Genomic DNA, 56,969 nt, shown 5'->3' with positions numbered 1-56,969 from the left:
AGGGGCCGGGCAAGATCGTGCTGGTCACCGACGCCATGGCGACGATCGGCACCGACATGACGTCGTTCACGCTGAACGGCCGCACCATATACCGCAAGGACGGCAGCCTCAGGCTGGCCGACGGAACCTTGGCCGGGGCCGATCTCGACATGATCTCGGCCGTGCGCTTCATGCACCGCGTCGTCGGGCTGGAGCTTGGCGAGGCGCTGCGCATGGCTTCGCTCTATCCAGCCGAGGCGATCGGCCAGGCGCACCGGCTCGGCCGCTTCGCCAACGGCACCGCAGCCGACATCGTGGCATTGTCGGAGGATCTGGACGTGAAGAGCGTCTGGATCGGCGGCAAGAAGGTGTTCGGGGCGTAGGCCCTCGATCCTACCGTCAATTAGGAAACCAACGTTCGCAATTGGCCGGAGCCCTTCGCGCATCGTCATCGAAAACTATTGGCCGTAGAGATCCTTGTAGGTCTCGCGCAAAACGTTCTTCTGCACCTTGCCCATGGTGTTGCGCGGCAGCTCGTCGACGAAGATCACCTGCTTCGGATGCTTGTATCGGGCGAGCCGACCCGCGATGGCGTCGAGGACATCGGCCGCGCCGATGGCCGAGCCCGGCTTGCGCACCACGATCGCAGTGACACCCTCGCCGAAGTCCGGATGGGCGACGCCGATCACCGCGCTTTCGCTGACGCCGGCAAGCGCATCGATCTCGCCCTCGATCTCCTTGGGGTAGATGTTGTAGCCGCCGGAAATGATCAGGTCCTTGCCGCGCCCGACGATATGCACGTAGCCGTCCCGATCGACGAGGCCGAGATCGCCGGTGATGAAGAAGCCGTCGGGACGGAATTCGGCCTTGGTCTTTTCCGGCATCCGCCAGTAACCCGCAAAGACGTTCGGGCCCTTCACCTCGATCATGCCAACCTCGCCCTGTGCGAGCGACCCGCCGCCGTCGGGATCGGCGATGCGCAGCGAAACGCCCGGCAAGGGAAAGCCGACCGTGCCGGCGCGCCGCTCGCCATCGTAGGGGTTGGATGTGTTCATATTGGTTTCGGTCATGCCGTAGCGCTCGAGGATGGCGTGGCCGGTGCGCTCTCGCCAGGCGGCATGCGTCTCGGCCAGCAAGGGCCCCGAGCCGGAAATGAACAGGCGGATGGTTTTCGCCGCCTGGGCGTCCAGGCCCTGCTGCTGCAGCAGGCGCACGTAGAAGGTCGGCACGCCCATCAGCGCGGTGGCGCGCGGCAGCAGCGAGACGATGCGGACCGGATCGAATCTCGCCTCGAACAGCATCGAGGCGCCGGCCATCAGGATCACGTTGGTGGCGACGAACAGGCCATGCGTGTGGAAGATCGGCAGCGCGTGGATCAGGACGTCTTCGGCGCTGAAGCGCCAATGCTCGACCAGCACGCGCGCGTTCGAGGCGAGGTTCTCGTGGCTGAGCATGGCGCCCTTCGAGCGGCCGGTCGTTCCCGACGTGTAGAGGATCGCGGCAAGGTCGTCCGGTCCGCGCGCCACATCGTCGAAATCCGCCTGATTTCCGGAAGCGCTTTCGGGCAGCGAACCGTCGCCGTGCTGACCAAGCGTCGCCAGCGCCGCGCCGGACGCCTGAGCCAGCGGGCCGATATCGGCCGCTCTTGCCGGGTCGCAGACCACCAGCCGCGGTTCGGCATCGCCAAAGAAATAGCGGAGTTCCGGCAGAGTGTATGCGGTGTTGAGCGGCAGGAAGACGGCCCCGGCGCGCAGGCAAGCAAGGTAGAGCAGCACCGCTTCCGGGCTCTTCTCGACCTGCACGGCGACGCGGTCGCCCGGCGCCACGCCGGATTGCACCAGCGCATGCGCCAGCTGGGCCGAGCGCGCCAGCATGTCGCCATAGGTGAGGGAGCGCCCGTCATCCGTCTGCATCAACAGCCGCCGAGGTGCCGTGACGCGGGCGCGAAAAGCGTCGAACAGGTGATTGCTCATTGTTGCTCCCGCGTGGCGCGGCGAATCCTAAATTCGCATCGTTGCGGCGAGAGCGAATATCAGATTTGAGACTGGAAGAGCAGCTATTTGCGGCCGCGCAACGCCTTGGCCGCGGTTGCCTTGGGATCGCCGTCCTGGCTGAAACGCGCCATGCACATGGCCGCCGTCAGCCGGTAATGGTTGAGCAAGGCCTCGACCGCGCCGTCGGCGTCGCCATCGAGGGTGCGTTCGGCGATCTGGCGGTGTTCGGCAAGGTCGTCGCGCTCGTCACCCGGGCCGTGCTGCGAGATCAGCCGGTAGCGGGAAGCCTGGTCGGAAAGCTGGTCGCAGAAACCGACCAGCCAGTGCGACCGGCAGCCCCCGATCAGCGCGCGATGGAAGGCGCGATGCAGCTTCTCCCAGTCCGGATTGTTGGTCGAGGGCTCACCCGGCAGGCGGCGCTGGGCGCGCGCCAGGCGATGCAGCGCCAGCACCAGCTGCTCTTCCCATTCGCCGGTGCGGTGCTCGATCGATTCGCGCAGCGCCCTTTCCTCCAGCCAGCAGCGGGTGCGGGTCAGCTCATCCAGCTCCTCGGCGCTGACCGGCATCAGGAAGAAGCCGCGCTGGTCGTGGCGGCCGAGCAGGCCTTCCGAAGCCAGACGGTTAAGCGCCTCGCGCACGGGCGAGGCGCCGGCGCCATATCGCGAAACCACCCATTCGACCCGAAGCTTGCTTTCGGTCTCCAGCACACCGCGCAAGAGATCGTCCCGAAGTTGATGATAGACCGTGCTGGCAAGGGTGCTCTTGGGTCCGGCACCTTCATCGCCCGGATCGGCGGTTCCGTACGTCAATATCGCTCCTGTTGCCTGCCTTGGCCTGTTGTTGGTTCTTGTTGCGAAGCAGTCTCAATCCCGTAGGCGTACTATACCGTGCCACACTTCGCGGCCTCAAGCGGAAGATGATGGTATTGGACTTAAAGAGGATAGAGAGCGCAGTGGCTCGCCGAAGTAACGGGCGGCTCAAGAATATTGAATTTTCTGAGAAGCTTGAGGCGCTGGACAGCGAAGCTACTCATTTCGGCTATCAATCAGACTGGGTATCCAGCCGAGATACGGTCAACGGCCAGGATCAGGCGGCGGCGCTGTCCGCCGCGGTCCTGATCGCCTCGATGTTGGCCCGATAGGCCTCGACGCTGTCGCCCTTGAAGATGGCGGCGCCCGCGACCAGCACGTCGGCGCCCGCCGCGGTGACCAGCGGCGCCGTCTCCGGCGACACCCCGCCGTCGATCTCGATGCGGATCGGACGGTTGCCGATCAGCGCCTTCACCCGCTTCACCTTGTCGACCATTGCCGGAATGAACGCCTGACCGCCAAAGCCCGGATTGACGGTCATGATCAGGATGAGGTCGAGCCGGTCGAGCACGTATTCGACAGCGCTTTCGGGTGTCGCCGGGTTGAGCGACACGCCGGCCTTCTTGCCGAGGTTCTTGATGGTCTGCAGCGAGCGGTCGAGATGCGGCCCGGCCTCTGCATGCACGGTCAGGCCGTCGCAGCCGGCCTCGGCGAAGGCGGCCAGATAGGGATCGGCCGGCGCGATCATCAGATGGCAATCGAAGAAGGCCTTGGTACGGTTGCGGATCGCCTTCACCACCGGCGGGCCGAAGGTGATGTTGGGGACGAAATGGCCGTCCATGACGTCGAGATGGATCCAGTCGGCGCCGGCCGCTGCGACGGCTTCGACCTCGTCGCCGAGCTTCGAGAAATCCGACGCCAGCACCGATGGCGCGATCAGGGTTTTCTTGGCCATGTCCGCTTCCCGTTCTTCAAGTCCGCTCCGCCCTAGCGCATCGGCTGCAAAATCGGAACCGATTTTCGGAAAGGACATGCCCGATTATGTGTTGGAGGGCAGCTAGTGCCAAAAAGGACGCATGTCGCTCCAGACCAGGACGAGGTTCGTCATCCCCGCAAAGGAGAGAGGCGGCACCGCCTCTCTCCTGGTTTGCAGCGGGATTCAGTTCACCTGAAGCCGTGACCTGGCCTGCCCCGGCAGAAACGACTGGCCCCTGCCTTGCTTCAACTTCTGCAGCCCAAGCGTCTTCGAAGCCGGCCTGGGCACGCAATGTCCGCGCACCGTCATTTCGGTTGGCCGGCAGCCCGTGGTGATGATTGCGTCCCTCACACATGCCTTGCCGACCAGATGATAGCCGCGTTTGCAGTCGATGATGATGGAAGGCATGCGAACGCATTCGCCATTGATGCGCTGTTCGTCACGCCGGCATTTCCCGGCGATCACGGCATTCTTCACGCATTTCAGGCCGACCTGATGATAGCCGGGCAGGCAGTGGATGCTGACGCCGATGCACCGGCCGTCGACCAGCTTCTCGGTGTTCTTGCACGCGGCCACCAGCGGCCTGTCGACACATTTGCCGCGCAGCAGACTTTGGCTAGGCAGGCATTTGCGGCCGGGATCGACGACGACCGGCGGCAGCCTGGGCTTGCCGAAGTCGGGTCGCGGGCTTGAGACCAGATCGTCGACCTTGGGCTCGATAGTCCGTTTTATGCAGGTGAAATCCTCCGCATCCATGTCGATGGTGGCGATGGATCCATTTGGCTTGATCTCCTGCAAGGTGCACTGGATCGAGCGGGTCCTGCTAATGCTGAGATCGTGCGCGGCACTGGCCTTGAACACACCGCCTTCGTTGAAGGCGACCGCGGTGCCGGTGAAGAAGGCGCCATTCGAGCAACCGATTCGATAGTGCAACGCGCCGGGAGCATCGCGGCTCGCTTCGAACGCGACCTGGCCTTTGCGCGGGCAAAGTTTCCTGGATCCGGCGCTGTCGGAAACGGTCACTTCGCCTTGCCAGTCGGCCTTTGCCGGCGGGTTGTCGGGATCGGCCTGCGGTCCATCGGTGAAGCCGCCGCCGCCGGCGCCAGTGCAATGGACGGTGATGTCCTTCCAGCCGTCGAAGGGCTCGAACGGGCCGTTGCCGACTATTTCGGTCTTGTACTGGAAGTACGCGGTCGCTCCGACATTCTCCCATTTCTCATAGATGGCGAAATAGCCGTTCTTGCCCGCGTCGAAGGACGCCCAGACCTGCTTGAACTCCGATGTGATCGGCCCATCGTCCTTCTGCCGCCAGATGCGCATCGATACCGGCCCGGCCTTGTTGGCCTGCGCGCGGCTGGTCACCTTGAGCGCCGGGCACACTGTGCCGGGTGTCGAGCCGGGCTGGTTCGAGCGGTAGGTGGTCAGGAACAGCTTGACGTTCTTTGTCTCGAATTCGCCGAAGTCGACGGCGATGTCCTGAGCCGCCGGTTTGACGACGGGATCGCAGACGACCTGAACGTCGAACGAACCGTGTTCGGCATAATGCGATTCGTAGATCGGATAGGGCCAGCTGCCGCCCATCACCTCGGTGGCAGCATTGTGCATGTCGAGCGCCTTGTCGGTCAGCGCCGAAAAGGTCGCGTGGAAAGTGTGTGTGAACGAATAGGACTTCGTCGGCCCATCGGGCTGAAGGTGCTGGTTGCACTTGGCGATAATCTGATCGCCATAGGGCACCGACGCGATGTCCGCATTCGAAGACAGCGCCATGATCGAGGGATCGAAGGAGAAGTTCTCCTGGTGATCATAGTCGCGGCTGACCGGCGATGCGCTCCAGATCGGCGGAAACGCCCCGCACTGGCTGGGGCCGCATACGCCGAGCGATACACCGACCTGCTGCACGTAGCCTGGCCAGCGTGTGTCGATCTTCATGTGGCCCCAGAACTGGACCGTGCCGCTTTTCAGCCTGTCCCATTTCTGTTTGTCGCTCGAAACGACATGAAGCGTGGTGTTGACGCTCTGCGTGTCGAACGACATCGACTTGATGTTGGCCTGTGTGGCGAAAGCGGAGGTGCTGACTAGTCCGGCTGCGAACAGGGCAACAGTCGCAACCGTATTGCGAAAGGCATAGCTGACTGAAGACATCTCTCTCTCCTGATGTGTTCCTTCAGCGATTGGTCGCCGCTCGCGGCATCAAGGTTCACGCGGGCGATCCCGCCAACGAAAAACCCCGCCGGATTGCTCCGGCGGGGTTCTGGTTTTCCTATCGCTAGATCACGGCTTGGAGTTCTGGATGTTCGCTCCCGCCGGATCCTGCTGCACCTGCGGCGTGCGTCTCGGCACCAGTTGCTGCAGGATGTTCGGATTGAGCAGCAGGTTCGGGTTGACCTCCACGCCCGGCTTGCGAAGCGGGACGCAGTTTGGATATTTTCCGGTCGTCCCGGTCGGGCAGCGCCGCAGGATGATGATCGGCTGGCACTGGCCGTTGATCAGCTGCGAACCCGGCGCGCATTCCTGCCGGACCCTACGGCAGGCGCCGTCACGGACCTCGGTGCCACGCGGGCAGACGCACTCGCCACGCTTGTTGTGGACCTGGCCGCGAATGGTGCACTGCTCCAGTTCGGGCTTCTTCTGCCGGCAGGCGCCGTCGCGGATCTCCGTACCCCTCGGGCAGACACAATTGCCGTTGGCGTCGTGGATCTGGCCGCGGATCGTGCACTGCTCGGGCTGTGGCCGGATCGGCCGGCAGGCGCCGTTGCGCAGCTCTGTCCCCTTCGGGCAGACGCAATCGCCATCGGCATTGCGGACCTGGCCGGGGATGCGGCACTGCTCCGGTTTCGGCCGGATCGGCCGGCAGGCGCCATTGCGCACCTCGGTTCCCTTCGGGCAGACGCAATCGCCGTCCGCGTCGTGGACCTGGCCGCGAATGGTGCACTGCTCGGGCTTCTGCTTGTCCCGCACGCAGGCATTCGCGATCCTGTCGAGATGCGTGCCCTTGGGGCAGTAGCAGCTGTCGCCGTCCGCCGACGGCACCGAGCCGGGTATGGTGCAGCCTTGCGTGATCTTCACGCAGGCGCCGTTCTCGAGCTCGGTTCCGCGCGGACAGACACAGCGCCCGTCCTCGGTGCGGATCTGGCCCTTGAGCAGCACGCAGGGCTTGGGCTTCGGCTCGACGATGACGCCGCCGCCCGTGCACTGGCCGTTGCGGTAGGTGGTGCCTTCGGGGCAGACGCAGCGGCCGGCATCGTTCATGACGAAACCTGCCGAGCACTGTTTCTTCACCTCGTTCCTGATGGTGAAGGGATGGCACGCATAGGCCCTGCCGCGATTGCCCTGGATGTTGGCCTGATCGCCGGCAAGCACGTCGCCGCCGCCCTGCACCCGCGTATCCGGGGACAGGACGCCAACGCAGTTCTGACCGTTGACCGTGCCCTGCAGATTGGCCAGGCGGCCGTCATCGGGGATGACCATGGTGACATTGTGCACGTGGCTTTCCCCGGCGCCGAGCGTCAGGTTGGCAATGCAGGACAAAGGCAGCGTCGTCGGTTCCGGCGAGCAGCCGAAGGGCGGCTCAATCGACGTGATCTCGACGCCTTCCAGCCTGCCCAGTCCTTCCACGCCGATCGCATCGCCGATCCGGACCGGACCGGAGAAGGCGGCCGGCCCATCGTTCGTGATGGTGATCTCGAACGAGCAGGGCTGGCCGGGCTGGCATTCGCTGTCGCCGGTCTTCTCGACGCGGATGGTCGGAGCCCCGCCGCCCTTGGCGCAAGCCTGGCCGATCGGATAGACGATGTCGTCTCCCGGCGCCGGCCCGTAGGAGCCGCGCGCGCAGTTCTCGAACTCGCCATTGGCCGAGACCGTCACGTCGAAGTGCCTGGAGGTTCCGGGCGTCATCACGGCGCCGGGAATCTGGCAAGACAGCGTGTTGGCCGGAACCGGTCCGCAGGCCCATTCCGCGCCGTCGGGAGTGACGGTCTGGATCTGGACCGGCGCGCCACCGGCCACCAGCGTGGCGGCATCGTTGACCCGCACCGGACCGGTGGGGGCCGCCGTGCCGGCGTTGCTGACGGTGATGCGGCAGGAAACCACCGCGGCACCGGCCAGCGAGCCGTTGCACACCTTGGTGATGCGCAGGCCGGGCTTGCCGCCATTGGGATGGCGGAAGCGTTCCTTGGCGCAGGCCTTGTTGTTGGTGAGGTCGACCTCACCGGGGATCGCCCTGACCTCGGCGCAGTTCTCGACGCTGTCAGACTGGTAGTTTGCCGGCATCACCGCCTTGACGACGATCGACGTCGACGCGCCAGGCATCAGCACGATGCCGGGATTGTCGCAACGGAACTGGCCGGGGCCGTTCGGTCCACAGCTCCAGGGCGGAGACGGGCCGAAGGTCGAGGAGGCCGGCGCGCCGCCGGGATAGCTGTCGACGACCGTCAGCGGTCCGTTATAGGGGACGCTGCCGTTGTTGATGAGGTCGATGACGAAGTAGCAGATGCCGTCAGCCGTGCAGACCGGGATGCGGGCACGCTTCTTCAGGATCAGGTCGACCTTCTTCTCGACCGGCGGCCGGCACTCGGGGTCGCGATCGCCACGCCGGCAGATCGGGATCGAGGCGCAGCCGCGATCGTTCTGCTGGCTGCCGAACAGCGGCTTGCCGCTGGCCTGGTAGTCGTAGATGGCGCAGTTGCGCAGCACGCGTCCCTGCCAGCCCGGCGCCGGCTTGAAGCCGAGCTTGAGGTCGACAAAGGCGCCTGGGTTGAGCGTGGTCACCGGATGGGTGCAGGTCATCGGCGTGACGCCGGGCACGCAGACCCAGGGCGGGTTCGGGCCGGAATCCAGCACCGAGCCGGCCGGCAACGTCACCTCGTCGAGCACGATCTTGCCGTGATAGGGGGTGCCGCCGACATTGCTGACCCTGATGGTGAAGTCGCAGCCGCCGGCCATCGTGCAACGCGTGACATCGGCGCGCTTCTCGACCTTGAGGTCCGGCTCCTTGTCGGGCGGGCATCTGAGATCGCGTGGGATGACGATGTCGATGGTCTGCGTGCAGCACAGGCCCCAGCCCTCCTCCGGACCGGCATAGGTCTCGATGCCGGTGACAATAAGGTGGATGACATCACCGGGCGATGCGCCGACGATCTTCCAGTTGAGCACGCCGCCGCCCGCCGGCACCAATTGGGTGTCGGGGATGATGGTGATGCCGGGCGTGGTCGTCGAGACCTGCACCCACTTGCCGCCCATCTCCGGGCCGACAGGCATGTGGTAGATGAAGGCGCCGCCGCCGGGCACGCAATCGACCGTGCCGCGCTCCACCTTGAAGCATTCCTTGCCGGGAGGTGGTGGTGGCGGATTACATTTGGTCAAGTCGATGCGGATCGAGGTCTTCTCGCCGGTGAGGAAATCGCCGTCATCCGGCTTGCCCGGATCCTGCGACGGGATGATGGTCCCCGGGCCGCCTCCCATCGACACCTTGATCGTGCCCTGGTTGTCGATCATGGCCGGCGCGGGGAACGCCGCGTGGTCGATCTTGGCCACGATCTGGAAGGTGATGGTGCGTTCGTTCGCGGCGCCCATGCCGTCGAGATCGCTGGCGGAAATCCGGAAATCGGAAACCGTCGCGGTGTCGTTCGGGTCCGCCGAGGTGCTGATCGATGCACCGGGCAGAGCGCCTCCACCGGCATCGGTGCCGTCGCCGGACACATGCACGCTGACGATCTGCAGGCCATGCGGAAGCTGGTCCTTGAAGTCGAGCCTGGCGTTCTTCAGCGCATTGGCAAGCACGGGATTGGCAAAGGCTTGCGCATTGCCGTGCAGGCCGAACGTCAAGGTGTAGAAGACGTAGTCGCAGCTTCTCTGGCCGCCCTTCTTGGTGAAGAACGGCACGATGCGCCCCGGCTCGGGATTGACGACACGGGGATTGTCGAGCTCAAGCCTGGGTTCCGGGCCTGCGGCCTCGACGATCTTGGCCGGGATGGGGTCCTCGGCGAAGGCCGGCAATGCCGGCAGCATGGCGACCGCGATACCGGCCGCCATCAGCCAGCGCGCGCCGCGCCTGGCATATGACAGGGGTTTCATGATCGTCTCCATGACGGTGGGTTTGCTGCTGGGAGCAAACGGGGAAAGCGCGGAAATGGTCATCTTTCCCTCCCTCACGGTTCGCAGCTGACGGCTGGGGTTCTGAGCGGCAGGGTCATCTTGCAGCAAGGGTAGTAGCCGCCCTTGTCGCGGTCTGACTGCCTGTAGAAGCAGAGCCCGACATCGACCGTGTCGCCCGGATAATGGCCGGTGATGCCGATCGTGTATGGGGTGCCCGGCGCATGCGACATGGGTGAGGTCACCCCGACGCCTGGCGTCTTGGACAGAGCCTTGATCGAATCGCCGCCGAAGCCGGCATGGTCATGGAGATAGAGATCGGCCTCGAGGCCCGAGGGCGTGCAGAAGTACTGGACATCCTCGACATCGAGACAGGGAGGCAGATTGCCGGGCGGTGGGAAGTCCGGCGGATAGAATGGCGGCAGGTAACCGCCAGGAATTTCCTCATAGTAGCCGGCACGGCCCTCGCAGGGACGCCAGACCCTGACGTCGCCGACATGGCCTTCCACTTCCGGGTCCTCGAAATAGCTGTCGAAGTCGACGAACCAGGAGCCGAAGGGCGGCACGTTGGCCGGCTTGACCAGCGGGGTCGGCGTGAACTGGACGCCATGCACGGCAAAAGGCCCGCCAGCGGCGAGTTGCTCGGCAAGCGCCGGATTGTCACGCAACTTGTCGCCGGTGTTGACCAGCGTGTCGGTGCAGACACTGGTGTCGAGATTGCCCTCGGCGTCATAGCCATATTGCAGGTCGACGCCGCCGGCCGACTGGCGGTTGCCTTGCGGGAAGCCGATCGCATATTCCTGCGGCTCTTCCACCCAGACCGATTCCGTCGCCGGATCGTCGGGATTCTCGCGCCAGTAGCGGATGACCTCGCCCTTGCCGGAATCGGCGAAGCGGCTGTAATCGTAGCGGTTTTCCACCGGGCCGCGCTGGGCCAGGTACATGAAGCCCTTGTTGTCGAAAGCGATGCCGGTGACGGCGTAGTCCTTGTCGGCCTTGACAGTCAGCTCCCAGCGCGGATCGCCGGCGAAGCGGCCGTCGCGGGCAATGCCCACCGACCAGACCTCCGCCTTTTCGCCGACCGTATAGTAGACCCGGCCGCCGTGATAGGCGACTGCCCAGACACGGCGCTCGTCCTGGGTGTAGCCCCATGTGTCGGGGTCTTCGCTGTCGAAGGCGGCGCCCTGGATGTCCATGACGGCGCCGTCGTCGGCGACCGGGTCGAGCCCGTGCGCCGGGCGTCCGGCGACGCCATGGTCGAACGTGTCGATCAGCGTGCCGTTGGCGTCGATGCGATGGATCAGGCCAGTGTCGAGATCGGAGGCGAAGAACTGGCGATGGATGGGGTCGAAGGAAAGGTTGCCGATGCCGGGCCCGCTGTTGGTGTCGATATCGGCGAATTTCGAAACGGCGCCGGTAATGCCGTCGATCTTCCAGATCGTGCCCGGCCCGCCGCCATTCTCGGTGCCGAACTGGCCTTCCATGAAGGCAGCACCGGCAGCGCCGCGGCGCTCTCGCTCGGGCCGTCCGTCACTGTCGGCGTCGGGCGTGACGATCTCGATGCCGTGCAGCGAGGTCGCGGCGGCATAGAGGTTCGGGATGCCCGACGGCACGCCATCACGCACGCCGTCGTCATAGGTAAGGCCGAAGACCTCGCCGATCTGGCCGGCCGTCACCTCGAAGGGCGGCGGCGTGTAGACGAGCTGGCCCGAGGCCGGGCCGCCGAGATGCGAGACGTCGAAGACGCGCAAGGAGGCGCGGCTGGTGTCGATGAAGGTTTCGTCGACCGGATCGACGCCGGGCGGAAGGCCCCCCTCTTCGGACTCGGAAGAGTCGAAATTGGGGATGACGGTGCCGGGGAAGCCGGTCACCGCCATCGAGCCAGGATAGATGATCTGGGTTTCCTGCGCGCCGGCAGGGCTGCCGAGCCACAGGCCGGCGCTGAGCGCAAGAGCAAGAAATCCGCTGGTTGCCTTTGCCGCGCGGCGCAAACGGCCGGCACGAGCGTGCGCAAGAGCGCCTTGGTCGCAGGACATAGAACTCCCCCCGAAGTCTATGGAAGAACCATCCGGCATTGCCGCGCGAATCAGGGCAAGGCTCGGCGTTCCGGCACGTTCTTCCCTGATCGAATTGTCTGCTTTCCTCATGCTCACGATACGCCGGCTCTTACGCAGGGTCAACGGAATCAGCGGAAAGCCCAGCGCATCGACCCTGTCCCGAAGACGGTGGTCGCGCCGAGCTTCTGTTGTTCCCGGAGACCGTGGAGCCTCTGGGTTTCTGGTCATTGGGTTTTCCTTTCCCGGGCCGCACCATGCGGCGCCTGAGCGTCAGTCGCGGGCTGACGCGGAAAGGTTCATGCCGCCGCCGATGGAATCCTGCGGCCGGCTTTCCGCCACGGCGGCCTTCTGTTAGCGTTGGTGCGGATAAGGGTTGGATAGTCAGGGAGGGGGCATGACAGGCAAGCGCCTCATACTGCTGCTGGCGTCGCTCGTCCTTTCGTCGCCGGCATTGCCGTCGGCGGCCAAGACCCTGGTCTACTGCACCGAGGCCAGTCCCGACACATTCGATCCGGCACTTGCCTCCGGCACCCGCGATGCGTCGGCGACCGCGCTCTACAACCGCATTGTCGAGTTCGAACCCGGCACGACCAAAGTGCGTCCCGGCCTCGCCGAAAAATGGGAGGTCTCCGACGACGGGCTGACCTACACATTCCATCTGCGGCGCGGCGTGCGATTCCACAGCATCGAAGGCTTCACCCCGACGCGCGACTTCAATGCCGACGACGTGCTGTTCACTTTCGAGCGCCAGGGTAGCGCCGGGAACCCTTTCCACAACTATGCCGGCCGCCAGTACATCTATTTCGACGGCATCGGCATGCCGGACCTCGTCGTCGGCTGGCGCAAGCTCGACGACTACACCGTCGTCATGACGCTGAAGGCGCCGCACTCGCCGATGCTGGCCGATCTGGCGCTGGATTTCGCGTCGGTCGTCTCGAAGGAATATGCCGACAGGCTGCTGGCGGAGAAGCGTCCGCTGGACCTGGCGACAAGGCCGGTCGGAACCGGTCCGTTCCAGCTTGTCGACTATCAGCAGGATGCGGTCATCCGCTACAAGGCCAATCCGGACTACTGGCGCGGCCGGGCGAAGATCGACGATCTGGTCTTCGCCATCACCACCGATGCCAGCATCCGCATGGCAAAGCTGCGCGCCGGCGAGTGCGATGTCATGCCCTATCCCAATCCGGCCGACCTCGAGGCGATCAAGGCCGCGCCCGGCATCAGGCTGATGCAGCAGGAGGGCCTCAACACCGGCTATCTCGCCTTCAATACCTTGCAGAAGCCGTTCGACGATCCGCGCGTCAGGAAGGCGATCGACATGGCCATCGACAAGAAGGCGATCGTCGATGTCGTTTTCCGCGGCACCGGCGAACTGGCTCGCAATCCGCTGCCGCCGACCTCATGGGCCTATGACAAGTCCGCTCCCGGCGATGGCTACGATCCCGATGGCGCCAGGCGCGAGCTCGCCGCCGCCGGCGTCCATGATCTGCGCATGAAAGTCTGGGCGATGCCTGTGCAGCGGCCCTACAACCCCAACGCCCGGCTAATGGCCGAGATGATCCAGTCGGATCTCGCCAAGATCGGCGTCGGTGTCGATATCGTCACCTATGAATGGGCCGAGTATCTCGCCCGCTCGAAGGCGCGCGACCGCGATGGCGCCATGCTGTTCGGCTTCACCGGCGACAATGGCGATCCGGACAATTTCCTGTCAGTGCCGCTCGGCTGCGCCGGCGTCGGCACCACCAACCGCGCCAACTGGTGTTTTGCCGCTTTCGACGCGCTGCTCAAGCAGGCGGCGGCCATCGTCGATCCCGCCGCCCGTGCGAAGCTCTATGTCGAGGCGCAGCGACTGTTCCGGGAACAGACGCCATGGGTGGTCATCGCGCATTCGGTGGTGTCGATCCCGATGCGCGAACGGGTTCGAGGCTACGTCATGGATCCTTTCGACCACCATGACTTCTCCGGCGTCGACATCCAGGACTGACCGCCCGGTGGCGGCCGCGGACCTCGACGTCTATGTGGAGAGCCTCAGCAATTTCGGCTCGTCGCGGGAATACTCGATCCAGTCGCTGCTGCCTCATGTGGAAGAGGCCGGGCTGAAGGTGCGCGTGCTCGATCGTCCGGCGGGCGGCAGCCGTGCGCCGGCCGCCCTGCTGCATGTCGACCTGACGGAAGTGCCGCAAGAATATTCCCAGATCGGCATTCTCTACCAGCGCACCATCAACGGCCGCGCCCTCTCCATCCACCGGCACCTCTATTCGACGCTCAGGCTGAACTACGGCGACAGCCACCCGGGCCCGGTCGTCGTCAAGACGGTGCTCAACAGCCGGGGCCGGCCCGAGCTGCGCTGGCGGCAATACCGCAATGGCTGGACGCGGGCAGCGCATGCGTTGCGCAAGATCGCGACGCCGGACTACAAGGAGCGCCTGTGCCCGCGCTACCGCGTCTACGGCACGATCACCGAGGTTCCGGCGGAGGTCTGGCGCGACGAGAGGCTGATGGTGGAGAAATTCGCTTTCGACAGCCTCGACCTGCCGATCGTGAAACATCGCTACATGTTCCTGCTCGGCGCCGAACTCAACATGCGGCAGGTCTACGAAGACGTGCTGTGCGCGGGCGCCAAGATTGTCAGCAACGAAGTGGGCGGCGCGGTTCCCGACGAGGTCAGGGCGGTGCGGGAGAAGCTCCATCTCGATTACGGCGCGATCGACTATTTCATCGTCGACGGCAAGGGCATCGTTGTCGATGCCAACAAGACGGTCGGTTCCAATCCGAGCTGGCTGAAGCGCAATTTGTTCCGGCAGGAATTCGACCACCGCATGGCCGAGGCGCTGATCGGCTTCATCCGCGGCTGAGCGAAGGACGCCGGCTCACCAGATCCAGTCGCCCTTGCCGAGCGCCGTTGCGGCCTCGACGATGCGGGTGAAGCTGGCGCGCGCCCGGCCGACCGTGTGCCGGGCCCTCAGGTAGCCGTGCACAAGTCCCGGTTCCTCGAACCAGTACGCATGTCCGCCGGCCGCGACGACGCGGTCGCGATAGGCCTCGCCGTCGGAGGACAGCGGGTCGCATTCGGCGGTGATCAGCACGGTCGGCGGCAGGTAGGCGAAGTCTGCATCGGCGAGCGGCGCCAGCGTGATGTCGCCGGTGCGGTCCTCGCCACCGGTGCGGATGTGCTTGTAGAATTCGAGGTCGCGCACGGTCAGCATCGGTGCTTCGGCATGCGTCACATAGGAGCCACGAGACCGGTCGCCGCCGAGGCCGGGATAGATCAGCAGCTGGCCGACCGGTTTTTTGGCATGGCCGCGCGTCGCATGGCTGACGGCGGCGCAAAGATTGCCGCCGGCGCTGTCGCCGCAAAGCAGGACGGGGCGTTCGTAAGCAGCGGCGGCCCATTCGAAGGCTGCCATGACATCGTCGAAGGCGGCCGGGTGCAGGTGCTCCGGCGCCAGCCGATAGTCGACGGAAACCACCTCGAAGCCGGTGCGGGCGCAGAGCTCGGCGCAGACATCGTCATGGCTGTCCAGCCCGCCGAGGATGAAGCCGCCGCCATGGACGTAGAGCACCATCGCCGCCGTCTGCGGTTTTGCGTTGCGATAGAGGCGGATCGGGATGTCTTGCGCAGGCGCCGGGATGGCTGTGGTCTCGACCGTCACGCCTTGCGGATAGCCGGCAAAGAACTCGCGGCACATGCGGTCATAGATCGCGCGCTGCTCTGCGATCGTGTAGTCGATCGTATCCGGCGGATAGTAGGAGTTGGTCTTCTCGATGAAGGCCCAGGTCTCGGCGTCGATGAGGGTTTTGTAGTTGGTCATGCAGGATGACCAACTTTCGGTGATGGCGCCCAGGCCCCCCTCTCTGTCCTGCCGGACATCTCCCCCTCAAAGGGGGAGATCAGATGTCGCGAAGGCTTTCGCCTATCTTCTACGCTGGAAGAAAAGCGTAGAGGCTGAAACTGCCGATCTCGCCGCTTGAGGGAGAGATGCCCGGCAGGGCAGAGGGGGGTGCCTCGCGCCATCATCTCCGCAGAGTCACTTCCCCTTCCACACCGGGTCGCGCTTCTCGGCGAAGGCCCGGAACCCTTCCATATTGTCTTCCGACCCATAGAGGATATCGACGGTCGGCAGTTGGCGGCGTGTCACCTTGTTCATTGCGTCCTGGAAGGTGAGCGCCTCGGCCACGCGCGCGGTCTCCTTGATCGCGGCGAAGACCAGCGGCGGGCCGCTGGCCAGCATCCGCGCGATCTCCCAGACGCGGTCCTCGAGCTTGTCCTTGGGCAGCACCTCGTTGACCAGGCCCCAGCGATGCGCTTCCGCGACATCCATCCAGCGGCCGGTGAGCAAAAGGTCCATCGCGACATGGTAGGGAATGCGTTTCGGCAGCTTGATCGTCGCAGCGTCGGCCAGCGTGCCGGCGCGGATCTCGGGCAACGCGAAGGAGGAATGGTCCGAGGCGTAGATCAGGTCGCAGGACAGCGCCAGTTCGAAGCCGCCGCCGACCGCCATGCCGTTGACGCAGGCGATGACCGGCTTGTTGAGGTCGCGCAATTCCTGCAGCCCGGCGAAGCCGCCGACGCCATAATCGCCGTCGACCGCGTCGCCGCCGGCGGCCGCCTTGAGGTCCCAGCCGGCGCAGAAGAACTTGTCGCCGGCGGTCTTGACGATGGCGACGCGCAATTCGGGATCGTCGCGGAACGCCTTGAACGTCTCGCCCATCAGCCGCGACGTCTTCAGGTCGATGGCGTTGGCCTTCGGCCGGTCGAGCGTGACCTCGAGGATCGCGCCCTCGCGGCGGGTCGAAATGACGTCAGACATTCTTCTTTTCTCCAAGCACCAGCAGCGCGTCGGCGATCCAGGCGCCCTTGCCTTCGGCGCAGACGATGAGCGGATTGATGTCGAGCTCCTCGATCTCGCCGGCATTCTGCTGCACGAAGCCGGCGATGCCGGCGATGGCGTCGATGGCAGCCTGAACATCGGCCTTGGGCCGGCCGCGATAGCCTTCGAGCAGCGGATAGAGCTTCAGTCCACGCAGGGCCGCTTCGATGTCGTCGCGGGTCGCCGGCAGCATCAAAGTGACGCTGTCTCGCAACAATTCGACCAGCACGCCGCCGGTGCCGAGCGTCATCACCGCGCCGAACATCGGGTCGCGGGTGAAGCCGACGATCAGCTCGGCGACGCCGTCGCGCACCATGCGCTCGACATAAAGGCCGGTGCCGAGCGGCAAGAGATCATGCGCGGCGGTGCTGACGGATTCGGCGTCCCGAAGGTTCAGCTGCACGGCGCCAACCTCCGATTTGTGGGTGACGCCCAAAGTCTTCAGGGCAACCGGGAAGCCGAGCGCCATGGACGAAATCACCGCCTCGACGGCATTGGCGGCGCGCTCGCCCTTCGGCACCGGCAGGCCGGCCTTGATCAGCCGCGCCTTGGCCTCGGCCTCGTCGGGCGTGACATGGCCGCCGCTGGCGACGCCGGAAGCAGACGTGTCGACCGGCTGCGCCTCGGGCTCGCGCCAGGCCCAGCCGATGAAGGCGGCGGCTTGCGCGGCATCCATGGCTTCCGAGATGCCGAACAGCGGCACCATGCCGCGCGCCATCAGCCCGGCGGTGTATTCCTCCGGCAGGTTCTCCGGCAGCGAGGAAACGATCGCGCCTTGCGCGCTGTTGGTCTTCAGCGCCGCCTCGAAGGCGCGCAGCGTCGTCCACCAGTCGGTGTCCGAACAGCGGTCGGGACGGGGGAAGTCGAGCACCAGCATGTTGAGGTCGAAGCCGCCCGACACCATGGCGGTGAAGGTCGCCGTCATCGCCGGCTCGTTGTTCCATATGAAGGTGTGGTAGTCGAGCGGATTGGCGACCGCGACTAGCGGCCCGAGCGTCGATTTGACATGGGCGCGGTGCTTGTCGGTTAGTGCAGGGAAATGCACCCAGCGCCCTTCGGCGCTGTCGGCCATCACCGAGGCCTCGCCGCCCGAGCAGCTCATCGAAGACAGCTTGTAGCCGGGCAGTGGCCCGGTGATGTGCAGGAGCTTCAGCGCCTCGATGAAGGCCGGAATGGAATCGACGCGGGCGATGCCGAGCCGCTTCAGGAACGCGCCCGAGGCGGCATCCGAGCCGGCGAGCGAGGCGGTGTGCGACACCGTCGCCTGCCGCGCCTGTTCCGAGCGGCCGACCTTCATGGCGATGATCGGCTTCTTCAGCTCGCGGGCCCTGGCCGCCAGCCGCTCGAAGCCGGCTACTGCGTCAAAAGCCTCGATGTGCAGGCCGAGCGATGTGACGCGCTCATCCTCGATCAGGCCGAGCGCCATTTCCGAGAGGCCGGTCTGCGCCTGATTGCCGGCGGTCATCAGGAACGCGATCGGCAGGCCGCGCTTCTGCATCGTCATGTTGATGGCGATGTTGGACGACTGGGTGATGATGGCGACGCCCTTGCCGCCGTCGGGCAGCCGGATGCCGCCATGCTGGTCGGGCCACAGAAGCGCGCCATCGGCATAGTTGATGAGGCCATAGCAGTTCGGACCGATGATCGGCATCTGGCCGGCGGCTGCGACGAGCTCGGCCTGCAGCCGTTCGCCGTCCTCGTCATAGGCCTCGGTCTCGAGGAAGCCGGCGGCGAAGCAGACGGCGCCGCCGGCGCCGCGCTCGGCCAGTTCCCTGATCACCTCGATGGTGAGATGGCGGTTGACGCCGACAAAGGCGGCGTCCGGCGCGCCGGGCAGGTCGGCGACGGAGCGGTAGGCCTTGCGCCCGGCGACCTCGTCCTTTGTCGGATGCACCGGCCAGATTTCGCCGGCAAAGCCCATCTTGATCGATTGCGCGACGACGGCGGCGGCCTGCGCGCCGCCGAACACGGCTATGGACTTCGGGCGCAGGAGACGTTCGAGTTTATGCATGGTCATCTTTTCGTTTGAGCATGATCTTCCCCCAAACCGGACCCCGGTTTGGGGCACATCATGCCCTAAGCCCCGAACGGACGCAGCAGCGCCCGCGAAATGATATGTCGCTGAATCTCCGAAGTGCCTTCCCAGATGCGCTCGACGCGGGCGTCGCGCCAGATGCGCTCCAGCGGCAGGTCGTCCATCAGCCCCATGCCGCCATGGATCTGGATCGCCTCGTCGGCGACGAAGGCCAGCATCTCCGTAGCCTTCAGCTTGGCCATGGCCATGTCCTGGTCGGTGACGGTGCCCTGATCGTACTTCCAGCCGGCTTCGAACACCATCAGGTCGGCGGCTTTCAATTCGGTCGCCATGTCGGCGAGCTTGAACGACACGCCCTGGAATTTGCCGATCTGCTGGCCGAACTGCTGGCGCTGCGCTGCATATTCGATGGCATGGCCGAGCGCGCGCTCGGCGCGGCCGAGGCAAGTGGCGCCGACCTGCAGGCGGGTGGCGCCCAGCCAGGAATTGGCGACCTCGAAACCCTTGTGGACCTCGCCAAGGACCTGGCTCGCCGGCAGCCGGCAATCGTCGAATTCGAGAATGGCGTTGGTGTAGCCACGATGCGAGACGTTGCGATAGCCGTCGCGCACCGTAAAACCCTTGGTGCCCTTGTCGACGAAGAAGGCGGTGATCTTCTTGCGTTTGCCGCGCGGCGAATCTTCTTCGCCGGAAGCCATGAAACAAATCGCAAAGTCGGCGATGTCGGCATGGCTGATGAAATGCTTGGTGCCGTTCAACACCCAGTCGTCGCCGTCCTGGACGGCGGTGGCCTTCATGCCGCGCAGGTCGGAGCCGGCGCCGGGCTCGGTCATTGCGAGGCAGTCCCATTTCTCGCCGCGGATGCAGGGGAAGAGGTATTTCTCGCGCTGCTCCGGCGTGCCGGCGAGCAGGATGTTGGACGGGCGCGCGACGCAGGTCCAGTGCAGCGCGTAGTTGGCGCGGCCGAGTTCCTTCTCGTAGAGCAGCCAGCTCACCGTATCGAGGCCCGCGCCGCCGACATCGGCCGGCATGTTGGCGGCGTAGAGGCCGGCTTCGATCGCCTTGGCCTTGATCTCGTCGACAAGCTCGCGGCGCAGCACGCCGGTGCGCTCCACCTCTCTCTCATGCGGGTAAAGTTCGTTCTCGACGAAGGCGCGCGTCGTCTCGACGATCAGTTTTTGTTCCTCGGAAAGACCGAAATCCATCGCCTCAGCCCTTCTTCTTGCTCTTCTTCGACTTTTCGGCCTTTGCCGGCTTCACGGCCTTCTTCACCGGCTTGGCAGCCTTGGCCTTCTCGGCCGCCTTGGAGACCGGCTTCTTTGCCGCCAGCTTGGCGAGCTGCCTGGTATAGTCCTTGTGCAGCGCGCCGGCGCCCCAGCCCTTGCCCTTGTTCTGCTTCGACAGCGCTTCCATGATGGCGACCAGATTGTCGTCGCGGATCTTTTCCAGCTCGCGGATCGACAGGCCATGCGCCTGCTCGTCCGACTGGGTGGCGATGAGGTCGACCAGCTCGTCGTTGAACTCCGGCACGTCCATCAGCTTGGTCCACGGCCATTTCAGGCAAGGGCCGAACTGCGCCATGAAGTGGCGCATGCCGGCCTCGCCGCCAGCGACGCGGTAGACCTGGAACATGCCCATCTGCGCCCAGCGCAAGCCGAAGGAATAGCGCATAATGTCGTCGAGCTCCTCGACGGTGCAGATGCCGTCCTTGACCAGCCACAGCGCCTCGCGCCAGGCGGCTTCGAGCAGGCGGTCGCCGACGAAGGCCTCGATCTCCTTGCGCACCACGACCGGTTTCATGCCGATCGAGGCATAGAGCTCCTTGGCAACCTCGATCGCCTCCGGGAAGGTCTGCTCGCCGCCGACGATCTCGACCAGCGGCAGGAGATAGACCGGGTTGAACGGATGGCCGACGACCAGCCGCTCCGGGTGCTTCTTCATCGCCACCTGCATGTCGGTCGGCTTGATGCCGGAGGTCGACGAACCGACGATGGCGTTGGCCGGCGCATGGGCGTCGATCTCGGCCAGCACCTTGTGCTTGAGGTCGAGCCGTTCCGGCACGCTTTCCTGGATGAAATCGGCGTCGGCGACCGCCTCGGCGATGGTCTTGGCGAAGGTGAGCCTGCCTTCCTTGGGCAGGCCGCCGGGCAGCATCTGCTTATAGGCGCGGCGGGCGCCCTTCATCACCTCGCCCACTTTGCGCGAAGCATCGGGATCCGGATCGAAAATCGACACATCGATGCCATTGAGCAGAAGCCGCGCCACCCAGCCGGCGCCGATGACGCCGCCGCCGATGGCGGCTGCCTTGTTGATGATGCTCATGCGGAAGCTCCGGTTCTGGTCTTGGCTGTTTCGGGATCGGTAAGCGGCACACGCTCGCCGGCGCGGATCACGGCCGGGTCGTAAGCCTTGCGAGCGAAGACCTCGAGCACGAAGGGCCGGAAGAATTCGATCGGCAGCGTGTCGTAATCGGGGTCGAAGCTCGACTGGTCCCAGCGCTCGCAGAACCGGTCGCAGTCGTCGAAGTAGGGATGGCCGGCGAAGCGGTCACGGGCGTCGCGGTTGCCGCCGAGATGATGCGCGTAATAGAGGCGCTGGAAATCGCCGTGCTTCTCCACCACCCAGGTGCACTGTTCGCGCACGAACGGCTTCAGGATCGCGGCCGCGTATTCGTCGTGATTGTAGGGCGCGTAGATATCGCCGATGTCGTGCAGCAGCGCGCAGGCGATCCAGTCAGTGTCGGCGCCGTCGCGCCAGGCCCGCGTCGCAGCCTGCAGCGAATGGCCGAGCCGGGTGATCTTGTAGCCGGAGAGGCCCTCGTCGAGCTGCACCAGCGCGTCGAGCAGCCGCTCGCCGGTTTTCGCAGCGTAGTCGACCTCATGGACGGTCAGGAATTCGTAGTCTTCCCTGTCGCCATCCTTCATCGCAGTGAATTTGACGGTAGCCATGGTCAGCTCCCGATGTGTTGCTTGAGCATGATCTTGCCCGAAAACCGGCTCCCACTTTTCGGGATCATGCTTATGCCCCGGCTGCGATCGGCGCCCGCTTGGTGAGGTTGAGCTTCTTGCGCACTTCCTCCGGCCCGAGGATCCTGGCGCCGAGATTGGTGACGATGCTCGCAGCACGCTCGACGAGCTGCGCATTGGTCGCCAGCACGCCCTTGTCCAGCCAGAGATTGTCCTCAAGGCCGACGCGGACATTGCCGCCGGCCAGCACCGCGGCGGCGGCATAGGCCATCTGGTTGCGGCCGATCGAGAAGGCCGACCAGTTCCAGGTCGACGGCACGTTGTTGACCATGGCCATGAAGGTGTTGAGGTCGTCGGGCGCGCCCCACGGCACGCCCATGCAGAGCTGCACCAGCGCGTCCGGCTTCAGCACCTGCTCCTCGACCAGCTGCTTGGCGAACCACAGATGGCCGGTGTCGAAGGCCTCGATCTCCGGCTTGACGCCGAGCGCCGTCATCATGCCGCCCATGGCGCGGAGCATGCCGGGGGTGTTGGTCATCACATAGTCTGCCTCGGCGAAGTTCATCGTGCCGCAATCCAGCGTGCAGATCTCCGGCAGGCACTGGCGCACATGCTCCATGCGGTTGGTGGCGCTGCCCATGTCGGTGCCCTTCTCGTTGAGCGGCAGCGGCGCCTCCGGCGAGCCGAACACCATGTCGCCGCCCATGCCGGCGGTGAGGTTGAGCACCACGTCGACATTGGCCTCGCGGATGCGCTCGGTCACCTCGCGGTAGAGATGGATGTCGCGCCTGGGCTTGCCGGTCTCGGGATCGCGGACATGGCAGTGGACGATCGCCGCACCCGCCTTGGCGGCGTCGATCGCCGAATCGGCAATCTGCTTGGGCGAGCGCGGCACATGCGGGCTGCGGTCCTGCGAGCCGCCGGACCCGGTCACGGCACAGGTAATGAAGACCTCACGGTTCATTGCGAGCGGCATTGGACTTCCTCCCAATCAAGACAGACCCAACAATGACCGACTTGCCGGAAACTGTTTTGCGCTTTACGAAGCTGACATGACTAAAAGCGAAAAGCCGACGATCTTTCGCGCCGAGCACGAAACGCTCAAGGTGACGTTCCTGGTGTTCTCCGGTTCGTCGATCATGTGCGTGGCCTCGGCCGTCGACCCGCTGCGCGCCGCCAACCGCATCTCCGGCGAGACGCTGTTCGACTTCAAGCTGGTTTCGGTGACGGGTGAGGCGCCGGTCACGACTTGTGGCCTGCCGGTGGCGGTCAGCGGCCGCTTCGATGCCGCGGAGCCGACCGATGTGTTGGTCGTCGTCGCCGGCTTCGGCACGCAGAATTATGCCACGTCGGCGCTGCTTGCGGGGTTGCGGAGGGCAGCACGTGCGGCCCGCGCTTGCGGCGGCGTCGAGGCCGGCACCTGGCTGGTGGCGCGGGCCGGCCTGCTTGAAGGGCGAAGCGCCACCACGCATTGGGAAGACATGGAGGATTTTTCCGCCGCCTTCCCGGGCGTCGACGTGCGTCCGGACCGGTATGTCATCGACGGGCCTGTCTTCACCTCCGGCGGCGCCTCGCCGACCTTCGATCTGATGCTGCATCTCGTGCGGACCAGGCTCGGCATGGCCGTGGCGCTCGATGTGGCGAGCGTGTTCATCTACGACCAGGCGCGCGCCGCGACTGATGCGCAGCCGCTGGTCTCGCTCGGAAGGCTCGACGGCTACGACCCAAGGCTGGCGCAGGCGATCCGGCTGATGGAATCGCATGTCGACCAACCGCTGACCATCGACGCCGTGGCCAAGCGCGCCGGAGTGACAGCGCGGACGCTGGAAAGCATCTTCCGCAAGTCGATCGGCGAGACGCCCGGCGCCTATTATCTGCGGCTGCGCCTCAGCGCCGCCCGGCGCCTGGTGGTCGACACGCGGATCGCCATGGCCGACATTGCCGGGCGCACGGGATTCTCCTCCGCTGCGGCATTCTCCAGGGCATTTTCGAGGGCTTTCGGCGAAGCGCCGGTGAGGCTCCGCCGGGGATAGACTACGCGGCGTTCTGCCGGGTGCTGGCGCTGTCGATCTCGGAGCGCATCTGTCTTGCAATATGGGTCTCGAAGCGGCTGGCGACCGCGCGATCCCATTCGGTCGCGCCGCGCGAACCGGCCTTGCCGTGCGGCAACGCCATCAGCCGGTCGATGATCGAGCCGGCCTCGCCAGATGAGAGCAGGGCGTCGATTTCGCGTTCGTGCTGCATATCGTTTCGCCTCCTTCTTCCTGATTCCCGCCACGAGCCGACACTATACGAAATCCGTGACGGCTGTTTGAAGGCAAGAGAGAGGCGATTGAGGGGCGGCGCGGGGCAAAACCTTGTCGTCGGTTTCTGCCCCGCGCAAAGCCGTTTTATCTTAGCAATTGCTTGAGTTAGAGCAATTCCAGGTTTTCCGTCCTGAATGCGCCAGAACAAATAGATAGGGCCGGCGCCGGCCCTCACACATAGCGGTTGACGATGTTCTCCAGCAGTTCCTGGCGGCCGGAGCGCGGCTGCGGCTCGATCTTCTTCTTGACCACGCGCTCGGCGATCTCTTCCAGCGTGCGCTTGCCCGACAGCATCGCCTTGCCCTCGGCCGTGCTCCAGCCGGCATAGCGCTCGGCCAGCGGGCCCGACAGCGCCTTGTCCTCGATCATTTTCGCCGCCGCCTTGAGGCCGCGCGCGCAGGCATCCATTCCGCCGATATGGCCGATCAGCAGGTCCTGCGGATCGAGCGACTGGCGCCGCAGCTTGGCGTCGAAATTGGTGCCTCCGGTCTTGAAGCCGCCGCCCTGCAGGACCTGGTAATAGGCGAGCGCCATTTCCGGCACGTTGTTGGGGAACTGGTCGGTGTCCCAGCCCGACTGGTAGTCGTTGCGGTTCATGTCGATCGAGCCGAAGACGCCGAGCGCATTGGCGAGCGCCAATTCATGCTCGAAGGAATGGCCGGCGAGGATGGCGTGGCCCTGCTCGATGTTGAGCTTCACTTCCTTCTCCAGCCCAAAGCGCTTGAGGAAGCCGTAGACGGTGGCGACGTCGTAATCGTACTGGTGCTTCGTCGGTTCCTGGGGCTTCGGCTCGATCAGGATGGTGCCCTTGAACCCGATCTTGTGCTTGTAGTCGACGACCAGGCTGAGGAAGCGCCCGGCCTGCTCCTGCTCGCGGCCAAGGTCGGTGTTGAGCAGCGTCTCGTAGCCCTCGCGGCCGCCCCACAGCACGTAGTTCTCGCCCTTCAGGCGCTTGGTGACGTCGATGCAGCTTTTCACCGTCGCCGCCGCATAGGCGAAGACATCCGGATCGGGATTGGTGGCGGCGCCCGACATGAAGCGGCGGTGCGAGAACAGGTTCGCCGTGCCCCACAGCAGCTTGACGCCGGTCTTCTTCATCTTGGCGGCAAAATAGTCGGCGATCTCGTCGAGGCGCGCGGCGCTCTCGGAAAAGTCCTTGCCCTCGGGCCGGACGTCGGCGTCGTGGAAGCAGAAATAGGGCGCGCCGAGCAGCGAGAACATCTCGAAGGCGACATCGGCCTTGAGCTTCGCCAGCTCCATCGTGTCGATGCCGCCCGGCTTGGCGAACCAGGGACGATCGAAGGTCTGGCCGCCGAACGGGTCGCCGCCGGGCCAGGCGAAGGAATGCCAATAGGCGACGGCAAAGCGCAGATGGTCTTCCAGCCGCTTGCCGGCGACCACCTCGTCCGGATTGTAGAACCGGTAGGCCAGCGGATTGGTCGAATCCGGCCCCTCGTACTTGATCGTCTGGATGTCGCCGAAAAATCCGCTGCCCATGATTCTTTCCTCTCGCAAGTTTCTGTCCGCCATTACCTCAGGCGTAATTGGTTTCATGTTGGCGCTGGCCGAAAAGGGTCATGTCGAAACGATCCAACGAAGGATGAAGACCATGACCGACCTCAACACGATCGCCCGGAACTACATCACCGCCTGGAACGAGAGCGATGCGGGCCGCCGCAAGGCCCTGCTCGAAGCGGCCTTCACCAGCGACGTCAGCTACCGCGATCCGATCATGCAGGGCGACGGCCACGCAGGCATTGCCGCGCTGATCGACGGCGTGCAGCAGCGCTTCGCCGGGTTCCGCTTCTCGCTGAAGGGCCAGCCGGACGGATTTGCCGATCAGATCCGCTTCTCGTGGAATCTCGGTCCTGAAGGCACGGAGCCCGTTATCGAAGGCACCGACATCGGCGTCATCGAGAACGGCCGCCTGAAGAGCGTCACCGGCTTCCTCGACAAGGTGCCGGCGCAGTGAGACTAGTCGGGTAGGAGAGGCGCGAGGCCCCCCTCTCTGCCCTGCCGGGCATCTCCCCCTCAAGGGGGGAGATCGGCTGTCGCGCCGGCCTTCGCCAATTTCCAGCGTTGCAGAAATGTGCGAAGCGCCTGAACTGCCGATCTCCCCCCTTGAGGGGGAGATGCCCGGCAGGGCAGAGAGGGGGGCCTCGCGCATACTCACGCGGTTGCCGCCCTGATCGCCGGGTAAAGCGCCCTGTATCGCTGATAGGCGTCGGCGAAAGCCCCGCCAAGCCCGCCGTCCGGATCGATCGTGGCGTCGGTCGCCGGCGCGGTGCACACGGCGAGCGGATCGGCGCCGGTCGCGGCGACCAGGCCGAGCCGGGCGGCGCCGAAGGCGGCGCCGAAGTCGCCGTCGGCAGGGATGTCGACCGGCACCTGCAACGCGGTGGCGATCGCCTTCAGCCAGTAGCGCGAGCGCGAGCCGCCGCCGATCGCGGTCACCCGGGTCAGTATCGTGCCGGCCGTTTTCAACGCTTCGAGACTGTCGCGGAAGGCAAAGGCGACGCCTTCCAGAACGGCCTGCGTCAGCACGGCGCGGTCGGATTCGTGTGCCAGGCCGGTGAACGATCCGCGAATGGCGGAATCATTGTGCGGCGTGCGCTCGCCCGAGAGATAGGGCAGGAAGGAAACGCCGGTCGGCGCCTTGAGCGTATCGCCGAGCTCGGCGGTCAATTCGCCGGCGCTTCTGCCGGTGATCTCCGACAGCCAGTTGAGCGAATCGGTGGCCGACAGGATAACGCCCATCTGGTGCCAGGTGTCGGGCAGCGCATGGCAGAAGGTGTGCACCGCGCTTGCCGGATTGGGCAGGTAGGCGGCGTTGGCGGCGAACAGCACGCCAGAGGTGCCGAGCGACACAAAGGCGTGGCCGGCGCCGACCGTGCCCATGCCGCAGGCCGAGGCCGCATTGTCGCCGGCGCCGCCGGCGATCGGAATGCCTGCCGCAACGCCCCATTTGGCGGCAAGCTCAGCGCGCAGGGCGCCGGCCTTCGCCGTGCCCTCGACCAGCGACGGCATGTGCTTCTCGTCGAGTGAGGTGGCTGCCAGCAGATCAGCGGACCAGCGCCGCCTGCCGACGTCGAGCCAGGAGGTGCCGGCGGAGTCGGACATTTCCGAAATGTGCTCGCCCGTCAGCCAGAGCCGCAGGAAATCCTTGGGCAGCAGCACCTTCGCCACGTTGGCGAAGATCCTAGGCTCGTTGTTCTTCACCCAGGCAAGCTTCGGCGCGGTGAAGCCCGGAAAGACGATGTTGCCGGTGAGCTTGCGGAAGCGCGGATCGGCGTCGAGCGCGGCGGCCTCGACATGGCTGCGCGTGTCGTTCCAAAGGATGCAGGGGCGCAGCACCTTGTCGCCGGCATCGAGCAGAGTGGCGCCATGCATCTGGCCGGACAGGCCGATGCCCTTGACCGCCGCGAGTTCCTTCGGATGGGCGGCCTTGAGCTCGGCAATCGCTGTTTCGCAGGCCGCGATCCAGTGCGCGGGATCCTGCTCGGACCATCCGGGATGCGGCCGCGAGACATCGAGCGAGCCGTGGCCGGAGCCGATGACGGTCTGCCCGGCATCGATCAAAAGCGCCTTGACGCCCGACGTGCCCAGATCGAGGCCGAGATACATGATGTCCTCCCAATGCCATTAATTTTTTCGGATCTCGAAAAAATCTGGCTTGGCCAGTTCTTATGCCAAGATCCGCTTCCGGTCAATTCTCGGACAAATCGGCGGCGCGGCGCGAAAACAGCGCCGACAGCGGACTATCCGGCCGCGCAAAGGCGCGTTCGCCCGTCAGCGCCCGCGCCAGCGGTCCATCGCCGGCGCGCAAGGCGGCCTCGATCAGCGTCAGGTCGATGACGTCGCGCTGCGCATGGCTGCCGCCGAAGCGGTTCGCGATCGACCGTATGGGGCGGATCAGGCGCGCCGCCTCGGCGTAGTTTGCTTCGCCGAATGCCTTGATCGCCAGCGTCAGCGGATGGCCGACATCGCGGGTGAAAGCCGCATTGTCGTCGTTGCCGCGCATCGCCTCGCGCTGCGCGTCGAGCAGGCCCTCCGCCCGCGCCTCCTGGCCGGCGCCGACGAAGGCCATCATTGCGTGGGCGTCGTTGAAGGCATAGTTGCCGCCGCCGGCCTTGTGCCAGTTGTCGGCCAGAGCCGTCCAGCGCCCGCCGACATCGACGCCGCCGAGACGCAGCCGCCACAGGATTGCCGAGGCATCGACCATGTTGAGCGCCATCGTCGAGGACTCGCCATAGATCGGGCCGTCATAGAGCGCCAGCACCTCATCGACCTCACCGAGGTCGTAGTGGAACAGCGACAGGTGCCACCAATTGTGCACCTTGAGGAAGCTTTCCCTGGTCCAGGCGTCAGGATTGGCGCGCATCCAGGCGATGCCGTCCTTTTGCCGGCTCTGCATCTCCATGACATGGGCGACGGCATGCTGCGCCCAGCCGTCGCGCGGCTCGATCTCGACAGCCGCGCGCCCAAGCCGTTCGGCGCGCGCATAGTAGCCCATTTCCTCCAGCCCGAAGGCCTGCATGCCGAGGACCGCATGATAGCCGGGCATGTCGCTTCGCCAGGCCGGCAGCGCGCGGCCGATGCGGTCGCGCAGCATGCGGGCGTTGCCGGTGAAGAAATCGATCTGATGCCCGGTCAGCAGCGCCACGAGATCGAGCGGATGGTCGATGGCGACATCCTCGAGGATGCGGGAGGCCTCGTGCCAGCGCCCCCAGGCGAGATGGCCGAGGGCCGCGACATGCGCCTGCTCGCGCGCCGTGGCGGCGAGCGGCAAGGCCGCCTCGTGGCATGCCTTGGCCACGAGCGTCGCCTCGCGCTCGGTGGCAAGCGCGAAGAGGTAGCCCTTGAACACATGCGCCATGACGAAGCCGGGATCCTCGGCGATCGCGCGATCGGCGGAGCCGACCGGATCGCCGATGAAGCACTGAAGCTCACGCACAGCCCGACCATAGTCCGTCAATCCGGCTTCCGTCGCGCCGGACAAGGTCAGCCCGAAAGCGTCCCTGACTGCCATGGCTAGCCCTCCATCAGATGCCGGAACTGGCCCATCCTAGGTCAATAGCGGCTGGCACGCCAACCTCAGGTCGCGCATGTCGACGAGGCCAAGGCAGGCGAATTTCGCCCGCTTCAATTGCCCGAGCGCATCGCCATGGTGGCAATGCCGGCGCCGACCAGGAGCGTGCCGCCAGTGCGGTTGAAGATGCGAATCGCCTTCGGGTTGCGCACGACGTTGCGCGCCCGCGCCGCGATCAGCGCGTAGCCGAAGGCATTGGCGAAGGCGAGCGCCAGGAAGGTCGTCTCGAAGATCAGCATCTGCGGCCAGAACTCGGCATGCCGGTCGAGGAACTGCGGCAGGAAGGCGACGAAGAAGGTGATGCTCTTCGGGTTGAGCGCGGTGACCAGCCAGGCATGCGCCATCATCTTGGCCGCGGACACCGCGTCGGTGCGCGGCTCGGCTTTCAGCGCCCCGCCGGCGCGGAACAGTTTGACGCCCAGATAGATCAGATAGCAGGCGCCGATCACCTTGAGCCCAGTGAACACGGTGGCCGATGCCGCCAGCAGCGCGCCGATGCCGAGCATCGACAGCGTCATGGCGGTGAAGTCGCCGAGCGCGACGCCGACCGCCATCGGCAGCGCGGTGCGCCAGCCCTGGCCGAGCGCATAGGAGACGACCAGAAGGATCGTCGGACCCGGGATGACGAGAAGGATGGTGGAGGCGGCGGCGAAGGCGGCCCAGTTCTCGAAGGACATTTCCTCACTCCTTGAGCACAAAGAAAAGGATAAATCCTCGGGTCGGCCGGAATGTAAAGAGGCATCTTCGAAATGTTTGGGCGGCTGGTTCAGCCCTGCCGGCGCGGCGACAGCCCTTAGGACCAAAGTCGGGTCCTTCACGCTTTTTCAACCATGATTGATGAAAATGCCTGTTATCCCGGCCGGACCGTGCTTCCCGCCGACAGCGTAGGGTCTGGTGCATGCGCGAGTTGCCGCAAAATCTGACGCCGCCGAACGGCGACGCAATCGAAACCGAAATTCAGCTTTCCCGCCGCGCCATGCTTTCCGGCGCCGGCGCCATGGCACTCATCGGCATGGCCGGCTGCAGCACCCAGACGCTCGAACTGCCGCAATTGCAGCTCGACGACGTCACCACCGGCTCGGTGCGGCCCATCCGCCCCGCCATCAGCGTCGACAAGAACATCACCGGTCCCGACGTCATGTACGCGTCGCTGAGCGATGGCGGCTTCGAGGTGCCGGCGGTGCCCTATCTGAAGGTCAAGCCGGAGTTCCGCCGCCAGATCGTTGTAGACACGACCGGCGAGGCGCCCGGCACCATCGTCGTCCACCTCCAGGAGCGCATGCTCTACCTCGTGCAGCCCGGCGGCGAAGCCATCCGCTACGGCGTCGGTATCGGCAAGGACGGCTTCCGCTGGTCGGGCCGCGCCAACATCCAGTACGGCAAGGATTGGCCGGTCTGGACGCCGCCGCCGGAGATGATCCAGCGCAAGCCGGAACTGGTGAAATGGCAGGGCGGCCAGCCCGGCGGCCTCACCAACCCGCTAGGGGCGCGAGCGCTCTACATCTTCCAGAACGGCAAGGACACCGGCTACCGCATCCACGGCTCGCCGGAATGGTGGAGCATCGGCCAGGCGATGTCGTCGGGCTGCGTGCGCCTGATCAACCAGGACATCATCGACCTCTACAGCCGCGTGTCGAAGAAGAACCCGGTGGTCGTGGTCTGATCCCCGGCCGCTGCCGGCGGCCGTTTCGGCGACTTGTCCCAGTGCGGTCTTTTCTCCCGTTGCGTCATCCCGCAAGACAGGCGAAGGTGCCTCAAAACCATCGCCCGGGAGAGAAGCAAGCATGGCCGGAACTTTCGTCATCGCGCAGGGCGGCGGCCCGACCGCCGTCATCAACCAGACGGTCGTCGGCGCCGCGCTGGAGATCCGCAAGCGCCATCCCGGGGCCAGGGTGCTCGGCTCAATCCACGGCGTGCGCGGCATCCGCGACGGCAACTATGCCGACCTCTCCGCCATCCCGGAAGAGCAGCTCAGGCTGATCGCGGCAACGCCGAGTGCTGCGCTCGGCTCGACCCGCGACAAGCCCGACGCCGCCTATTGCGAGGTGATCCTCAACGGGCTGAAGAAGATCGGCGCCGACGCCTTCATCTATATCGGCGGCAATGACACGTCGGGCACGCAGCAGATCCTGACCGACGCCGCCGGCGGCTCGATCGCCTTCGTGCACGCGCCGAAGACCATCGACAACGACCTCGAGGAGAACGACCACACGCCGGGCTTCATCTCGGCGGCCGAGTTCGTCGCCGGCGCCTTCCTCTCGGTCGATCTCGACTTCCGCGCTTTGCCCGGCATCTATGTCGGCATCGTCATGGGCCGGCACGCCGGCTTCCTGACCGCGGCCGCCGCCGCCTGGCAGCTCGATCCGGACAGCGGCCCGCATCTGGTCTACGTGCCGGAGCGCGCCTTCTCGGCGAAGCGCTTCATCGACGACGTGCGGGCCACGCTCGACCGCCACAAGCGCTGCATCGTTGCCGTCTCCGAAGGCGTCAGCACCGCCGACGGCAAGGCGCTGGTCGAGAGCCTGGTGCCGCCAGAGAAGCTCGAACGGGACCAGCACGGCAACGTCAAGCTGTCGGGCAGCGACCTGACGGCCGCGTTGGAGCGCGCGCTGGCCGAAGGCCTGCCGGGCAAGCGGGCGCGGGTCGACGCGCTGGGCTACATGCCGCGCGGCTACATCGGCGCGATCAATGCCGTCGACGCCAAAGAGGCCTTCGATGCCGGCGCCTTCGCCGTCGAGGTCGCCGGGCAGGGCGGCGGCTCGGTGGCGCTGCAGTATGACGGTTCCAAAACCGTGCTGAAAAAGGTGCCGCTGAAGAATGTCGCAGGCAAGACGCGCCACATGCCCGACGACTTCATGCAGCCCGACGCCAACAAGCTCTCGGATGCCGGCATGGCCTACCTCAAGCGGCTGGTGCCGGAGAAATACAAGGTCGGGAAGCCCTTCGTCTGATGGGCGACCTGGTAATCGGCGACTGGTTCGGCAAGGCCATCGTCGACGCCAGGACAACGATGCTGACCGAGCCGTTCGTGCATGATTTCGTGCGCGCCAACATCTGGCATCTCAAGGGCCGCGATGCCGACCTTCTGGTCGACACCGGCATGGGCATCCAGCCGCTGGCGGCCGAGATCGACACGCCAGCCGGCAAGCCGCTGATCGTCGTCGCCACGCATATCCATCTCGACCATGTCGGCTCGCTGCATGAGTTCCCGCTGCGGGCCGGGCCGAAGATGAGCGCGGCGCAGTTCGAGAGCATGGATGAGGCCGTCACCTATGCCTACATGTTCCACAATCTCGACGGCGCCGTTTCCAAATTGCCGGCGCCCGACTGGAAGGCGGCCGATTATCGGATTCCACCGGCGCCGCTGACGCGCGCGCTCGACGAGGACGACATCGTCGATCTCGGCGACCGGCAGTTCCGCGTCCTGCATCTGCCGGGACATTCGCCCGATTCGATCGCGCTGTTCGACGAGGCCGACGGGTTGTTGTTTGCCGGCGATGCCATCTATGACGGCATGCTGATCGACGATTTGCCGGATTCCGATCGCGCCGCCTATTGCCGCACCATGCGGCGCCTGCTCGACCTGCCGATCCGCATCGGCCATGGCGGTCATGGACCGAGCTTCGACGGCGCGCGGATGCGCGAGATCGCCTCGGCCTATCTGCGCCGCAGAGGCGCTGCGTGAGGTCTCCCTGATATTAAATCTTCGTAAGGTCGCGCCAAAACCCTAATTCGGGCCGATCCACGCCCTAGATGGAGGCGGTCGATCCGGCCGGCTGCCATGCATGGCGAGACAGGCAGTGCCGGTCGCCGACACGCCGACGGGCGCCTCGCTCGAGCCGCTCGCGGCGAGGGATCAACTCTCGCCCGGACAGAAACGACCATGTCACCCCAGAGCATAATTCGTAGACATCGCGTCGCGGCCCTGCTGGGCGCTGCGCTGATCATCTCCCCCTTCGTCGTGTCCTTCGCCCAAAGCGCGAGCGGCATCGGCGCGAGCAACACCGTCGCCACGACCCAGACCCCGGTTGCCGGAATCACGGCGCCCAACGGCTCGTTCGCGCCGATCGTGGCCGCCGACAAGCCGGCGGTGGTGACCGTCACCACCGTCATGAAGGCGCAGCCGGAGACGATGAGCGAGGACCAGCCCTTCGAGGGCGGCTCGCCCTTCGACGACTATTTCCGCCAGTTCTTCGGCGACCAGGGCGTGCCGACGCCCAAGACGCCGCCGCAGCAGTCACAGCGCGCCGAGGCGCTGGGGTCGGGCTTCATCGTCGGCGCCGACGGCACCATCGTCACCAACAACCATGTCATCGACGGCGCCACGTCGATCAAGGTGATACTGGATGACGGCACCGAGCTTCCCGCCAAGCTGGTCGGCCGCGACGCCAAGAACGACCTCGCCGTGCTCAAGGTCAAGGCCGCCAAGCCGCTGCCGACGGTCAAATGGGGCGATTCCGACAAGCTCATGCCGGGTGACCAGATCCTCGCCTTCGGCAACCCGTTCGGCATCGGCACCACGGTCACCGCCGGCATCGTCTCGGCGCGCGGCCGCGACCTCAACAGCGGTCCGTTCGACGATTTCATCCAGATCGACGCGCCGATCAACCACGGCAATTCCGGCGGCCCGCTGGTCGATGTCGGCGGCAATGTCGTCGGCATCAACACCGCCATCTTTTCGCCCAATGGCGGCAGCGTCGGCGTCGGCTTCGCCATTCCGTCCGACCAGGCGCAGAAGGTGGTCGCCAAGCTGATGAAGGGCGGCGACATCGAGTACGGCTATCTCGGCGTGCAGATCCAGCCGGTGACGCAGGACGTGGCGAGCGCCATGGGCCTCGACCATCCGGGCGGCGCGCTGGTCGCCGCGGTCACCGAAGGGTCGCCCGCGGCCAAGGCCGGCATTGCGACCGGCGACGTCATCACCGGCTTTGCCGGCGAGGCGATCAAGGATCCGAAGGACCTGTCGCGTGCCGTCGCCGACGTCTCGCCCGGCGCCAAGGAAACGCTCGATGTCTGGCGCAACGGCAAGACCGTGCAGATTTCCGCCGATGTCGGCCGCAATGCGGAAGACACCCAGACCGCAGCCAATGACAAGGGTGGCAAGCCGTCGGCCGGCGAAGGCCTGCGCGTGCCGTCGCTCGGCCTTGGCCTCACCGATATCACGCCCGATGTACGCGAGGAGTTGAACCTGGCCGACAATCAGCGCGGCGCTTTGGTCGAGCGCGTCAATCCGGACAAGGCGGCTTCGGCCGCCGGCCTCGAGCCGGGCGATGTCATCGTCGCCGTCGACCGGACGCCGGTGAAGAGCGCCAGGCAGGCGAACCAGGCGATCGCCGAGGCAGGCAAGTCCGGCCGCAAGTCGGTGCTGCTGCTCGTCGACCGCGGCGACGCGCAGATCTTCGTCGCCGTGCCCTTCGCCGCAGGCTGAGGCCTGGGGCCGGCGACAGGCCAGACACAGGGCCTGCCGCCGGCATTTTTCTGTTGCCCGCCGCGACATCTTCGAGAACATTGCGCTCGGCCGGCAGGCGGCCGACGCAAAGGGATGTGCTGATGGTCACCCGTGGTTTCGGTTCCGGACGGCGTCCCCCCACGGACCATGACGCGCGCGTCCCGCCGGGCCAGTATCTCGAGCAGGGCTTCCCGGTGCTGTCGGCCGGGCCGACGCCGCATGTGCGCACCGAGGACTGGTCGTTCACCCTCAAGCACGGCCCTCGCCCGATCAAGAAATGGAACTGGACCGAGTTCAACGCGCTGCCGCTGACCAGGATGACGCGGGACATCCATTGCGTGACCGCCTGGACCAAGTTCGACACCGCCTGGCAAGGCGTGCTGGTCGACGACATCCTCGCCGATGCCGGCATCGCGCCGCCGACCGCCTACACGCTGGCGCTGTCGTTCGACGGCTACACCACCAATGTGCCGGCCAAGGATCTGCTCGACGGCAAGGCGATGGTGGCGCTGCTCTACGAGGGCAAGCCGATCACGCCGGACCATGGCGGACCGGCGCGGCTCCTGGTGCCGCATCTCTATTTCTGGAAGTCGGCGAAATGGCTGAACGGGCTGCAGTTCACCGAGCGCGACGAGCCGGGCTTCTGGGAATTGCGCGGCTACCATATCTATGGCGACCCGTGGCGCGAGCAGCGCTATTCGGGCGATCCATGAGCGAGGCATCGGCCGCGCAATCGCCCTGGCAGACGGCGAAGATCATTCGCATCGAGAAACGCACGCCGCGTGTCACGAGCTTCTTCTTCAGGCTGTCTCGGCCTTTCGTCCACCAGGCCGGACAGCATGTCGACGTCAGGCTGACGGCGCCGGACGGCTATCAGGCGCGCCGCTCCTACTCCATCGCCTCGGCGCCGGAGAGCGGCGGGACTGTCGAGCTGGCGATCGAGAGGCTCGAGGATGGCGAGGTGTCGCCCTTCTTCCACGAGGTGGCGGCGGTCGGCGACGAGATCGAATTGCGCGGGCCGCTCGGCGGCCATTTCATCTGGTCGGCCAGCGATGGCGGGCCGATCCTTTTGGTCGGCGGCGGCTCCGGCGTGGTGCCGCTGATGGCGATGGTGCGCCACCGCGCCCTGCAGAAATCGGCCGCGCCGGCGGCGCTGGTGTTTTCGGCGCGGGTCTGGGACGAGGTGATCTTCCGCGACGAGCTGATCCGCCTCGACGACCGGCGCGACGGTTTCGACCTTGTGCTGACGCTGACGCGCGAGCCGGCCCAGCGGCCGTCGGACTATTCCCGGCGCGTCGACGCGGCGATGATGGTGCAGGCCATGGAGCGGTTGCCCAAGGCGCCGACGCTCGCCTTCGTCTGCGGTTCGAATGCCTTCGTCTCGGCCGCCGCCCAGGCGCTGATCGATGCCGACATGCCGGCCGACCTCATCCGCACCGAGCGCTACGGGGTGTGAGAGCCCGGTGCCTCAGTCGGCGGGGGAGAATTTTGCCGAAATGAGCTGGAAGGGCAGCGCGCCATAGGTGGCGACGGCCTGCTCGTTGTCCCAGACGCGGAACTGTCGCGACGGTCGCGCCTCGAGGACCAGACCCTGCCCCGTCTGGTCGAGCTTCACCTTGCCGCGAAAGCGCAAGGTCCGTTCGCCACCGGCGCGGCTGATCGCCATCGAGCGCAACCGCGCGACATGACGGTCGGCCGCATTGATCTCCATTTCGATACGCCGCCGCACCGGCGGCACGGCAATCCGCACGACGACGTCCAGCATCATTTCCCGCGCGGCGCCCGGCGGACCGGCTATGCCCTGCGAAAGCACGAAGGGAGCGGCCTGGGTGGTTTTTCCTGCTGCCGCGGCTTTGCCGCGCCAGACGACGTCGGGCTCGGCCTGCCGCAGTCTTCCCTTCTTGCGCTGCAGCCGAAGCTGCTTGGCAAATCCGCGCGACAGCCAGGTCAGCCCGCCGAAGTCGGTGCGCGGCTTGGCCTGCAGGACGGACGACCAGCGCGACATACCGCGGCGGTCGGCCATCTCCATGACCCGTGCCAGCACTTCGTCCGGCACCGCAATGCCGATCTCCAGCGCGAGATAGGACAGCGCCACCGCGGCGGCGACCGCCAGGCCGCGCCTGGCGGCAATGTCGAGGAACACGTCCCAGTCGACGTCGGCGCCTTCGATGGCCACCGCGCAGTCGACCAGCCAGTCGCTGTGGGTGTGGGCGTCGAGGCCGCCATGCGCGATGGCGAGCGCGATGCGGTCGGCGGGCGACGGCACAAGTACGGCGACGCCGCTGAACTCGGCCGGGACTGCCCGCCGCCAGATCGCGAGGTCGTCCTCGGCGCTCTGCTGCGAGCCGTCATAGGCGAGCTGGTGCAGGTCGATGTCGCCGTAATTGCCCTTGTAGAAATTCATCGAGCGCAGCGATGCAAGCCTGGTCCTGAGATATTGCGGGCTGACGCCAGTGGCGATCTGCCAGTCGCGGCCGCGCAGCACGTCGAAGGCAGTTTCCATGTCCTGCGAACGCACCAGTATGTCGATGTCGTGCGCGACGCGGCCACGCTGCGCCGAGACGTTGACGGCGATGCGGCTGGCGCCCTTGATCAGCATGACCGCGCAACCGGTATCGGCCATCGCCTTCAGCACCGGCTCCGCCTCGCGCATCGCCATGCGCGACTTGGTCCACAGCATCTTCTGCAGGCCGACGAGCCGCGGATAGGCGGCGTGGCCGGCGAGCCTGCGGCCGAACCGGTCGGAGATCGCCGCGAGCAGCCGATGCTCCCTGAACGAGACATGGTCGATGTCGTTGTCGTCGAGCCAGGCTGCCGCGCGATCGCGGGCGGCGTTCTCGTCGTGAAGCAGAGCCGCCTTGAGCAGCTGGTCGAGCCCGCCTGTGGGCCAGGACCAGCCATAGTCGGGAAAGCGGCGGCCGATGGCGCGGATCCTGGCCATCAGCCGGAGCCCTGCCTGTTTTGCGCCCGGCGCAGCATCTCCGCCCGCACCACCTCCAGATAGCCGCGATCGCGCGCGGCATCGCGCCCATAGGACAGGCTGCCCGGCCTGATACGCCTGAGCGCCAGCACCTCATCCAGCATGTCGAGGGCGAAGCCCGCTTCGCGCACCCGGGCGATCCAGTCGATCATCTCGCCGCGGCCGCCCGGCGGGTCGACGATCGGTCCGACGGCGTCTGCGACCGAACGACGGATCACCATCGTCGTGCGCGACCAGCCAGGCGTCGCGGGCGGGTCGGGCAGATCGGGCTGGTCATGACGGAAATTGCGCTGATGGGTGAAGACGCCCGCAGTTTGCGGAGACCGTTCGAGATAGGCGAGCTGCGCCTCGATCTTGGTCGGCAGCCACAGATCGTCGGCGTCGAGCGTGGCGACAAACGGCGTCGACAGCGCCGCGATGCCTCGGGTGGTTGCGCTGCCTGGCCCGGCATTGTCCTGCCGCAACAGCTTGACCGGAAGATCGGCGCCGACGATCGCGGAAGCGAGGTCATCGGTCGACCCGTCGTCGACGATCACGACCAGTTCCGCCCGAACGGTCTGCGCCGCCACCGATCGCAGCGTCTCGGCTATTGTGGTGCTGGCATTGAAGGCCGGAATGACGACGCCATATCCGCTCATCACATGAACCGCCAGTCGGTCAGCTTGTCGAGTTCGAAGATGCCCTCGATCGGCCGCAGCGACGGGTTGGCCCTGCGCCGCTTCATCGATTTGTAGATGGCGCGCAGGAACTCGCGCGACTGGACATCTTCCTGCTTGGTCATGTTGCCGGGATGCCGGCGGTAATAGAGCGCCACCGTTTCGGGGAGCACATATCGGGGGCCGATCTCGAAGCCGCGAAGCAGATAGTCCGTGTCTTCGGCCTGGGCGAACTCCTCGTCGAACCAGCCAATGCGCTCGACCAGGCGGCGCGAGAAGATCGCCGAGGACAGGTGGATGCCGCGGACGGTGATGCGGTAGCTGTCCGCGGCCGGCTCCAACCGCTCGTCATCGATGTTGTCGACCAGCATCATTCTCGAATAGCTGAGCTCAAGGCCGGGATCTTTCCGGAACAGCTCGACATCGGCCTCGAAACGCCCGGCCGGCGAGATGTCGTCGGAATCGAGGAAAGAAACCAGCTCCGTGTCCGGCTTGAGCAGCCTGAGCCCGGCGTTGCGGGCCCGGGTCACGCCCGCGTTCTGTTGCTGGAACAAGCGGATGCAGGGGCTCTCGCCAATCATCGAGCGCACGGCGTCGGCTGAACCGTCGGTCGAGCCGTCGTCGATGACGATGATGTCGAGATCGGCGGCGTCGCGTTGCCTGAGCAGCGAACGCAATGCCGGGACGACATAGCGCTCGCGGTTGTAGACGGGCATGATCACGCTCAGTTTCACGAAGCGCCCCGCGCGAGGAAATCCGCAATGGTGCCGGCGATCTCGCCGGGATCAGTGCCCAGGGACAGACGGTAGCACGGCAGCAGTCGCGTAAGATCGCTGAAGAAGCGAAAGCCGCTTTCCCGCTCGCCCGGCATCTGCGCGATCCCCGACGGCGCCAGCGCAATCATGGCGTCCCTGCGCGACATCGGCATGATCGAGCTTGTCCCGCCAGCGCCGATATGTGGCACCATCAGCGCAACGATGTCCAGCGTGCCGGGGATCGGCCTGGAGGCGATATCCCCTATGCGGAAAACATGCTTGCCTTGCCAGTTGAGCGGCCTGTCGCTGCCCAGTCGGTCTTTCAGTCCGAGCCGGGCAAATCCCTTCGGGTCCTGCTTGAGCACCGAAAATAGCGGCCGGGCTGTCACCCTGCACGAAAGATCGACCAGCACATAGTCGTCGCCGACACTGTCGAGCCCGTTGAGCAGTCCGGCTACGACCGTACCTGATTTTCCGGCGCCGCCGGCGCCGGCGAGCAGCACGCCGCTGCCGTCGACACCGAGCGTGCCGGCATGGGCGAGCCGCATGCCGCGCGCGCCGTATTCCCAGTGCAGGAAGGCGCGCAGCGGCGAACCTGTCTCCCACGGCGGAAAGGCATCTGCCGCGCGCATCAACTGCACGCCGACGCGCCGCTGCGGATCGTAGACCTGCCAGAAATCGAGATCGTGAAAGTAATGGCCGCGCAAACCGGTGCCGGCGAGACGCTGCGCGAAACCGTGTTCGGTGAAATGCGCGTCCCCCCATCGTGCCGGCTCAGGCATGCCGCCAATGCCGGGATGGCCAACGAAAATGCGGCAAGCGGGCAATCCCGGCTGATCGTTCCCGGTCTCGACAAAGGCATGGCCAAGCGCGTCGGCCAGCGCGCCGGGCTCGAGATGCACGGTCAGTTCAAGGGCGGGCAGGCGGACTGTCCGCGTGACCGGAAAGAGCGCCGCGTCTTCGGCGGCCGCGATGAGATAGTGGGCGTAGTCCGGCAGTGTCTCAAGGGTCACACGCGGCATGGTCTATCCCGGCTCGGCCGACGTGCTGCCGATCTCTCAGGATGCCTGCTTGACCGCCGGCCAGCCGAGAGGCTCCTCGACCTCGTGGATCGGGTCGACGATGATGAGGTCGGCGAGATCGTCGTGGACGCTCACATTGAGCGGCTCCTTTGCCGCCGCAAGTTCGGCAGCCAGTTCGTCCGGCAGCGGCTGCGCCGTGCCATCGGAAGGCACCAGCAGCCCGAGCTCGACCAATTGAGCAATGAAGGCGTCAAGCCCGGTCGCGCCGGTCGCCGCTGCGCCGGCTATCGATCCGGCCAGCGCCTGCGCACCGACGCCCGAAGACAGCGCCTGCCAGACCCGGCTGCCCGAATCGGAGAAGCCGAAATATTTCCCGCTCGCCAGATCAAGCACGACAGCTTCGCCGTCGAAGGATTCGAAAACGATATCCTTGCTCGCGACTGCGTAGACATTGGCTTGTGGCATTGGTCCCTGCCCCACTTCATGGCTCGCGCAAGCAACCGCCTTTGCGCGGCCGCTCTCCCCGAGGAAGGCCTGTAAACACTCGGTTCTGGCTTGGCAAGACGACGGACACGGCAGGCCGCTTGCCATTTTTGGGGTCGACGTGGCGGAATCAGGCCTCGATTTCCAGCCGCGTCAGCGGCCTCGAGCAGCAGGCAAGGATGAAGCCGTCGTCGATCTCGTGATCGAGAATGCCGCCATTGTGGCTCATCGCGACCTCGCCAGAGACTTTCCTGACCTTGCAGGTGCCGCAGAGGCCGAACTCGCAGGCGGCGGGGATCCTGACGCCCGAGGCGCGCGCCGTCTGCAGCACGGTCTGTCCGGCAAGGCATTCGGCGTCGACGTCGGAAAGCGAGAAGCGCACCGGCGTCGCGGCCTCGATAGGGGTCTCGACGCCGCCGTCGCCCGGCAGCGCAAACGGCGCCGGCACTTCCTCCACCGCCGGCGCGGCAAAGCTTTCCTGGTGATACCTGGCCATGTCGAAGCCCGCCGCCTCCAACATCTGCCGCACCGCGCGCATGAACGGGTCGGGGCCGCAGCAGAATATCTCGCGCTCGCGGAAGTCGGGAGCGAGCAGCGGCAGGCGAATGGCGTCGATGCGGCCCATATGACCGAACCAGCCCTCGCGGCTGGAGCGTTCCTCGATCATGAAGCCGAGCGACAGGCCGGGCATGCGGCTGCCCAGCAATTCAAGCTCCTTGCGAAAAATGATCTCTTCCGCCCTGCGCGCGCAGTTGACGAAACCGACATCGGTCCAGGGCGCGCAGTCGTTCAGCCAGCGCAGCATCGACATCATCGGCGTTACGCCGGAGCCGGCCGAGATGAACAGGTACTTGGCCGCCGGATGGCTGTGCAGCGAGAAATCGCCGGCCGGGCCGTAGGCCTTCACATGGGCGCCGGGCTTGAGATTGTCGAACATCCAGCGCGTGCCGATGCTGCCGGCCTGCGCCTTCACCGTCACCGCGATCGAGAACGGCCGCGACGGCGATGAGGACAGCGTGTAGGTGCGCATCAGCGGACCGTCGGCGACCGGCAGTTCCAGCGTCACGAACTGGCCGGGCTTGTAGCGGAACCAGGTCTGGTTGTCGGAGCGGAAGGTGAAGGTCTTGACGTCCGGCGCCTCGTCGCTGACGCCGATCACCTCCAGCACCTGCAGCCGGTCGTTCCAAGGCGCCATCTCGTCGAGATGGCGATAGAGGGCGAGATCCGTCATCGCGTTCATCCCTTCACCTCAAGCAACGCTGCGCAGCGCCGGCCGGCCGCCTTCGGCAAGGCGCGGCCCGATGAAGGAGGCGTACCATTCGACGAACTGGATGACGCCGCCCTCATGCTGCTCCGAATAGGGGCCGGGCTCATAGGCCGGCGACAGGATGCCGAAAGCATTTTCCTCGACGATGCGGCGATCCTGGTCGTTGGTCTCGGTCCAGACATGGGTGAGTTCGGCAAGATCGTAATCGACGCCTTCCACCGCATCCTTGTGGACCAGCCATTTCGTCGTCACCGCGGTTTCGGTGGCGCTGATCGGCAGCACCCGGAAGGTGACGGCATGGTCGATCAGGATATGGTTCCAGGTGGTCGGATAGTGATAGTGCATCAGCGTGCCGATGCGGTCCGCCGAGACGCTCGTGGAAAGGTTCTTCGTCACCGCGCGCTTGCCGCTCATCGTGTAGCTGACGGCGTCGCGCAAGAGCGGCGCGCGGGTGGCGCGATACTGTCCGGCCGGGTCGATGCGGAACTTGCTCGGCAGGCCCGCCGCCTCGCATTTCGCCCAATGCGCCTGCATCTCGGGATCGCTTTCGGCACCATGCACGCCGGTCACCGTCGGCGCCTCGGGGAAGGTCTTGCAGAGTTCGGGATGGTTGCCGGCGCAGTGATAGCACTCGCGGTTGTTTTCCCAGACCAGCTTCCAGTTGCCCTTCTCGACGATGGTCGATTCGAAAGCGACCTTCGCCTCAGTCAATCGATGCGGCAGGAGATAGGGTTCGATCATGGCGCGCATCGGCGCGAAATCGGCTGGCTCTTTCGCCAGGCAGATGAAGATGTAGCCGCCGACGCTCTCGCAGGCGACCGGCTTCAGGCCGAACTGGCTCTTGTCGAAACCATCCGCCATCTGGCGGGCGAACAGCAGCCTGCCGTCGAGCTCGTAGGTCCATTGATGATAGGGGCAGACGAGCTTCGCCGCGGTGCCCTTCTCGGCGTTGCAGACGCGGCTGCCGCGATGGCGGCAGGAGTTATGGAAGGCATTGACCCTGCCTTGCTGGTCGCGAACCAGAACCACCGGATAGTCGCCGACCTGCGCGGTGATGTAGCTGCCCGGCTTCGGCAATTCGCAATCGTGGCCGATGAACAGCCAGTCGCGGTACCAGATCAGCTCCATGTCGAGCTTGAAATAGTCCGGGTCGGTATAGAAGGGCTGTTCCAGCGAAAAGCCCGGCCTGCGGCCGTGCAGCAGCCTCAGCATGTCGTTGCGCGCATCCATGTCCTGTCCTCGCGTTTGTCGCACCGCTTCAAGGACTGAACTGGTGGTGATTGAGAAGAACGACCGCCGCCGGCATGGCCGGGCACGCACCATCCGCCTCTTGACCGCCCACCGCGATCAGCCGAGTTCAAGTATCCCTGGCTGGTTTCCGGGCTCTGGAGTGCCCTGACGGGCGGTCGCGGCACCTTCCCAGGCCGATGGCCCAGTGGTCTCCCGTCGCGACTTTGAACTCCACCACCGTTGCGGGGGCAGCGCCGGGTTCTGACCGGCTTCCCAATTCTCCGTCCCGTCGTCACGGGGCAGCACCTGAGATAATCTGATCTTAATCACGACAGCCGCCGCGCCATCGGCATGAAAACGACATCGCATCCATGCGGCGCGACACGACCCATGATGCTTGATATTGGCCCTGCAAGGCGACCGATGTCACACGCTGCCGGCATGCGAATCGAGGCGGAGAAAACCGTGTTCCCTGGGCGGTTCTGAATTGGTTAACAGTATAGAAAAGTGACTATTAGGAGATCCTAAAATCGAACCGAACGGTTCGTTTCTGTTGACAATGCGTGCAGGACGGTGTGAACGCAGATCTTCGGAATCGTCACTTGGCCCGATGGGCGATTCAAACAACCACTTGATATTGCTTCGTAATTCATTGCGTGTAGATGGCCTTGGTACAATTTCAAGGTGCAGATTCATAGGCCAGACGGAAAAACTTCGTGATTGGAAAGCGGCCGATGGCTCTCCCACATCGGGGCTGTCCGAACGACGCGATTTCCTCCCAAGACACGCCGCTAGACGGACGGAAAAAATATACTGGAGTACCAAAAATGAAAAAGATTGCTCTTACTGCCGCCGCCCTTCTGGCCATTTCCGGCAGCGCCTTTGCTGGTGGCAGCGACAATTACGGTTCCAACGGTGCCAATCAGCCCGCCGCTGCCGTCGACAGCTCGTACACGGCTTCGATCGAGAAGTCGGAACCGGCCGCTCAGACACCGGCGCACGGCTCGGACCGCAACCTGTTCGGCAACAACTAACACACGATCCCTGACCGCGGTGGGCAAGAGCCCGCCGCTCGGGATCGTCAGAAATTCAGGAGCACTGAAATGAAGAAGATCATCCTTGCCACAGCGGCCCTTCTGGCCATCTCGGGCGGCGCTTTCGCATCCGGCAGCGACAATTACGGTTCCAACGGTGCCAATCAGCCCGCTGCTGCCGTCGACAGCTCGTACACGGCATCGATCAAGAAGTCGGAACCGGCCGCCGAGCAGCCCGCCAACCAGGGCAGCGACCGTAACCTCTTCGGCAACAACTAAACCGACCGGACCGCGATCCCGGACCTCCGGTTCGGGTCGTGGCCAAACGGAAGCCGGACGCGGCGGCTGGCCCGCCGCTCCGACGCAAATCCAGGAGTACCCAAAATGAAGAAGATTGCTCTTACTGCCGCCGCACTTTTGATCGCCGCCGGTAGCGCCTATGCCCGCAACGACAATGTCGGCGGGACCGACATCAACAGTCAGCGGCCGGCCGCCAACGTCGACACCACGCAGACGTCGTCGACGCGCGACACCAGCTCGCCGGTCTACAAGCTGCTGAACTCGTCGGGCGACGTAGAGAAGTCCGCGCCTCAGGGCAGCGACCGCAACCTGTTTGGCCGCTAACAGCCGGTCCATCCCGGATCGGGATATGGATCGGGCCATAATGCCAAGAGCGGCGGGCACAGCCCGCCGCTCTTTTTTGTCTCACGTGAAGGTCAGGCCGCCTTGGCTTCCGCCATATGCAGCGTGAAGGAGTGGCCGTCGGCATCGAAGATGTGCAGGTCGCCGGGATCGGCGTTGAGCCGCAGCACAGCGCCGCGCTTGACCTCGACATTGCCCGGCAGTTTCGTCACCAGCGGCAGGTCGGCGCGGCCGATGTCGACATAGACGAGCTGGACCTCGCCGAGCTGCTCGACATAATCCACCGTTCCCTCGAACAGATACTCGGTGCCGGTGGCGATCGCCAGGTCTTCCGGCCGCACGCCGAAACTCACCGCCGCACCATTCGCCGCGGCGGGTGTGGCGATCGGCACCGTCGCCTTGCGGCCGCCGACATGGCTGATGACGGTCGGGTCGCCGGCCTTTTCGATCTTGGCCGGCAGGATGTTCATGGCCGGCGAGCCGATGAACTGGGCAACGAACAGATTGCCGGGCCGCTTGTAGAGCTCCATCGGCGTGCCGACCTGCTCGATGCGGCCTTCCTTCAGCACCACGATGCGATCGGCCAGCGTCATCGCCTCGACCTGGTCGTGGGTGACATAGATCATCGTCGTGTTCGGCATCGATTCCTTGAGCTTGGCGATCTCGATGCGGGTGGCGACGCGAAGTGCCGCGTCGAGGTTGGACAGCGGCTCGTCGAACAGGAACACCTTCGGGTTGCGCACGATGGCGCGGCCGATGGCGACGCGCTGGCGCTGGCCGCCCGACATCGCCTTGGGCAGCCGGTCGAGATATTTGGTCAATTGCAGGATCTCGGCCGCCTGCCGCACCCGCTTGTCGATCTCGGCCTTGCTTTCCTTGCCGATCTTCATCGAGAAGGCCATGTTGTCGTAGACGGTCATGTGCGGATAGAGCGCGTAGGACTGGAACACCATGGCGATGCCGCGCTTCGACGGCGGCACGTCGTTCACGACGTCGCCGGCGATCTTGAGTTCGCCCGAGGTGATCTCCTCCAGCCCGGCGATGGACCTCAGCAAGGTCGACTTGCCGCAGCCGGACGGGCCGACGAAGACGATGAACTCGCCCGACTTAATGTCGAGGTCGATGCCGTGCAGGATGTTGAGATTGCCGTACGACTTCTTGACTTGCCTCAGCGTGACATCGGCCATGATTGTCCTCCCAGTGACGTCCGTTTCAAAAACTCAGTCGATGCGCCCGAACCAGGCGCCGTAGCCGCCAAGGCGGATGGAGCCGGCGCCAGCTTGGCCCGAAAAGCCGTGCCCGGGCAAGGGCTGCAGCGAGCCGCCGCCGAGATCGACCTCGGCCGGCTTGCTGCCCAGGTTGAAGACGCAGGCGACACGCTCATTGCCCTCGCGGCGGGTGAAGGCGACGGTGTCGCCCGCGCTTTCGATGAAGTCGATGTCGCCCTTGGCCAGCGCCGGATGCTGGCGGCGGAAGGCGAGGAAGCGCCGGTAGTGCTCGAGCAGCGAGCTTGCATCGCCCTGTTGCACGTTCACCGCCTGCAAAAGATGCTTGCCGGGCACCGGCAGCCACGGCTTGGCCGCCGAGAAGCCGCCATTCTTGGCGGCGGCATCCCACACCATCGGCGTGCGGCAGCCGTCGCGCCCCTTGAATTCGGGCCAGAAGCGGATGCCGTAGGGGTCCTGCAGGTCCTCGAAGCTGAGATCCGCCTCGCCGAGGCCGAGCTCCTCGCCCTGATAGAGGCAGACCGAGCCGCGCAGCGACATCAGCAGCGCCGAGATCACCTTGAGATAGGCGGTCGGATCGGCCTCGCTGGCGGCCCAGCGCGAGGCCGGCCGCATCACGTCGTGATTGGAGAAGGCCCAGCACGACCAGCCGTCGCTGGCGACCTTGCCGAAGGCTTCCAGCACCGTGCGCACCTTGGCGGCGCTGATCTTCTCGGGCGCCAGGAAGTCGAAGGAATAGCACATGTGGACGCGCTTGCCGCCGGCGGTGTAGGCGGCCACCACTTCCAGGCCGCGCTGCGAATCGCCGACTTCGCCGACCGCTGCCTGCGCCGGATATTCGTCGAGCAGGGCGCGGAAGCGTTCGAGGAAGCCGAGGTTCTCCGGCCGGCTCTTGTCGTAGATATGGTCCTGGTAGTTGTAGGGGTTGACGGCCGGAGCCGTCTGGTCGTTGCGCTCCTCGGGCGGCAGCGGCGGATTGTTCTCCAGCCCCTGGCTGTGGAAATAGAAATTGATCGTGTCGAGGCGGAAGCCGTCGACACCGCGCTCCAGCCAGAAACGGGTGACGTCGAGCAGCGCGTCCTGGACCTCCGCGTTGTGGAAGTTGAGGTCGGGCTGCTCGGCGAGGAAATTGTGCAGGTAGTATTGCTGGCGGCTGGTGTCCCATTGCCAGGCCGAGCCGCCGAAGATCGACAGCCAGTTGTTGGGAGGCGTGCCGTCCGGCCGGGCGTCGGCCCACACATACCAGTCGGCCTTCGGATTGCTGCGACTCGAACGGCTTTCCTTGAACCAGGGATGGATGTCGGCGGTATGCGACAGCACCTCGTCGATCATCACCTTGAGGCCAAGCCGATGCGCTTCCGCCACCAGCGCATCGAAATCGGCGAGCGTGCCGAACATCGGGTCGACGTCGCAATAGTCCGATACATCGTAGCCGAAGTCCTTCATCGGCGACTTGAAGAAGGGCGAGATCCAGATGGCGTCGACGCCGAGCGAGGCGATGTAGGGCAGCCTGCGGACAATGCCCTTGAGGTCGCCTATGCCGTCATCGTTGGAGTCCTGATAGGAGCGTGGATAGATCTGGTAGATCACCGCGCCCCGCCACCAGTCGCGATCGACGGCGGGGTCGGGCCTCGACGTCGCCTTCAAAGCCGATTGCATTATCTCAACCTCCTTTCACCGAGCCGGCAAGCAGCCCGCGTACGAAATAGCGCTGCAGCGAGAAGAACACGATCAGCGGCACGATGATGGTCACGAACGCCGATGTCGTGAGGATCTCCCAGTCGCCGCCGCGCGAGCCGAGCAGCGCGTTCAGCTTGGCGGTCAGCACGATCTGGTCGGCCTCTGTACCGAGGAAAACCATCGCCACCAACAGATCGTTCCATACCCACAGGAATTGGAAGATGGCGAAGGAGGCGAGCACCGGGAAGGACAGCGGCAGCACGATCTTGACAAAGATCTCGAAATCGCTGGCGCCGTCGATGCGCGCCGATTCCATGATCTCGCGCGGCAGCCCGGCAATGTAGCTCCTCAGCAGATAGATGGCGAAGGGCAGACCGAAGCCGGTATGCGCAAGCCAGATACCGAGATAGGTCTTCGACGGCACGCCGAAGAACGAACCGACGCCGTTGTAGAGCTTGAGCAACGGGATCAGCGACATCTGCAGCGGCACGACGAGCAGGCCGATGATCACCGCGATCAGCAGGGCCCGGCCGGGAAAGCGCATCCAGGCCAGCGCGTAGGCGGCAAAGGCGGCGATCAGGATCGGGATCACGGTCGCCGGGATGGTGACGGTCAGCGAGTTCATGAAGGAGCGGCCGATGCCCTCCGAAAACAGCACCGTCTTGTAGTTGTCGGTGGTGAATTTCGGCGGCGCCGACGAGGCAAAGTAGACGCGCTGGCCGCGGTCGCCCTCGAAAGCCTTGGGCGAGGCAAGCACGAAGCTGCCGTCGGCATTGACCTGCAGGGTCACGCCGTCGCCGAGATCGGCGGTCGAGCCGGCCGGGTATTGCGTGGGCGCCGCCGACTTGACGCCGAAGGCGCTGATATCACGCTTGGCGCCGTCGCCGAAAATGTTGCCCGCGATGACGAACTTGCCATCCTTCTCGACCTGCGCCGAAGCGGCTGGCAGCCGGCCGGCTCCGGTCTGGCTGGAGCTGGCGAACGAGTTCCACCAGCCGGAGGCGATGATCTGGTCCTTGTCGCGCAGCGAGGAGACCAGGATGCCGAGCGTCGGGACGGTCCAGATGGCGACGAAGATCAGCACCGCGATGTGGACGCCGAAACGGCTGGCGAAGGACTTTCCGGTCGAGGCGGCCATTTCAGTGTCCTCCCGTCTCTTTGTTGGCCTGGCGGATGTTCCAGACCATGATCGGGATGACCGCGATCATGATGATGATGGCGATCGTTGCGCCGCGACCGAAATCGCCGCCGCCGCGGAACATCCAGTCGAACATCAGATTGGCCAACACCTGGCTGTTCCACTGGCCGTTGGTCATGGTCAGCACGATGTCGAAGACCTTCAGCACCAGGATGGTGATGGTGGTCCAGACCACGGCGATGGTGCCCCAGATCTGCGGCACCATGATCTTCCAGAAGATCTGGAACGGGTTGGCGCCGTCGATCACCGCGGCCTCGATCGTCTCCTCGGGAATGCCGCGCAGCGCCGACGACAGGATCACCATGGCAAAGCCGGTCTGGATCCAGATCAGGATGACCATCAGGAAGAAATTGTTCCAGAACGGCAGCGATATCCAGACCTGCGGCTGGCCGCCGAAATACTGGATGATGGCGTTGAGCAGGCCGATCTGGACCTGGCCCTCGCCGCGATATTCGTAGATGAATTTCCAGATCACGCTGGCGCCGACGAAGGAAATCGCCAGCGGCAGGAAGATCAGGCTCTTGGCGATGGTGCCCCACCAGATCTTGTCGGTGAGCACGGCTATGATCAGGCCGAGGAACGTGCAGGCCGCCGGCACCACCGCCAGCCAGACGATGTTGTTGAGGATCGAGTTGCGGAACTCGCGGTCGCCGAACGCCCATTCGTAGTTGGCGAAGCCGACGAAGCTCGCCCCGCCGCGGTCGAGGAAGGACAGCCTCAGCGTCTCGACCACCGGATAGATCAGATAGATGGTGAGGATGATCATGGCCGGGCCGACGAACAGCCAGGGACGGATCAGGCCCTGCCGGCGCAGATTGTCGACGGCGGCTGAGCCGCTGACGCCGCGCGAGGGGAAGATGGTGTCGAGCGCCTTGTTGGCACCCCAGAAATAGGCGACGCAGCCGCCGACGCCGACGATGATGACGAATATGGCCGAGAAAATCTGAGCCGCCATGGGTCCCTCTCCCCTGCGCAGGATCGGCCAGGCCTGAAACGACCCTGGCGATCAGTTCGTGCGCTGTTCTCGTTGTTGGAGCGCGAACGGGACATGAAAGCGGACTGTCCGCTTCCGCCGGCCGCGCCGCATGCCGGAATGTCTACGCTTTCACGACTGGGCTTTCACGACTGGAACCTGGTCCATCCCGGCCCTACCGGGATGAGATGCTGTGATGGGCCAGCCGGATCCGGGCGCGAAAGGCCCGGATCCGCTTGGGAGGAGGAAGCAAGAGCTTCCGGCCGCGGGAACGATCGCCTACTTGATTGCGTCCCAGCTCTTCTGGATGTCGGTGGCGACATCCTGGGCGGACTTGCCGCCGACGAGGTCGATCATGCCGGTCCAGAAGGAGCCGGCGCCGATCTTGCCCGGCATCAGGTCGGAACCGTCGAAGCGGAAGGTCGAGGCGTTGGCGAGGATCTCGCCCTGCTTCTTCAGCGCGTCGCTGGCATAGGCGTCCTTGTTGACCGCCTTGAATGGCGTCACGAAACCGCCCTGGGCCATCCAGATCTCATGCGCCAGCGGCATCTTCAGGAATTCGATGAAGGCGCGGGCCGCTTTCGAATCCTTGGTGATCATGGCCAGCGTGCCGGCGCCGAGCACCGGGGTGCCAAGGTCGGGCTTCGAGGCATAGGGCGGGAAGTAGAAGAAGTCGGCATCCTGGCCGAGCTTCGTGCCCTCCGGGAAGAAGGTCGGGATGAACGAGGCCTGATGGTGCAGGTAGCACTTCGGCGGCACTGCGAAGAGGCCCTTCGGGCTGTCGCGGAAGTCGGTCGCGGCAACCGCCTTGGCGCCGCCGTCGACCATCTTGTCGTCGGTCGCGATCTTGCCGAAGATGTCGATGGCGTTGACCACGGCCGGATCGTTGAACGGGATCTCGTTCTTCACCCACTTGTCGTAGACATCGGGGGTCTGCGTGCGCAGCATGATGTCCTCGACCCAGTCGGTCGCCGGCCAGCCGGTGGCGCCGCCGGAGCCGAGACCGATGCACCACGGCTTGCCGCCGTCGGCGATGATCTTCTTTTCGAGCTCGGCCAATTCTTCCTGCGTCTTCGGGACCTTGTAGCCGGCTTCCTCGAAATTATCCGGCGAGTACCAGACCAGCGACTTCACATCCGCCTTGTACGGGAAGGCGAAGAAGCCCGGCTTGCCGTCCTTGTCCTTGAAGGTGCCGAGGTCGACCCAGGACTGGCCGGCGCCGTAATTGTCCTTGACCCATTTGGCGGTGTCGTCGCCAAGCGGCGTCAAAAGGCCCTTGGAAGCCAGGTCCTGAATCAGGCCCGGCTGCGGCAGCACGGCGATGTTGGGCGGGCTGCCGGCCTGGGTGTCGATGACGATTTGCTGTTCGTAATTCTCCGACGAGGAGTACTTGATCTCGACGCCGGTCGCTTCCTGGAAGTATTCGAGAACGGTGCGCACAAGGCCTTCGTCCTCGCCGCGCCATGGCCCGAAGATGGTCAGCGTCTCGCCCTTGAGGTCGACCTTCTTGAGATCCTCGTAGTTCTGCCAGTTGAAGCGCGGGTCCTCGCCCGGCTTGAACTTCAGTTCGGCTTGCGCCGGCAGGCTCAAGGCGAGCGTAGCGAACGCGGCGCCCAGCAGAAGCATCTTCTTCATCGGTATTCCTCCCAGTGGTCACAAACAATCGGACGGAACCTCCATTCCGTCCGCCGACGCCGCAGGACTGTGACTCAGTCAGAAAGGAACCGCAACCTTTCGAAGAGTCTTCCAAAGCGCTTTGGTCGTTTTGATCTCGCCATTGAATCGAGCGGGAGTCAAGAGGGGCAGAAGGCTTCGATTTAATTTCTGCAAATAGGTGCGTAGAAAGTGCGCTGCAGCACGTTTTTTTGGCGCTGCAGCAGCAAATTTTGCTTCAAACCCATCTGAACGATGCTTATGGTCGACCCGTTCGACGTCACCAGCGTTGGTTGTCGTTTTGACTCAAATTAAAAGCGCTTTGAGGCTTGGAGGCCTCCGGTGAACCTTAAACAGCTCGCTCACATGCTGGCGCTTTCGCAGACCACGGTGAGCCGGGCGCTGAACGGCTACCCCGAGGTCAACGAGGAAACGCGGCGGCGGGTGATGGACGCGGCCAAGCGCCATGGCTACCGCCCCAACCCGAGCGCGCGCCGGCTGGCGACCGGCAAGACCGGGATGATCGGCTATGTGCTGCCGACCGGCGCCGCCGTCGACATCGATCCGCACTTCGTCGAGTTCCTGTCCGGCCTCGGCGACTATGCCCGCTCGCACGAGCTCGACCTGGTGCTGTCGCCGGCGGACGCCGACGACCAGGAGACCACCTACCGGCGCATCGTCGCCAACCGGCAGGTCGACGCGGTCTACATCTCCTCGCCGCGGCCGGCTGACCGGCGGGTGGCGCTGCTCAACACACTCGGCATTCCCTTCATCGTCCATGGCCGCAGCGAGGGCTTCGACTTCGACTATGCCTTCCTCGACATCGATAACGAGGGCGCCTTCCACGAGGCGGCGCGGCTGCTGATCCAGCTCGGCCACAGGCGGCTGGCGCTGATCAACGGCGACGACCGCGAGACTTTCGCCATCCATCGCGAGCGCGGCATGCGCCGCGCACTCGCCACGACTGGCCTCGTGCTTGGCGAGCGCCATATCTGTTCGCTCACCATGACCGAGGAGAACGGCTACCGCGCCGCCAGGCGCCTGCTCGAGCAGAGCGAGCCGCCGACGGCGATCGCCTGCTCCAGCCTGATCATGTCGCTCGGCGTGGTGCGCGCGGTGCGCGACCTTGGCCTGACCATTCCGGGCGACCTCTCCCTGATCGCGCATGACGACGTCTTTCCCTGGCTGAAGCCGGAGAATTTCCCGGTGCCGCTGTCGACGACGCGCTCGTCGATCCGCCTCGCCGGCGCCCGCGTCGCCGAACGCCTGGCTGCGCGCATATCGGGACTGGAAGAGGGCGCCCGCGGCGAGGTCTGGCCGGTCGATCTGGTGGTGCGGGGGTCGGTGGCCGGGGCGCCTACGTAGGATCAAACTCAACCATGCGGATCAGCCTTCGGGTTCGCGTGACAAGAACCTGTTCAGCCGCCCCAGCACCAGATCCGGCGCTTCGAGCTGAGGAAGATGGCCGACGCCGGGCAGTGTTTCGAACGATGCCTGCTGGATGAGTGCGTGAAGCGCTTTGCCTCGCTCCAGCGGAATCCATGGATCGTCCTCGCCCCAGATGATCTCTACCGGACAGCGTATATCTTTGAACATCGGCTCGACCTCGGCGGTGTATCTTTCATCGGCTTGCGCGAATTGCCGATAGAAGCTCACCCTTCCCTCCTCGGACAGCCACGGCTCCACAAGCTTGTCGAAATCTCCAGGATCGATCTCATTGACGATCGCTCCCTTGACGTAAGCCGCCACGACGGCTTCATGGATGTGCGCCGGCAAGCCCAGGAAGGCATCCACGTGACGGCCGACATGGTCGAAGAACTCCGATCCCCAGGGGCGCATGGCGACGACATTCATCAAAACGTAGCGGTCGAAATCACAGCCGTGCAGCAGATGCGCCCGCAACGTCGTCGCGCCTCCCATGTCGTGGGCAACAACCATGGGCCGCTGGAGGCGCCAATGGGCAAGCATCTCTGCAAAGACCTTGCCTTGCACATCGAGCGAGGTGCGCTGGTCCGCGGCTTTGTCGGATCGCCCGTATCCGGGCATGTCGTACCAATGGACATGGTATCGCCGCGCCAGGGCCGGAATGATCCGGTGCCATGAGAACGAGGACCACGGCCAGCCATGGGCAAGCACGAGCGATGGCCCGTTGCCAGCCCGACCCGCCGCCACAGCGCCCGCAGACGTTTGCGCGGTTTCATCCAGTTTCCACGACATCGAGATTCTCCAAGCACTCCGGACACCGCGGCGAGGTCTGGCCGGTGGATCTGGTGGTGCGGGGTTCTGTGTCCGGGGCGCCGGGGTAGAAGGCCCAGAGCAATAGAGTTGAACCTACCGCGGACGGCCGCAACTAGTCGTCCGATCGCCGTTGCGCCAACTTAATCTGATAGACGCTTCTCGGATGCCTCCTCCGTCGCCATATGTTGAGAGTATAAATTAGAGTAATGTATCCAACTACTGCGATGAGGGTCCATGAAATACCAAGTGCGTCGGTCGAAATAATAATAGCTATAGATGCGACTCCGAACACGATGTAATATAAAACCGATGACCAGAAGTATATCTCCATTTGAGAGCTTCTCATTTATCGAACCTTCAGGAATTTCGATTCACATTCGCATACTGGCGACGGACTATTCCTTCGCCGTCTCGGCCGCCTTGGTATCCAGCAGCCCATAGCCGAAATCATTGTCTCGCCCTTTCGGGCCGAGATCCTTGGCGGTGGCGGCGAGCGCCTTCTCGATGTCGTCGGCCGAGCGGTCCGGCGCGGCGTGGATCAAATTGGCGATGGCGCCGCTGACGATCGCGGCGGCGAAGGAGGTGCCGGTCACCACGTCCGAGCCGGCGCCGCTCGGCGCCACCACCTCGACGCCGGGAGCGGAGATGAAGACATAGGCGCCGCGATTGGCCTGCGGCATCAGCCCGTCCTTGGCGTCGGTGGCGGTCACCGCGATGACGCCGTCGAAGGCGGCCGGGTAGCCATAGGGAGCCTTCGGGCCGTTGTTGCCGGCGGCGGCGACCAGGACGATGCCCAGCGCGCGGGCATTGCGGCAGGCAATGCCGAGCAGGTCGTTCTTCGGGCCGACGAAGCTCATATTGATGATGCGCACATCCTGCTCTGCCGCCCAGTCGAGCGCCGACAGGATGACGTCCATGGTCGACTTGCCGCCCTCGAAGGCGCGGGCATGGTAGATCTTCGCGCCAGGCGCCATGCCCTTGAGCGCGCCGACGCCGGCGATCAGGCCATCGATCGAGGTGCCGTGGTCGCGCTTTTCGACCGCCACGGCGGGCATGGCGTCGAACTGGTCGGCGATGACGCCCGACAGCGCCGGGTTGGTGTCGTCGATGCCGGTGTCGATGACGGCGACGCGGACATTCTCGCCGCTCGCCTGGTCAGCATCGAGCGCGATGCGGTCGAAGGCATAGTTGACGATGCCGGCCGCCTGCTGCAGCGAATAGACATGGTTGGGCTCGCGGCGCCTGGTGCGGCCGTCGGCGGCCAGTTGCGCCAGCACGACGCCGACCGGGCGGCCGTCGGGAATGCCGAAGCGCGCCAGCGTGGTGCCGAGCAGGCGCGACTGCCGCTCGGAGCGCACTTCGAGCCCGAAGGAAGCGGCGATCTGCTGCACGGTGGCGGCATCGCCGTCGACCGTCACCAGCACCTCGTCCGGCACGAAATCGCCGACGATGGCGCGCTGCGGCTCGGTGGCGATGAGGTCGGTCGGCGAAATGATCGGACCGCCAAGCGCCGGCGCTTGCACGGGCGGCGCGGGCTGGGCCGGCGGCGGCAGCGAGCTGGCCGGATCGCGACGCGGATCGGGCGTCGGCACCGGCGTCGCGCCGCCGGGAGGATTGGGGAACAGGTCGACGATCAGGGCAGGCAGAAAGACGGCGCCTGCAGGGCCGGCACCAGGCGTACCGCCGCCATCATCCTTGGCGCAGTCGGCGCCGGCGGCGTTTGTCCCGTCGGGACACCCGGTCTTGGCCGGCGGCTGGTCCTCGCTCTGGGCAAAAACGGGCATGGCGGCGATTGTCATCGCCGCCAGCAGGAACCCAAACGCGATGACCGGTTTAGCCGCCACTGGCCGGTTTCCTTCCCTCGATCACAGCATCGGCGAAAGGCTGGGCGGCAATAAGGCCGAGCAGCTTCTTGTAATCGTCTCCGGTCTCGGCCGGGATGGCGATGCGGAAGACGCCGTCGGCGGTCGGCCCGCCGGCGATTTTCAGCCTGTTCCGATCGAGGAAGGCGGCGATATCAGCCATCTTCGCCTCCGGCTTGAACTTGACCAGCGCGAACGGCAGCTTCGCCAGCTCGTCCTCGGCGCCGGCGATCTCGAAATCGTTGCCCTTGCCGCCGGGCTCAACGAAGGATTGCACCACCACCAGCGCCAGCAGGGCCGCCGCAGCCGCCCAGGCGACGGTGGCGGGCACCGCCATGAAGCGATTGAGGGCCTGCGTGAGCCATGACGGGCTGGCCGGCGCACGCGCCGGACCGGCCTCGGCTTCGAGGGCGCGGGCGAAGCGGCTCAGCGCATCGGCCGGCGGGCGGATCGCCTCGTTGGCGGCGGCGGTGCCGGAGAATTCGGCCTCGGCCTCGCCGAGCGCGGCAAGTGCGGCCGGATCGTTCGCCAGCCATTCCTCGACGGCTTCCAGCTCGGCGCCTTCCAGCGAGCCGTTCAGGTAGAACGGCAGCAGCGTTTCCATCTCGTCGCGGCGCGACACCTTTTTAGCGGCGCTCATGGCCACCCCCTGTCGTAACCGGCAGCCTTGAGGGCCTCGCCGAGTTTCTTGCGGGCGTAGAACATCCTGGTCTTGACGGTGGCGACGGGAATGCCGAGCACCTCGCCGATCTCGGTCACCGACTGTCCGTGGTAATAGGCGAGGTCGATCACCGTGCGATGCTCCTCCGGCAGGGCGTCGACGAAGCGCCGCAGGGCGGCGCCCTTGTCTTCCTTCATGGTGACGACTTCCGGCGTGTCGGCGCTGTCGGGGACCTGGGCCGCGTCATCGTCGTCGATCCAGTCCTCCTTCTTCTTGCGCAGCGAGGACAGCGCCTTGAAGCGGGCGATGCCGAGCAGCCATGTCGAGACTTCCGAGCGCCCTTCGAAGCTGGGCGCCTGGCGCCACAGTTCGAGGAACACCTCGTTCGCGATATCGTCGGCCATCATTTCCGATCCCGTCTGGCGCACCACGAAACGGTAGACCCGCGCATGGTGACGCATGAACAGGAGCCGCACGGCAGCCCGGTCGCCCTTCGCGACCCGGTCGACAAGCGCGCGATCGGTCTCCATCGCCGCCGTCATGGCCGGTCGAGCCGCCTGGCTCCTCGTAGCTCTGTCGCCGATCGGTCCAAAAAGGTTCATCCTTCCGCCAAGGAATTTTCGGGAGGCTAACCGAAGAGCGGGGACGTTGCCAGAGTATCTGTCCAGCCGATAGATGGGTAACAGAATGGACCGGATACATAGGTAACAGTTCTCCCCCTATGAGTCCGCTGCAGCGCCAAGCGGATTGGTTGGCGCGGCGCTGCAGCGGACAAGCGTCATACGCCT

49 protein-coding genes and 1 riboswitch (1 of these 50 running past the window's edge) are annotated in these 56,969 nt (G+C 65.3%); of the genes, 15 read left to right on the top strand and 34 right to left on the bottom strand.

The annotated features are described in order from the left end of the window. Positions 1–362: the final stretch of an N-acetylglucosamine-6-phosphate deacetylase gene (gene nagA, locus EN786_RS20640; RefSeq protein WP_135908787.1), read on the top strand. It extends 796 nt beyond the left edge of the window; only the last 362 of its 1,158 coding nucleotides appear in the window; the start codon falls outside the window, past its left edge; its stop codon occupies positions 360–362. 75 nt (positions 363–437) lie between these two features. Here the strand turns inward: nagA and EN786_RS20635 are convergent, their stop codons facing one another. From EN786_RS20635 to EN786_RS20610, 6 genes are all read right to left on the bottom strand, one after another. Further along, a complete protein-coding gene (locus tag EN786_RS20635) occupies positions 438–1,952 on the bottom strand; it encodes a malonyl-CoA synthase (RefSeq protein WP_135908784.1) in 1,515 nt (504 codons plus the stop codon). A gap of 83 nt (positions 1,953–2,035) precedes the next feature. Continuing rightward, positions 2,036–2,782, bottom strand: coding sequence for a GntR family transcriptional regulator (locus EN786_RS20630; RefSeq protein WP_127286293.1), 747 nt, complete (start codon positions 2,780–2,782; stop codon positions 2,036–2,038). A 277-nt stretch (positions 2,783–3,059) separates the two neighbouring features. Further along, a complete protein-coding gene (gene rpe, locus EN786_RS20625; RefSeq protein ID WP_127286292.1) occupies positions 3,060–3,737 on the bottom strand; it encodes a ribulose-phosphate 3-epimerase in 678 nt (225 codons plus the stop codon). Positions 3,738–3,941: 204 nt separating this feature from the next. Continuing rightward, positions 3,942–5,900 (bottom strand): EB domain-containing protein, encoded by a 1,959-nt coding sequence (locus EN786_RS20620; RefSeq protein ID WP_127286291.1) that lies wholly within the window; start codon positions 5,898–5,900, stop codon positions 3,942–3,944. A 129-nt stretch (positions 5,901–6,029) separates the two neighbouring features. Further along, on the bottom strand, positions 6,030–9,893 hold the full coding sequence (locus EN786_RS20615) for a hypothetical protein (protein ID WP_127309774.1): 3,864 nt from the start codon (positions 9,891–9,893) through the stop codon (positions 6,030–6,032). 11 nt (positions 9,894–9,904) lie between these two features. Continuing rightward, positions 9,905–11,884: a hypothetical protein gene (locus EN786_RS20610; RefSeq protein WP_127283444.1), complete on the bottom strand. Its 1,980-nt coding sequence runs from the start codon at positions 11,882–11,884 to the stop codon at positions 9,905–9,907. Between the two features lie 415 nt (positions 11,885–12,299). Between EN786_RS20610 and EN786_RS20605 the strand changes: the two genes are divergently transcribed. Continuing rightward, on the top strand, positions 12,300–13,889 hold the full coding sequence (locus EN786_RS20605) for an ABC transporter substrate-binding protein (RefSeq protein ID WP_127283445.1): 1,590 nt from the start codon (positions 12,300–12,302) through the stop codon (positions 13,887–13,889). A 7-nt stretch (positions 13,890–13,896) separates the two neighbouring features. Continuing rightward, positions 13,897–14,760 carry a hypothetical protein gene (locus EN786_RS20600; protein ID WP_127283446.1) on the top strand — a complete coding sequence of 288 codons (864 nt, stop codon included), beginning with the start codon at positions 13,897–13,899 and terminating at the stop codon, positions 14,758–14,760. A 15-nt stretch (positions 14,761–14,775) separates the two neighbouring features. Here EN786_RS20600 and EN786_RS20595 read toward each other — a convergent pair whose 3' ends face one another. From EN786_RS20595 to EN786_RS20560, 7 genes are all read right to left on the bottom strand, one after another. Beyond that, entirely contained in the window at positions 14,776–15,717 is a 942-nt protein-coding gene (locus EN786_RS20595) for an alpha/beta hydrolase (protein WP_127283447.1), read from the bottom strand. 216 nt (positions 15,718–15,933) lie between these two features. Continuing rightward, complete coding sequence (locus EN786_RS20585; protein ID WP_127283448.1) at positions 15,934–16,716, bottom strand: carnitinyl-CoA dehydratase; 783 nt, start codon at positions 16,714–16,716, stop codon at positions 15,934–15,936. Continuing rightward, on the bottom strand, positions 16,709–18,787 hold the full coding sequence (locus tag EN786_RS20580; RefSeq protein ID WP_127283449.1) for an acetate--CoA ligase family protein: 2,079 nt from the start codon (positions 18,785–18,787) through the stop codon (positions 16,709–16,711). The genes EN786_RS20585 and EN786_RS20580 overlap by 8 nt, the downstream gene beginning before the upstream one ends. 65 nt (positions 18,788–18,852) lie before the next feature. Then, on the bottom strand, positions 18,853–20,016 hold the full coding sequence (locus EN786_RS20575; RefSeq protein ID WP_127283450.1) for an acyl-CoA dehydrogenase: 1,164 nt from the start codon (positions 20,014–20,016) through the stop codon (positions 18,853–18,855). A 4-nt stretch (positions 20,017–20,020) separates the two neighbouring features. Continuing rightward, positions 20,021–21,133, bottom strand: a complete 1,113-nt coding sequence (locus tag EN786_RS20570) for a carnitine 3-dehydrogenase (protein WP_127283451.1) — start codon at positions 21,131–21,133, stop codon at positions 20,021–20,023. Further along, entirely contained in the window at positions 21,130–21,759 is a 630-nt protein-coding gene (locus EN786_RS20565) for an HD domain-containing protein (protein ID WP_127283452.1), read from the bottom strand. The genes EN786_RS20570 and EN786_RS20565 overlap by 4 nt, the downstream gene beginning before the upstream one ends. A 70-nt stretch (positions 21,760–21,829) precedes the next feature. After that, a complete protein-coding gene (locus EN786_RS20560; RefSeq protein ID WP_127283453.1) occupies positions 21,830–22,753 on the bottom strand; it encodes a 3-keto-5-aminohexanoate cleavage protein in 924 nt (307 codons plus the stop codon). A gap of 76 nt (positions 22,754–22,829) precedes the next feature. On the opposite strand from EN786_RS20560, the gene EN786_RS20555 reads away from it, so the two are divergent. Further along, a complete protein-coding gene (locus EN786_RS20555; protein ID WP_127283454.1) occupies positions 22,830–23,810 on the top strand; it encodes a GlxA family transcriptional regulator in 981 nt (326 codons plus the stop codon). 1 nt (position 23,811) lies between these two features. Here the strand turns inward: EN786_RS20555 and EN786_RS20550 are convergent, their stop codons facing one another. Together EN786_RS20550 and xylA are read right to left on the bottom strand one after the other, a co-directional pair. Continuing rightward, the gene (locus EN786_RS20550) at positions 23,812–24,021 is read right to left on the bottom strand and encodes a hypothetical protein (protein WP_127283455.1); all 210 of its coding nucleotides are present in this window, start codon (positions 24,019–24,021) and stop codon (positions 23,812–23,814) included. A gap of 233 nt (positions 24,022–24,254) precedes the next feature. Then, complete coding sequence (gene xylA / locus EN786_RS20545; RefSeq protein WP_127283456.1) at positions 24,255–25,580, bottom strand: xylose isomerase; 1,326 nt, start codon at positions 25,578–25,580, stop codon at positions 24,255–24,257. Positions 25,581–25,692: 112 nt separating this feature from the next. On the opposite strand from xylA, the gene EN786_RS20540 reads away from it, so the two are divergent. Next, positions 25,693–26,055 (top strand): nuclear transport factor 2 family protein, encoded by a 363-nt coding sequence (locus tag EN786_RS20540; protein ID WP_127283457.1) that lies wholly within the window; start codon positions 25,693–25,695, stop codon positions 26,053–26,055. 197 nt (positions 26,056–26,252) lie between these two features. Here EN786_RS20540 and xylB read toward each other — a convergent pair whose 3' ends face one another. From xylB to EN786_RS20520, 3 genes are all read right to left on the bottom strand, one after another. Continuing rightward, on the bottom strand, positions 26,253–27,707 hold the full coding sequence (gene xylB / locus EN786_RS20530) for a xylulokinase (protein ID WP_127311065.1): 1,455 nt from the start codon (positions 27,705–27,707) through the stop codon (positions 26,253–26,255). 82 nt (positions 27,708–27,789) lie between these two features. Further along, positions 27,790–29,112, bottom strand: a complete 1,323-nt coding sequence (locus EN786_RS20525) for a tetratricopeptide repeat protein (RefSeq protein WP_135908782.1) — start codon at positions 29,110–29,112, stop codon at positions 27,790–27,792. Between the two features lie 113 nt (positions 29,113–29,225). Beyond that, positions 29,226–29,849 carry a LysE family translocator gene (locus tag EN786_RS20520; protein WP_135908780.1) on the bottom strand — a complete coding sequence of 208 codons (624 nt, stop codon included), beginning with the start codon at positions 29,847–29,849 and terminating at the stop codon, positions 29,226–29,228. Positions 29,850–30,148: 299 nt separating this feature from the next. On the opposite strand from EN786_RS20520, the gene EN786_RS20515 reads away from it, so the two are divergent. The 6 genes from EN786_RS20515 to EN786_RS20490 all read left to right on the top strand — a co-directional run bounded on the left by EN786_RS20515 (position 30,149) and on the right by EN786_RS20490 (position 36,077). Next, entirely contained in the window at positions 30,149–30,835 is a 687-nt protein-coding gene (locus EN786_RS20515) for a L,D-transpeptidase (protein ID WP_189340686.1), read from the top strand. Between the two features lie 121 nt (positions 30,836–30,956). Beyond that, on the top strand, positions 30,957–32,123 hold the full coding sequence (locus EN786_RS20510) for a diphosphate--fructose-6-phosphate 1-phosphotransferase (protein WP_127311847.1): 1,167 nt from the start codon (positions 30,957–30,959) through the stop codon (positions 32,121–32,123). Then, positions 32,123–32,857, top strand: a complete 735-nt coding sequence (locus EN786_RS20505; RefSeq protein WP_189340684.1) for an MBL fold metallo-hydrolase — start codon at positions 32,123–32,125, stop codon at positions 32,855–32,857. The genes EN786_RS20510 and EN786_RS20505 overlap by 1 nt, the downstream gene beginning before the upstream one ends. A gap of 198 nt (positions 32,858–33,055) precedes the next feature. Continuing rightward, positions 33,056–34,600 carry a DegQ family serine endoprotease gene (locus EN786_RS20500; RefSeq protein WP_135908778.1) on the top strand — a complete coding sequence of 515 codons (1,545 nt, stop codon included), beginning with the start codon at positions 33,056–33,058 and terminating at the stop codon, positions 34,598–34,600. Positions 34,601–34,722: 122 nt separating this feature from the next. Then, positions 34,723–35,334, top strand: coding sequence for a sulfite oxidase-like oxidoreductase (locus EN786_RS20495; protein WP_127311812.1), 612 nt, complete (start codon positions 34,723–34,725; stop codon positions 35,332–35,334). After that, complete coding sequence (locus tag EN786_RS20490; protein WP_127311811.1) at positions 35,331–36,077, top strand: ferredoxin reductase; 747 nt, start codon at positions 35,331–35,333, stop codon at positions 36,075–36,077. The genes EN786_RS20495 and EN786_RS20490 overlap by 4 nt, the downstream gene beginning before the upstream one ends. Before the next feature lie 12 nt (positions 36,078–36,089). On the opposite strand, the gene EN786_RS20485 is transcribed toward EN786_RS20490, so the two are convergent. The 7 genes from EN786_RS20485 to EN786_RS20455 all read right to left on the bottom strand — a co-directional run bounded on the left by EN786_RS20485 (position 36,090) and on the right by EN786_RS20455 (position 43,014). Beyond that, the gene (locus EN786_RS20485; RefSeq protein WP_189340678.1) at positions 36,090–37,562 is read right to left on the bottom strand and encodes a nucleotidyltransferase family protein; all 1,473 of its coding nucleotides are present in this window, start codon (positions 37,560–37,562) and stop codon (positions 36,090–36,092) included. Next, positions 37,562–38,239, bottom strand: a complete 678-nt coding sequence (locus tag EN786_RS20480; protein ID WP_135908776.1) for a glycosyltransferase family A protein — start codon at positions 38,237–38,239, stop codon at positions 37,562–37,564. Before EN786_RS20480 ends, EN786_RS20485 begins: the two co-directional genes overlap by 1 nt. After that, positions 38,239–38,991 carry a glycosyltransferase family A protein gene (locus EN786_RS20475; RefSeq protein ID WP_127312007.1) on the bottom strand — a complete coding sequence of 251 codons (753 nt, stop codon included), beginning with the start codon at positions 38,989–38,991 and terminating at the stop codon, positions 38,239–38,241. The genes EN786_RS20480 and EN786_RS20475 overlap by 1 nt, the downstream gene beginning before the upstream one ends. After that, positions 38,988–40,034, bottom strand: a complete 1,047-nt coding sequence (locus tag EN786_RS20470) for a serine kinase (RefSeq protein ID WP_127312008.1) — start codon at positions 40,032–40,034, stop codon at positions 38,988–38,990. The genes EN786_RS20475 and EN786_RS20470 overlap by 4 nt, the downstream gene beginning before the upstream one ends. A 36-nt stretch (positions 40,035–40,070) precedes the next feature. Then, entirely contained in the window at positions 40,071–40,499 is a 429-nt protein-coding gene (locus tag EN786_RS20465) for a PqqD family peptide modification chaperone (protein ID WP_127312009.1), read from the bottom strand. A 148-nt stretch (positions 40,500–40,647) separates the two neighbouring features. Further along, positions 40,648–41,748 carry a hybrid-cluster NAD(P)-dependent oxidoreductase gene (locus EN786_RS20460; protein ID WP_135908774.1) on the bottom strand — a complete coding sequence of 367 codons (1,101 nt, stop codon included), beginning with the start codon at positions 41,746–41,748 and terminating at the stop codon, positions 40,648–40,650. An 18-nt stretch (positions 41,749–41,766) separates the two neighbouring features. Beyond that, entirely contained in the window at positions 41,767–43,014 is a 1,248-nt protein-coding gene (locus EN786_RS20455; RefSeq protein WP_127310076.1) for an aromatic ring-hydroxylating dioxygenase subunit alpha, read from the bottom strand. A 121-nt stretch (positions 43,015–43,135) separates the two neighbouring features. Beyond that, a riboswitch (cobalamin riboswitch) is annotated at positions 43,136–43,339 on the bottom strand. A 502-nt stretch (positions 43,340–43,841) separates the two neighbouring features. On the opposite strand from EN786_RS20455, the gene EN786_RS20450 reads away from it, so the two are divergent. The 3 genes from EN786_RS20450 to EN786_RS20440 all read left to right on the top strand — a co-directional run bounded on the left by EN786_RS20450 (position 43,842) and on the right by EN786_RS20440 (position 44,672). After that, positions 43,842–44,048: a DUF680 domain-containing protein gene (locus tag EN786_RS20450; protein ID WP_127310075.1), complete on the top strand. Its 207-nt coding sequence runs from the start codon at positions 43,842–43,844 to the stop codon at positions 44,046–44,048. Positions 44,049–44,117: 69 nt separating this feature from the next. Next, entirely contained in the window at positions 44,118–44,327 is a 210-nt protein-coding gene (locus tag EN786_RS20445) for a DUF680 domain-containing protein (protein ID WP_127310074.1), read from the top strand. A gap of 105 nt (positions 44,328–44,432) precedes the next feature. Beyond that, a complete protein-coding gene (locus EN786_RS20440) occupies positions 44,433–44,672 on the top strand; it encodes a DUF680 domain-containing protein (RefSeq protein ID WP_127283627.1) in 240 nt (79 codons plus the stop codon). A gap of 92 nt (positions 44,673–44,764) precedes the next feature. On the opposite strand, the gene ugpC is transcribed toward EN786_RS20440, so the two are convergent. From ugpC to EN786_RS20415, 5 genes are all read right to left on the bottom strand, one after another. Beyond that, positions 44,765–45,877, bottom strand: a complete 1,113-nt coding sequence (ugpC, locus tag EN786_RS20435; RefSeq protein WP_127283626.1) for a sn-glycerol-3-phosphate ABC transporter ATP-binding protein UgpC — start codon at positions 45,875–45,877, stop codon at positions 44,765–44,767. Positions 45,878–45,910: 33 nt separating this feature from the next. Then, positions 45,911–47,575, bottom strand: coding sequence for an alpha-glucosidase (locus tag EN786_RS20430; protein ID WP_127283625.1), 1,665 nt, complete (start codon positions 47,573–47,575; stop codon positions 45,911–45,913). Positions 47,576–47,579: 4 nt separating this feature from the next. Next, on the bottom strand, positions 47,580–48,734 hold the full coding sequence (locus tag EN786_RS20425) for a carbohydrate ABC transporter permease (protein WP_127283624.1): 1,155 nt from the start codon (positions 48,732–48,734) through the stop codon (positions 47,580–47,582). A 1-nt stretch (position 48,735) separates the two neighbouring features. Beyond that, a complete protein-coding gene (locus EN786_RS20420; protein WP_127283623.1) occupies positions 48,736–49,749 on the bottom strand; it encodes a sugar ABC transporter permease in 1,014 nt (337 codons plus the stop codon). A 297-nt stretch (positions 49,750–50,046) separates the two neighbouring features. Further along, positions 50,047–51,402, bottom strand: a complete 1,356-nt coding sequence (locus EN786_RS20415; protein ID WP_127283622.1) for an ABC transporter substrate-binding protein — start codon at positions 51,400–51,402, stop codon at positions 50,047–50,049. A gap of 360 nt (positions 51,403–51,762) precedes the next feature. Between EN786_RS20415 and EN786_RS20410 the strand changes: the two genes are divergently transcribed. Continuing rightward, positions 51,763–52,785 (top strand): substrate-binding domain-containing protein, encoded by a 1,023-nt coding sequence (locus EN786_RS20410; RefSeq protein WP_127283621.1) that lies wholly within the window; start codon positions 51,763–51,765, stop codon positions 52,783–52,785. A gap of 21 nt (positions 52,786–52,806) precedes the next feature. Here EN786_RS20410 and EN786_RS20405 read toward each other — a convergent pair whose 3' ends face one another. The 4 genes from EN786_RS20405 to EN786_RS20385 all read right to left on the bottom strand — a co-directional run bounded on the left by EN786_RS20405 (position 52,807) and on the right by EN786_RS20385 (position 56,723). Further along, a complete protein-coding gene (locus tag EN786_RS20405; RefSeq protein WP_127310073.1) occupies positions 52,807–53,637 on the bottom strand; it encodes an alpha/beta hydrolase in 831 nt (276 codons plus the stop codon). 416 nt (positions 53,638–54,053) lie between these two features. Beyond that, complete coding sequence (locus EN786_RS20395; protein ID WP_127283618.1) at positions 54,054–55,502, bottom strand: S8 family serine peptidase; 1,449 nt, start codon at positions 55,500–55,502, stop codon at positions 54,054–54,056. Further along, positions 55,492–56,160, bottom strand: coding sequence for an anti-sigma factor (locus EN786_RS20390; protein WP_127310072.1), 669 nt, complete (start codon positions 56,158–56,160; stop codon positions 55,492–55,494). Before EN786_RS20390 ends, EN786_RS20395 begins: the two co-directional genes overlap by 11 nt. After that, on the bottom strand, positions 56,157–56,723 hold the full coding sequence (locus EN786_RS20385; protein ID WP_127310071.1) for a sigma-70 family RNA polymerase sigma factor: 567 nt from the start codon (positions 56,721–56,723) through the stop codon (positions 56,157–56,159). Before EN786_RS20385 ends, EN786_RS20390 begins: the two co-directional genes overlap by 4 nt. Positions 56,724–56,969: the final 246 nt, after the last annotated feature.

Source organism: Mesorhizobium sp. M4B.F.Ca.ET.143.01.1.1, from assembly GCF_004792275.1.
Lineage (GTDB): Bacteria > Pseudomonadota > Alphaproteobacteria > Rhizobiales > Rhizobiaceae > Mesorhizobium > Mesorhizobium abyssinicae.
This window is presented reverse-complemented; position numbering and strand designations above follow the sequence as displayed.

What these genes read in the sequence shown, in the direction of transcription:
- EN786_RS20635 (WP_135908784.1), bottom strand. Translation starts at nt 1,952, where the DNA reads ATGAGCAATCACCTGTTCGACGCTTTTCGCGCCCGCGTCACGGCACCT.
- rpe (WP_127286292.1), bottom strand. Translation starts at nt 3,737, where the DNA reads ATGGCCAAGAAAACCCTGATCGCGCCATCGGTGCTGGCGTCGGATTTC.
- EN786_RS20620 (WP_127286291.1), bottom strand. Translation starts at nt 5,900, where the DNA reads ATGTCTTCAGTCAGCTATGCCTTTCGCAATACGGTTGCGACTGTTGCC.
- EN786_RS20615 (WP_127309774.1), bottom strand. Translation starts at nt 9,893, where the DNA reads ATGACCATTTCCGCGCTTTCCCCGTTTGCTCCCAGCAGCAAACCCACC.
- EN786_RS20610 (WP_127283444.1), bottom strand. Translation starts at nt 11,884, where the DNA reads ATGTCCTGCGACCAAGGCGCTCTTGCGCACGCTCGTGCCGGCCGTTTG.
- EN786_RS20605 (WP_127283445.1), top strand. Translation starts at nt 12,300, where the DNA reads ATGACAGGCAAGCGCCTCATACTGCTGCTGGCGTCGCTCGTCCTTTCG.
- EN786_RS20595 (WP_127283447.1), bottom strand. Translation starts at nt 15,717, where the DNA reads ATGACCAACTACAAAACCCTCATCGACGCCGAGACCTGGGCCTTCATC.
- EN786_RS20585 (WP_127283448.1), bottom strand. Translation starts at nt 16,716, where the DNA reads ATGTCTGACGTCATTTCGACCCGCCGCGAGGGCGCGATCCTCGAGGTC.
- EN786_RS20580 (WP_127283449.1), bottom strand. Translation starts at nt 18,787, where the DNA reads ATGCATAAACTCGAACGTCTCCTGCGCCCGAAGTCCATAGCCGTGTTC.
- EN786_RS20575 (WP_127283450.1), bottom strand. Translation starts at nt 20,016, where the DNA reads ATGGATTTCGGTCTTTCCGAGGAACAAAAACTGATCGTCGAGACGACG.
- EN786_RS20570 (WP_127283451.1), bottom strand. Translation starts at nt 21,133, where the DNA reads ATGAGCATCATCAACAAGGCAGCCGCCATCGGCGGCGGCGTCATCGGC.
- EN786_RS20565 (WP_127283452.1), bottom strand. Translation starts at nt 21,759, where the DNA reads ATGGCTACCGTCAAATTCACTGCGATGAAGGATGGCGACAGGGAAGAC.
- EN786_RS20560 (WP_127283453.1), bottom strand. Translation starts at nt 22,753, where the DNA reads ATGCCGCTCGCAATGAACCGTGAGGTCTTCATTACCTGTGCCGTGACC.
- EN786_RS20555 (WP_127283454.1), top strand. Translation starts at nt 22,830, where the DNA reads ATGACTAAAAGCGAAAAGCCGACGATCTTTCGCGCCGAGCACGAAACG.
- EN786_RS20550 (WP_127283455.1), bottom strand. Translation starts at nt 24,021, where the DNA reads ATGCAGCACGAACGCGAAATCGACGCCCTGCTCTCATCTGGCGAGGCC.
- xylA (WP_127283456.1), bottom strand. Translation starts at nt 25,580, where the DNA reads ATGGGCAGCGGATTTTTCGGCGACATCCAGACGATCAAGTACGAGGGG.
- EN786_RS20540 (WP_127283457.1), top strand. Translation starts at nt 25,693, where the DNA reads ATGACCGACCTCAACACGATCGCCCGGAACTACATCACCGCCTGGAAC.
- xylB (WP_127311065.1), bottom strand. Translation starts at nt 27,707, where the DNA reads ATGTATCTCGGCCTCGATCTGGGCACGTCGGGCGTCAAGGCGCTTTTG.
- EN786_RS20525 (WP_135908782.1), bottom strand. Translation starts at nt 29,112, where the DNA reads ATGGCAGTCAGGGACGCTTTCGGGCTGACCTTGTCCGGCGCGACGGAA.
- EN786_RS20520 (WP_135908780.1), bottom strand. Translation starts at nt 29,849, where the DNA reads ATGTCCTTCGAGAACTGGGCCGCCTTCGCCGCCGCCTCCACCATCCTT.
- EN786_RS20515 (WP_189340686.1), top strand. Translation starts at nt 30,149, where the DNA reads ATGCTTTCCGGCGCCGGCGCCATGGCACTCATCGGCATGGCCGGCTGC.
- EN786_RS20510 (WP_127311847.1), top strand. Translation starts at nt 30,957, where the DNA reads ATGGCCGGAACTTTCGTCATCGCGCAGGGCGGCGGCCCGACCGCCGTC.
- EN786_RS20505 (WP_189340684.1), top strand. Translation starts at nt 32,123, where the DNA reads ATGGGCGACCTGGTAATCGGCGACTGGTTCGGCAAGGCCATCGTCGAC.
- EN786_RS20500 (WP_135908778.1), top strand. Translation starts at nt 33,056, where the DNA reads ATGTCACCCCAGAGCATAATTCGTAGACATCGCGTCGCGGCCCTGCTG.
- EN786_RS20495 (WP_127311812.1), top strand. Translation starts at nt 34,723, where the DNA reads ATGGTCACCCGTGGTTTCGGTTCCGGACGGCGTCCCCCCACGGACCAT.
- EN786_RS20490 (WP_127311811.1), top strand. Translation starts at nt 35,331, where the DNA reads ATGAGCGAGGCATCGGCCGCGCAATCGCCCTGGCAGACGGCGAAGATC.
- EN786_RS20485 (WP_189340678.1), bottom strand. Translation starts at nt 37,562, where the DNA reads ATGGCCAGGATCCGCGCCATCGGCCGCCGCTTTCCCGACTATGGCTGG.
- EN786_RS20480 (WP_135908776.1), bottom strand. Translation starts at nt 38,239, where the DNA reads ATGAGCGGATATGGCGTCGTCATTCCGGCCTTCAATGCCAGCACCACA.
- EN786_RS20470 (WP_127312008.1), bottom strand. Translation starts at nt 40,034, where the DNA reads ATGCCGCGTGTGACCCTTGAGACACTGCCGGACTACGCCCACTATCTC.
- EN786_RS20465 (WP_127312009.1), bottom strand. Translation starts at nt 40,499, where the DNA reads ATGCCACAAGCCAATGTCTACGCAGTCGCGAGCAAGGATATCGTTTTC.
- EN786_RS20460 (WP_135908774.1), bottom strand. Translation starts at nt 41,748, where the DNA reads ATGACGGATCTCGCCCTCTATCGCCATCTCGACGAGATGGCGCCTTGG.
- EN786_RS20455 (WP_127310076.1), bottom strand. Translation starts at nt 43,014, where the DNA reads ATGGATGCGCGCAACGACATGCTGAGGCTGCTGCACGGCCGCAGGCCG.
- EN786_RS20450 (WP_127310075.1), top strand. Translation starts at nt 43,842, where the DNA reads ATGAAAAAGATTGCTCTTACTGCCGCCGCCCTTCTGGCCATTTCCGGC.
- EN786_RS20445 (WP_127310074.1), top strand. Translation starts at nt 44,118, where the DNA reads ATGAAGAAGATCATCCTTGCCACAGCGGCCCTTCTGGCCATCTCGGGC.
- EN786_RS20440 (WP_127283627.1), top strand. Translation starts at nt 44,433, where the DNA reads ATGAAGAAGATTGCTCTTACTGCCGCCGCACTTTTGATCGCCGCCGGT.
- ugpC (WP_127283626.1), bottom strand. Translation starts at nt 45,877, where the DNA reads ATGGCCGATGTCACGCTGAGGCAAGTCAAGAAGTCGTACGGCAATCTC.
- EN786_RS20430 (WP_127283625.1), bottom strand. Translation starts at nt 47,575, where the DNA reads ATGCAATCGGCTTTGAAGGCGACGTCGAGGCCCGACCCCGCCGTCGAT.
- EN786_RS20425 (WP_127283624.1), bottom strand. Translation starts at nt 48,734, where the DNA reads ATGGCCGCCTCGACCGGAAAGTCCTTCGCCAGCCGTTTCGGCGTCCAC.
- EN786_RS20420 (WP_127283623.1), bottom strand. Translation starts at nt 49,749, where the DNA reads ATGGCGGCTCAGATTTTCTCGGCCATATTCGTCATCATCGTCGGCGTC.
- EN786_RS20415 (WP_127283622.1), bottom strand. Translation starts at nt 51,402, where the DNA reads ATGAAGAAGATGCTTCTGCTGGGCGCCGCGTTCGCTACGCTCGCCTTG.
- EN786_RS20405 (WP_127310073.1), bottom strand. Translation starts at nt 53,637, where the DNA reads ATGTCGTGGAAACTGGATGAAACCGCGCAAACGTCTGCGGGCGCTGTG.
- EN786_RS20390 (WP_127310072.1), bottom strand. Translation starts at nt 56,160, where the DNA reads ATGAGCGCCGCTAAAAAGGTGTCGCGCCGCGACGAGATGGAAACGCTG.
- EN786_RS20385 (WP_127310071.1), bottom strand. Translation starts at nt 56,723, where the DNA reads ATGACGGCGGCGATGGAGACCGATCGCGCGCTTGTCGACCGGGTCGCG.